This is a genomic window from Streptomyces sp. GbtcB6 (assembly GCF_019091475.1).
Taxonomy (GTDB): domain Bacteria; phylum Actinomycetota; class Actinomycetes; order Streptomycetales; family Streptomycetaceae; genus Streptomyces; species Streptomyces hyaluromycini.
The window spans coordinates 1-57,671 of the sequence record NZ_JAGXJL010000032.1; the positions used below are offsets into that span (position 1 = coordinate 1).

Here is a 57,671-nt window from a genome sequence, read left to right on the forward strand (position 1 = left end):
AGGTCGTGCGAGACGAAGAGATACGCCAGCCCCAGCTCGTCCTTCAGCCGCTGCAGCAGATCGAGCACCCCCGCCTGGACGGAGACGTCCAGCGCGGACACCGGCTCGTCCAGCACGAGCAGTTCCGGCTCGACGGACAGCGCGCGGGCGAAGCCGATCCGCTGCCGCTGCCCGCCGGAGAACTCGTGCGGGTACCGCTCCGCGTCCGCCGGATCGAGCCCGACCTGCGCCAGCAGCTCCCGTACCCGGCGCCCGGCCACGGCCCGGCCGGCGCCCTGCGTCCGCAGCGGCTCGGCGACGACGTCCCCGACCGGCATCCGGGGATCGAGCGAGGCCATCGGGCCCTGGAAGACGATCTGGATCCGCCGGCGCAGCGCCCTGGCCTCCGCCTTGCCCAGCGTGCCCGGCTGCTGCCCGAACAACTCGATCGAGCCGCCCTCCGGCCGGGCCAGTTCCAGCAGTTCGAAGAGGGTCGTCGACTTCCCGGACCCCGACTCGCCGACCAGCGCGAGCGTCTCGCCCCGCCGCACCTCCAGATCGACGCCGTCCACGGCGTACACGGTGCCGACGCGGCGCCGGAAGGCGGTGCCCTTGAGGACGGGGAAGGTGCGGGTCAGTCCGCGCACCCTGAGCACCGGCTCCCCGCTGCCCGGCCGGGGCCGGCGCGTCGCGTCGAGGCGGGGCACCGCAGCCAGGAGTTCCCTGGTGTAGGGCTCGCGGGGCCGCCGGAAGACGTCGTCCACGGTGCCCTGCTCGACGACCCGCCCGTCGCGCATCACGGCGACCCGGTCGGCCGTCCCGGCGATGACCCCGAGGTCGTGGCTGACCAGCAGCAGCGCCGCCCCGGTCGCCTGCCGGGCGGTCCGCAGCACGTCCAGGACCTGGGCCTGGATGGTGACGTCGAGGGCGGTGGTCGGTTCGTCGGCGAGGATCAGGTCGGGGTCGTTGGCCATCGCCATGGCGATCATCGCGCGCTGGCGCATGCCGCCGGAGAACTCGTGCGGGAACGACCTGGCGCGCAGGGCGGGCTCCGGGATCCCGACCAGGTCGAGGAGTTCGACGGCACGCTCGGCCGCCCGCTCCCGGGACACGTCCTGGTGGGCGCGTACGGCCTCGGCGATCTGGTCGCCGATCCGGTAGACGGGCGTGAACGCGGAGAGCGGATCCTGGAAGACCATGGCGACGCGGCGGCCGCGGATCCGGGTCAACTCCCGGTCGGGCAGGCCGAGAAGCTCGGTTCCGTCCAGTCGTACGGAACCGCGCACGGCCGCGTTGCCGGGCAGCAGGCCGAGGACGGCCAGGGCGGTCGCGGACTTCCCGGACCCCGACTCCCCGACGAGACCCAGGACTTCACCCCGGCGCACGGTCAGGCGGACCTCGCGCACCGCCGGACGTCCGTCGAAGTCGACGTCCAGACCGGCCACTTCGAGCAGGGGCGTGGTGCTCATCGGGTTCCTCCCCGGGCGGTCGGGTCCAGTGCGTCCCGCAGGCCGTCGCCCACCAGGTTCACGGCCAGCACGAACAGCACCAGCAGCCCGGCGGCGAAGAAGAACATCCAGGGATACGTCACCGCCGCGCTCGTCCCGGAGGCGATCAGGGTGCCCAGGGACACGTCGGGCGGCTGGACGCCGAAGCCGAAGTAGGACAGCGCGGTCTCGCTCATCACGGCGCCGCCGACCTGGATGGTCGCGTCGATGATGAGGAAGGAGGCGATGTTGGGCAGGATGTGCCGCCAGATGATCCGGAAGGGGCCCACGCCCATGAAGCGGGCGGCGCGCACGAACTCACGCTCCTTGAGGGACAGGGTCATGGACCGCACCACCCGTGCGGTGATCATCCAGCCGAAGACGGCGAGCAGCCCGACGAAGGCGAACCAGCCGCCGGAGCGCAGTCTGGGCGAGATGATCGCGATGACCAGGAAGGAGGGGAAGACCAGCAGCAGGTCGACGAAGAACATCAGCAGCCGGTCGGCCCAGCCCCCGAAGTAGCCCGCGCAGGCACCGACCAGCGAGGCGAGGCCGGTGGCGAGCACGGCCACCAGCAACCCGATGACCAGGGACTTCTGGAGTCCGCGCACGGTCTGCGCGAACACGTCCTGGCCGATCCGGTTCGTCCCCCACCAGTGGTCGGTGCTGGGCGCGGCACGCAGCGCGGTGTAGTCGATGTGGCTGTACGACCACGGGGTGACGAACGGGCCGGCGAAGGCCAGCAGGAAGAGCAGCAGGAGGACGACGGCGCCGGCGAGGGCGGTGCGGTCGCGCAGGAAGCGGCGCAGGACGACGGTGCCGCGGCCGGCCGGGGCCTTGTCCGGGACCGCCTTTTCGGGGCCCTCCGGTTCGAGGCCCTCCGGGGGTGTTTCGAGAGCGGTACTCATGACGCCTGCCGGATGCGCGGGTCGAGGGCGGCGTGCAGCAGGTCGGCGAGGAAGCCGGACAGGAGCACGGTGACGGCGGCGAAGACGTTGACGGCGACGACCGAGTTGACGTCGTTCTTGCCGATGGAGTCGATGAACCACTCGCCCATGCCGTGCCAGCCGAAGATCGTCTCGGTGAAGGTGGCGCCGGTGAACAGGGCGAGGAAGCCGTAGGAGAAGTAGGTCGACATGGGGATGAGGGCGGTGCGCAGCCCGTGCTTGAGCAGCACCGTCCGCCGCCCCAGCCCCTTCGCCCGCGCGGTGCGCAGATAGTCGGAGCCGAGGACGTCGAGCATGGTGTTGCGCTGGTAGCGGCTGTAGCTCGCGACGGCGAAGAGGGCGACGGAGAGGGTGGGCAGCAGGAGGTGTACGGAGCGGTCCTTCAGGATCGTCCAGAAACCGCCGGTCAGGCCGGGGCTCTTCTCCCCCGTGAACTGGATGAGATCGGTGCCGGTGCTCTGGTTGAACCAGATCGCGCCGGTCTTGAGCAGGATGGCCAGCAGGAACACGGGCGTGGAGAGCAGTGCGAAGGAGGCGACGGTGACCGCGCGGTCGCTGAGCCGGTACTGCCGTACGGCCGTCCAGGCGCCGGCCAGGACGCCCGCGACCGTGCCGAGGACGGTGCCGGCCAGCAGCAGCCGCAGGCTGACGCCGAGCCGGCGGCCGAACTCGGCGTTGACGGAGGTGCCGTCGATGGTCTGCCCGAGGTCGCCGCGCACCGCGTGGCCCGCCCAGTGCAGGAAACGGGAGAGCAGCGGGTCGTGGTCGTTGACGCCGATCTCGGTCAGGTGATGGTTCACCGAGGCCGCGGGGATCGGCGGTTGCCGCCCGGCGTAGTACGCGCGCGGGTCGAGCGCGAGGGACGCCAGCAGGTAGGAGAGGCAGACGGCGGCCAGCAGCAGCACGGCGTAGTAGCCGAGGCGTTTGGCCAGGTAGGCAGGCACAGAAGAAATGGTGTAGTCCTCCTGTTGCCACATCATGAAGAGAACATGTCAGAAATCCGGGAGGTCTCCCCCGGCGGTCACGGCCCGTTCTACGTTCGGCGCATCCGCTCCCGTTCTCCGCGAAGGAACCCCCACATGCGCCCGCCCCTGCGCTCCACCACCGCCACTGCCTGGCTCGCCGCCACCGCGGCGACGGCGTTGCTGGTGACCGGCTGCGGCTCCTCGGACGACGGCAAACCCGTCGCCCAGAAGAGCGCGGCCCCGGCCGGCAGCCAGCAGATCAACGCCCATCCGCTGAGCGACATCAAGCAGGGCGGCACCCTCAAGCTGCCCATCTCGCAGTGGATCGCCGACTTCAACCGCTACACCGCCAACGGCAACCAGGGCGACGCCGCCGATATCAACGAGCTGGTCGAACCCGACCTGTTCGACGCGGACGCCCAGGGCGACAGCCACGTCAACAAGAACTTCCTCAGCTCCGCCGAGGTCACCTCGACCAGCCCGCAGACGGTCGTCTACAAGCTCAACCCGAAGGCCCGGTGGTCCGACGGAAAGTCCCTGAGCTGGCGCGACTTCAAAGCCGTATGGCAGGCGCAGAACGGGAAGAACAAGGCGTACGAGGCCGCCGACACCTCCGGATACGAGCAGATCACCACCGTCGAGCAGGGCGCCGACGCCCACCAGGTCAAGGTCGTCTTCGCCGGCCCGTACGCCGACTGGCAACGGCTGTTCGACCCGCTGCTGCCGGCCACCGCGATCGACACACCCGACAAGTTCAACAAGGGCTGGACCGAGAAGATCCCGGTCACCGGCAACGCCTTCAAGATCTCGTCGTACGACAGGACAGCGCAGACGATCACGGCGGTGCCCGATCCGCACTGGTGGGGGACGAAGCCCAAGCTGGACTCGATCGTCTTCCGCGCGCTGGACTACACGGCTTGGACGGACGCCTACCTCAACAAGGAGATCGACTACGCCTCCGCGATCCTCCCCGAGGACTACAAGCGGCTCAGCAAGGCGGCCGGCACCGACATCCGGGTCGGCGCCCGCTGGGACGAGGTGCACATCGAGATCAACGGCGCACACGGGCCGCTCAAGGACGTCCGGGTCCGCCAGGCCCTCCAGCACGCCATCGACCGCAAGGCCATCGCCACCGCCTTCGGCAAGGACCTCCCCGTCGAACTGAAGACGTACGGCAACCACTTCTTCATGCCCAACCAGGCCGGCTACCAGGACAACTCCGGCGGCTACGCCACATACGACCTGAAGAAGGCGGGCGAACTGCTGGACGCGGCGGGCTGGAAGCTCCAGGGCGACAAGCGCGTCAAGGACGGCAGGCAGCTCACCCTCGGCTACACGCTCAGCGCCGGTTCCACCTCCGCGCAGGTCGACCAGTCCGAGCTGGTCCAGGCGCAGCTGGCGCAGGCCGGCATCAAGGTCGACATCCAGAAGGTGCCGAGCGACGACTACTTCTCGAAGTACGTCACCATCGGCAACTTCGACCTGACCAGCTTCCGCTGGGTCGACCAGACGTTCCGTTCCCAGGCGTACCCGATCTACCGGCAGCCTTCGGGCAAGAACCTCTACGAGAACTACGGCTCGGTGGGCTCACCGGAGATCGACGCGCTGCTGACGAAGGCGGGCGGGACCACGGACACGGCCGCCGCGAACAAGCTGTACAACGAGGCCGACGCGAAGATCTGGGCGCTGGGCCACTCCATCCCGCTCTACCAGCGCCCGCAGGTGCTGGCGGTCCGCTCCGACCTGGCGAACTTCGGCGCGACCGGACTGGCCTCCGACGACTACACGAAGGTGGGCTGGCTCAAATAGCCCTGTCCGGCAGGGTCCTGTCCTGCACGGGCTGCCGGTGGAGGGCTCCGCGGACCAGGTCCGCCACCGCGCCGTCCACCGGGGGCGCGGCCACGCAGGACAGGGCGAGCCGTACGGCCAGCTCGCAGGAGCGGGCCAGCTCGCCGTCCGTCCTGACCGCGCCGGTCCCGGAGAGCACGGCCACCGCCCGGTCCCGCACCATCTGCACGAAGTCGCCGGGTGAGGGCAGCGGCCCGTCCGCCCGGCGCTGCGCGGGCACCGCGGAGGAGGACGGCACGGCGGAGAGCGTCGGCGCGGGCAGCCGCTCGCTCCAGCAGCCGGTGAGCATGGCCCGTACGAGCGCGTTCTCGCGGGCCGTGGAGGTCATCCACTCGGCGGTCGCGGTGAGCCGCTCGCGCGCCTCGGCATGGCTCCCCAACGCCCGTTCGACCCCGGCGAGATACCCGTCGGCCTCCCGGCGCACCAGCGCCCTCGCCAGGCCTTCCTTGCTGCCGAACTCGTTGTACAGCGTCTGCCGGGACACCCCGGCCACGGCCGCCACGTCGACCATCCGCACGGCAGCCCACGGCCGGCGCGCAAGCGCCGCGTACGCGGCGTCGAGAAGGGATTCCCGGGCTGCAGGCATCATCGCCTCCCTGGGGCGAGCGACTCTGCGCCCAGATTTGACGCGCACGAATCCACTGTCAAGGGTTCGCGAAGGCATCGGGGGGCGCCCTTCGGCCAACACACGCTGGCGCGCCACGCGCCTGCCACGGGCGTACCGCAGGCGTACCGAGGTCGCGGCCCGATCACTTGCCGGCATCACCCGGCCTCCCCTTGTAGCCCCACCCCCACCCCTGCAGATACCGTTCGTCACATGCCGGACTACCTCGATGACCTGCGTCTCGCCCACGTGCTCGCGGACGCGGCCGACGCCGTCACCATGGACCGCTTCAAGGCCCTCGACCTCAAGGTCGAGACCAAGCCGGACCTGACCCCGGTGAGTGAGGCGGACAAGGCCGCCGAGGAGCTGATCCGCAGCCAGTTGCAACGCGCCCGTCCGCGGGACGCGATCCTCGGCGAGGAGTACGGCATCGAGGGCACCGGCCCGCGCCGCTGGGTGATCGACCCGATCGACGGCACCAAGAACTACGTGCGCGGCGTCCCGGTCTGGGCGACCCTGATCTCCCTGATGGAGGCGGCCGAGGGCGGCTACCAGCCGGTCGTCGGCGTGGTCTCCGCGCCCGCGCTGGGCCGTCGCTGGTGGGCCGCAAAGGGGCACGGCGCCTTCTCCGGCCGCAGTCTGTCCTCGGCGACCCGCCTGCACGTCTCCAGGGTCTCGAAACTGGCCGACGCGTCCTTCGCGTACTCCTCGCTGGGCGGCTGGGAGGAGCGGGGGCACCTGAACGGGTTCCTGGACCTCACCCGCGACGTCTGGCGCACGCGCGCGTACGGCGACTTCTGGCCGTACATGATGGTCGCCGAGGGGTCCGTGGACATCTGCGCCGAGCCGGAGCTCTCGCTGTGGGACATGGCGGCCAACGCGATCGTGGTGACGGAGGCCGGCGGCACCTTCACCGGCCTCGACGGCCGTCCGGGCCCGCACAGCGGCAACGCGGCCGCGTCCAACGGCCTGCTCCACGACGAGCTGCTGTCGTACCTCGCCCAGCGTTACTGAAACAGTCTTCTGAGGCACAACGGGGCTGAACGGGGTTACCGACCCCGGCACATATGAGCGCGTGCGCCCTCAATTGGATGCACGCACCCCCTTGTTGACCCTCGCTTTACCTGCCACCCTGAGAGAACCCTCACTTGTGCATTTGTGAATCGCCGCACTATCCCGGCGGTTCCCTAGGAGGTGGCACCCTTCATGCTCGTCCGCGACGCCATGAGCACGGTGGTCCTCACCGTCGGCCCCGCCCACACCCTCCGCCAGGCAGCCGCCCTGATGTCCGCGCGCCGCGTGGGCGCGGCGATCGTCCACGACCCGGACGCCGGTGGCATCGGAATCCTCACCGAACGGGACATCCTCAACTCCGTGGGCCTCGGCCAGAACCCGGACACGGAGCCCATCCACGCCCACACCACCAACGACGTCGTGTTCGCCACCCCGACCTGGACGCTGGAGGAGGCGGCCCGGGCGATGGCCCACGGCGGCTTCCGCCATCTGATCGTCCTGGACGGCGGCGAACCGGCCGGCATCGTCTCGGTCCGCGACATCATCCGCTGCTGGGCCCCGGCCCGCGCACCGCAACCCGTGTAGCGGCCCCTACGGGCATGCCGAACGGGCCGGACCCCGACCTCCCGGGGATCCGGCCCGCCCGCTCACGACAAGCGGTCCAGTACTGGAATGTCAGCCACGCAGGGCCTGGACCGCGGCCTCCAGCCGCTTGCCGAAGTCTCCGTCGGCCTGACGGAAGTTGCCGATCGCGCGCTCGGCGATGTCGTCGCGCGACACCTTGGCGATGAAGCCGGCCAGGTTCCCGATCAGCCGCTCCTGCTCGTCCGCGGACATCAGGCGGTAGAGGTTGCCCGCCTGTACGAAGTCGTCGTCCTCGGCGTGCACGGGTGTGGGGTGGTTGCCGGTGCCGCCGGCGAGACCGTCGTACGGCTGCCACAGCGGACGACCGGTCTGCGCCGGTCCGCCGAAGCTGTTCGGCTCGTAGTTCTTCGCGCCGCCGTGCCGGCCGTCGTACAGGGAGCCGTCGCGGGAGTAGGTGCGCGCCTCGACGGCGTGCGGGCGGTTGACCGGCAGGTGGTCGGCGTTGATGCCCACGCGGTAGCGGTGCGCGTCGCCGTAGGCGAAGAGGCGGCCCTGGAGCATCTTGTCGGGGGACGGGCCGATGCCGGGCACGAAGTGCGCCGGGGAGAAGATCGACTGTTCGACCTCGGCGAAGACGTTCTGCGGGTTGCGGTTCAGCTCCAGCCTGCCGATCTCGATCGGCGGGTAGTCCTCGTGCGGCCACACCTTGGTGAGGTCGAACGGGTTGAAGCGGTAGGTCGCCGCCTCCGCCGCCGGCATGATCTGCACCTGCACGGTCCAGGTCGGGAAGTCCCCGCGCTCGATGGCCTCGCGCAGGTCGCGCTGGTGGCTGTCGGGGTCCGCGCCCGCGAGCCTGTCGGCCTCGGCCTGGGTGAGGTTCCTGATCCCCTGGTCGGTCTTGAAGTGGTACTTGACCCAGAAGACCTCGCCGGCCGCGTTGTTCCACTGGTAGGTGTGCGAGCCGTAGCCGTTCATGTGGCGGTACGACGCCGGGATGCCGCGGTCGCCGAACAGCCAGGTCACCTGGTGTGTGGCCTCGGGGCTGAGCCCCCAGAAGTCCCAGACGTTGTCCGCCTCCTGGCTGCCCGTGTACGGGTCGCGCTTCTGGGTGTGGATGAAGTCGGGGAACTTGATGGCGTCCTTGATGAAGAACACCGGGGTGTTGTTGCCGACGAGGTCGTAGTTGCCCTCCTCGGTGTAGAACTTCAGCGCCCAGCCGCGCGGGTCGCGCACGGCGTCGGCGGAACCGAGGTTGCCGGCCACGGTCGAGACCCGCAGGAACGTCTCGGTCTGCTTGCCGACCTCGGAGAGGAAGGCGGCACGCGTGTACGGCGTGACGTCGGCGGTCACCGTGAAGGTGCCGTAGGCGCCCGCACCGCGCGCGTGCACCACACGCTCCGGGATGCGCTCACGGTTGAAGTGGGCGAGCTTCTCCAGCAGGAGCTGGTCCTGGACCAGGACCGGACCGCCGATGCCCGCGGTCTCGCTGTTCTGGTTGTCGGCCACCGGCGCCCCCGCCTCCGTGGTCAACGGCCCCTGCGTCACACCTGTCTCCTGCGTCATTTCCCACCATTCCTGTCACTTTGCTGGCCCCGAACTCGATCCTACATTGGACTAAGTCCAAGTCAAGCAGAGATCCAAAGTCACACCTGTTCGGAAAAAGGGGCCCTGGCTGTTAGGCTGAATGCCATGAGTGACCTTCTGGAACGGCTGCGTGGACGCGGATGGCGGATGACCGCGCAGCGACGCGTCGTGGCCGAGGTCCTGGACGGCGAGCACGTCCACATGACGGCCGACGAGGTCCACGCCAAGGCCGTCGACAAGCTGCCCGAGATCTCCCGGGCGACCGTGTACAACACGCTGGGCGAGCTGGTCTCGCTCGGTGAGGTCATCGAGGTCTCGACGGACAAGCGCGCCAAGCGGTACGACCCGAACGCGCACCGGCCGCACCATCACCTGGTCTGCGCCCGCTGCGGCTCGATCCGCGACGTCCACCCGACCGGCAACCCGATGGCCGACCTCCCCGCCTCGGAGCGCTTCGGCTTCACGGTCTCCGACGTCGAGGTGACGTACCGCGGCCTGTGCCCGGACTGCGCGGCAGCCGCCTGACGAACATTCCCGAAGGCTCCGGCACTCGTCACTCGTGATGAGCGCCGGGGCCTTCGTCGTACCCTGCGGGCCTCCGGAGCACCCAGAACACCCGGGCACCCGGGCACCCGGGCACAAAAACCGAGGGCCGGAGTCCGTTTCCGGACTCCGGCCCTCGGCCTTCAGTAGCGGGGACAGGATTTGAACCTGCGACCTCTGGGTTATGAGCCCAGCGAGCTACCGAGCTGCTCCACCCCGCGTCGATGAACTGAACACTACGTGAGGGAAGCGGACAGAAGCAAATCAATACCGGTTAGCCCATCTGACCTGCGGAAACACCCGGCCTATGCCGACAGCTCCTCCCGCAGCGCGTCCCGGAGCCGCCCCGCCCGCTCGGTCACCTCGGCCGGACCCAGCGCCACCGCCCGGTCGGCCCACCGCTGTCCCTCCGCCAGCTCGCCACGACGCGCGTAGACCAGGGCAAGCCGCAACGCCGCCCGCCCGTGCCCCGCGTCGGCGGCCCGCTCCCACCACACGGCCGCCTCCGGTTCGCTCCCCTCCCGGGCCAGCAGCAGCCCGAGGTTGAACGCGCCGTTGCGCGACCCGGCCTCGGCCGCCGCCCGGTACCAGCGCGCCGCCTCCACCACGTCCCCGCGCGCCGCGGCCAGCATCCCGACCCGCACCTGGGCCCGCCGGTGCCCCTGCGAGGCGGCCCGCTCGTACCACTCCTCGCACTCGGTCTTCACGTTCAGGGACGACTCCCCGAGTTCGTGCTCGGACACCGGCGGCCGGCGCGCGTCGAGGACGGCGGCGAGCCGGTAGGCGGCCTCGGCACTGCCCCCGCCCGCCGCACACCGCAGATGGCGCTCGGCGGCGGCCTCGTCGCCCTCGCGCAGCCGCGCGATGCCGACCTGCAGCGCCGCCTCCGTGTGCCCGGCGGCGGCCGCCTGCTCGTAGCAGCGCAGCGCGACCCGCTCCTCGCCCCGTCCGGCGTAGAGAATCCCCAGGTTGAACGCGGCGTCCACGCTCCCCGCCTCCGCGGCCTTGGAGAACCACGGCTCGGCGCCGCTCGTGTCACCGACCTGGAGCAGCAGGATGGCGAGCGCGTTCGCGGCCTCGCGGTGCCCCGCGTACGCGGCCCGCCGGTACCACTGCTCGGCCTGCGCGGTCCGCCCCTGCTCGGCACAGAGCAGCCCGAGGTTGTACGCCCCGTTGTCGTCGCCGGCGTCCATCGCCGCCCGGTACCAGCGCTCTGCGGTCTGCGTCTCGCCGCGCTCGGCGTGCAGCGCGCCGAGCGCGTTCGCCGCGTTGCCGTCGCCGTCCTGCGCGGCCCGCAGCCACCACACGGCGGCGCTCTCGGTGTCCCCTGCGTCGCGCAGCAGGAAGCCGAGCGCGCAGGCGGCCCGGGCCTCGCCGTCCTTGGCGGAGGTCAGGTACCAGCGCCCGGCCTCCCTGAGCTCGCCGCGCCGCTCCAGGATCGCGCCGAGGTGCAGCGCGGCCCTGCGGTGCCCGCGTGCGGCGGCCTGCCGGTACCACTGCTCGGCCTCGTCGGTCTCCGGAGCCCCGGTCGGAGTCTCCATGTCGACACCGTTGTCGGGCCCGGTCTCGCCCTCGCCCACGGCCGCCCTGCGGTCGAGCGCGCGCGCCAGCCGGTACGCCGCCTCGCGGTGCCCCCGCTCGGCGGCGGCCCGCATCCACTGTCCGGCGTCCGCGTCCCCCCGGTGCTCCAGCAGGTCGGCCAGCGCGTAGGCGCCGAGCGCGTGGCCCTGCTCGGCGGACTGGCGCAGCCAGTACTCGGCGGCGGGTTCGTCGCCGCGTTCGCGGTGGTGGCGGCCCAGCGCGTGGGCGGCGGCCGCGGATCCGGCGACGGCGGCGATCCGCCACCAGCCGGCCGCCTCGTCCGGGTAGCCGCGCTGGTGCAGCAGGACACCCAGGTTGTTCGCGGCGGCCCGGTCACCGGCGGCGGTGGCCGCGCGCAGCTGGGGCTCGGCTCCGTCGAGGTCGCCACGGCGCAGCAGCATGGCGCCGAGCACACTCATCGACTCGACGTCACCTGCCTCGGCCTGGAGCCGGCGGCGCGCCTCCTCGGCGGCCTCGGCTGCCTCGTCGCGGGTCGGCTCCTCGCCCGAAGGCTGCACAAATCGCCCTGTCTCGAACAGAGTTGCCTTGTCCCCCATAACGTTCATCGTCGCACCACCTGCAACCTGGGTACACCACGTATACCGCAGACCGTGAGGTCACTTCAGCGTTTTGTCGACATGCCCACAGAACGACAAGTCAAACACATCTCCGCCAACTCCCCACAGCGGCGCGGCGACCCCGTCCATCGGTACATGCGTTCGCCGCCCGTCCGGACACCGGTAGCCGTTCGTCCGGACACCGGGAGCCGCCCGGCCGGGGAGCGCTGAACCTGCCCCGGGACACACGAAGGCCCGGATCCAAAAGGACCCGGTCCTTCGATTCCAGTAGCGGGGACAGGATTTGAACCTGCGACCTCTGGGTTATGAGCCCAGCGAGCTACCGAGCTGCTCCACCCCGCGCCGTTGTGTCTCAACCGTACCACGGCGCGGAGCCGGTTCGATCATCCGCTCTGGATCACCTGCTCTTGATCACCTGCTCTTGGTCATCCACTGGGACTGCTGCTCGCGGTGGCACTCGGACTGGCACTGGCACTGGGGCTGGGGCTGGGGCTGGGACTGCTGCTCGACGTCGTGCCCCCACCGGTCTTGCCGGCCTTGGACTGTGCCTCCTCGGCCCGCTTGAGCGCGTCCTGCAGCTCGTCCTGCGCCTTGCCGTACGCCGTCCAGTCACCCTTCTTCAGGGCCTCCTGGCCCGCCTCGAAGGCCTTCTGGGCGTCGTTCAGGGCCTCTTGGACCGTGGGGTTGCCGGACGTCGGTGGTGCGGTCGTCCCGGTGTCCGAGGATCCCGTGTCCGAACTGTCCGTCCCGAACACCTTGTTGAGCGCCTCGTCGAGGGTGTTCTCGAAGGCGGTCCTGCCCTCGTAGGTCACCAGAACCTTGCGCAGCAGCGGGTACTTGACCCCGGCACCGCGCACGTAGACGGGCTCCGCGTACAGCAGGCCGCCGTCCAGCGGCACGGTCAGCAGATTGCCGTACTCCACCTCGGAGTCGCCGCCCTTGAGGAGTTTGATGGCGGCGGCGATGTCCTGTTCGGAGTTGAACTTGCTCTGGACCTGTTTGGGCCCGTCGACGGTCGTACTGGTCGGCAGTTTCAGGATTCTGATCTTGCCGTAGTCCTTGGACCCGGCCTCGGAGTCGACCGACATGAACGCACTGAGGTTGTCCCGGCCGTTGGGCGTGAACGTCGTCGACAGCGAGAACGCCTGCGCGCTCTGGTCGGGCATCTTCATGCTCAGGTAGTACGGCGGCACCGCGTCGCCCGAGTTGTTGGTCGGGTCGTCGGGCACCTGCCACACCTCGCTGCCGGTCAGGAACGTCTGGGCGTCCGTCACGTGGTAGCGGGTGAGCAGTTCGCGCTGGACCTTGAACAGGTCCTGCGGGTACCGGAGATGGTCCATCAGGTCCTGCGAGATGGCGCTCTTCGGCTGCACGGTGCCCGGGAAGGCCTTCATCCAGGTCTTCAGCACCGGGTCCTCGGTGTCCCACTGGTAGAGCTTGACCTCGCCGGTGTACGCGTCGACGGTCGCCTTCACCGAGTTGCGGATGTAGTTGACCTGGTTCTGCTGGGCGACCACCGCGCGCGAGTTGTTGGTCGCGGTCAGCGAGTCGGCCGTCGTGTCACCGAGGGTCGTACGCGAGGCGTAGGGGTAGCCGTTCGACGTCGTGTACGCGTCGACGATCCACTGGATACGGCCCTTCACCACGGCCGGGTAGGCGTCGCCGTCGATGGTCAGCCAGGGGGCGACCGCCTCCACGCGCTCCTTGGGCGTGCGGTTGTACAGGATCCGCGAACCCTTGCCGATCGCGCCGGAGTACAGGATCTGCGGTTCGTTGAACGCCACCGCGTACGCGGCCCGGTTGATCGGGCTGGAGAGGCTGACCCCGCTCTTGCCCTCGTAACTGGTGGTCTTCTCGCCGTTGTCGTCGGAGTAGTCGATCTCCTTCTGGGGACCGCCGACGATCGAGTACGTGGTCGTCTTCTCGCCGTAGTAGACACGCTGCTGGTACGTGCCCAGGGAGCCCGTGGACGGCAGGTCGGACTCGGTGAAGACCGGCTGGCCCTGGTCGTCGGCCTCGGTGCCCTTGGCGGCGACCACGCCGTAGCCGTGGGTGTAGCGGAAGTGGTCGTTGATCCAGTTGTTCTTCGGGATGCCGGCCAGGTTCAGCTCGCGCAGCCCGATGACGGTGTCCTGGACCTTGCCGTCCTTGGTGTAGCGGTCCACGTCCAGGTTGGTCGGGAACGCGTAGTAGTTCCGCATCTGCTGGAGCTGCTGGAACGTGGGCGACACGATGTTCGGGTCCATGATCCGGAGGCTCGCCGTGGTGTCGACGTCGTCCCGGAGCTTGGCCTTGTCCGTGGTGGTGCTCTTGCCCGTGTACTCGGTGACCTGGGTGTCGTCGATTCCGTACGCCTCGCGGGTCGCCTTGAGGTTCTTCTGGACGTACGGGGCTTCCTTGGCCTGCTCGTTGGGCTGGACCTGGAACTTCTGGACGATCGCCGGGTAGAGGCCGCCGATGAGGATCGCGGACAGGACCATCAGGCCGAAGCCGATGACGGGCAGCTGCCAGGTGCGCCGCCACAGGGTGGCGAAGAACAGCAGCGCGCAGATGACGGCGATGCAGAACAGGATCGTCTTGGCCGGCAGATACGCGTTCGCGTCGACGTACCGCAGTCCGGTCCAGTTGTCGGTGGCCTTGAAGTCGCTGGACTTGACGGCGAGTCCGTAGCGGTCGAGCCAGTAGGCGACCGCCTTGAGGGCGACGAAGATGCCGAGCAGCACCGACAGGTGGCCGGTCGCGGCACCGGTGGCGCGCGCGCCGGGACTGGTGACGCGCAGCCCGCCGTACAGGTAATGGGTGAGCGCGGCGGCGATCAGGGAGAGGATCGCGGTGGCGAAGCCGAACCCCAGCAGGAAGCGGTACCAGGGCAGGTCGAAGGCGTAGAAGGAGACGTCGAGGTGGAACTGCGGGTCCTTCTGGTGGAAGGGGACGCCGTTGACCCACATCAGCCAGGTGCGCCACTGGCCGGCCGCGGAGGCGCCGGCGATCAGCCCGACCAGCGCGGTGACCGCGAGCAGCAGCCACTTCTTGTACGGCGCGATGCCCATCCGGTAGCGGTCGAGACTCTGCTGCTCCATGGACATGGCGCTCAGCGGGGGCCGCAGCCGGTGCGCCAGCCAGATGTTGAAGCCCACGGCGGCCGCCATCAGCAGGCCGAAGACGGAGAACAGCCCGATCTTGGTCCACAGGGTGGTGGTGAACACCGAGGAGTAGTGAACCGACCGGTACCAGAGCCAGTCCGTCCAGAAGCCCGCGAACATGGTGAACGCCATGCCGAGCACGGCAAGGACGCCCAGTGTCAGGAGCAGGGTCCGGACCCGCCGGGACGGACGTCCGGTCGCTCTGATCCGTGGCCCCGTCGGGCCTCCGCCGCGGTCCGGCATCTGGAAAGCCAAGGTGCGCACCTCGAAGTCGCTGTTGATCCGCTGTTGATCCGCTTTTGTTCCGTCAGACCCTCGTGTTCGGGGGCCGTCGGTGGCCCCCCGTGATCGCGAGGCCACACCTATGCAACTTACTCACGGCTTACTCGGTTCCCGATTCCGGCCATGAACGAGGCAGGATTGTGACCATGTCCAACACTCCTATGGCAGCGAACCCGCTCACCCGGGCCGTCCTCGAGATCGACGAGTACGCCTCCGGTCTCGGCTGGGACCAGCCCGCTCGCCTCTTCGCCCTCGTCGACACCGCACGGCTGCGCACCCAGGAACCGGCTCTCGCCGCCCAGCTCGGTCTGGAGGACGAGCCCGCGACCACCGGTCTCACCCCGATCGAGCAGGACGAAGTGCCAACGGACAAGGCGCTGGACGAGTTCCTCGGCACCATCGCCTGGCCGGACGCGGTGGTCGGCTGCGCGCTCACGGTGGAGCGGCTGATGCTGCCGCCGTCCGCCGAGTCGCAGGTCCCCGAGGGGATGAGCGAGGCCAGGCTGACCAAGTGGGTGGCGAGCCACCCCGACCGCCAGGAGGTCCGGATGACGGTTGCCGTGCTGCGCGACGGCAGCCGCGACTCGGCGGTACGCCTGCGTGAGAAGGACTCGCCGACGGAGGTCCTCACCGGCCCCGAGCTGGTCCCGGGCCTGGCGGACGCGCTGAAGGCGACGTTCGAGGACTGAGACCGTCGCCGGACGGCACCCGGCACCGGGGGCGCCCCTCGTCAGGAAGGGCGCCCCCGGCCGCGTACCCGCCGGCTCAGCCCTTGGTGGTGCACTTCGGCAGGGCGCCGGTGTCTCCGCTGCGGATGTCCTTGAGGGCGCCGAGGGCGTCGTCGATGGTCTTGACCTTGACCAGGGTGAGCCCGCCGGGGGTGTCCTTGGCGGCCTCGGCGCAGTTGTCGGCCGGGGTCAGGAAGTACTGGGCGCCCTTGCTGCGCGCGCCGATGGTCTTCAACGAGATACCGCCGATCGGACCGACCGTGCCGTCGTCGTCGATCGTGCCGGTACCGGCTACGAACTTGCCGCCGGTGAGGCTGCCCGGGGTGAGCTTGTCGTAGATCCCGAGCGAGAACATCAGCCCCGCGCTCGGCCCGCCGACATCGGCGAGCTTGATGTCGATGGAGAACGGGAACGTGTGATCGGTCCCGGCGGAGATCCCGACGATGGCGCGCTTCTGGCCGCTGTCGTCGGAGGTGGCGGTGGTGATGGTGACGTTCTGCGTCTTGGTGGCCGTCTTGTTCGCCTTCACGGCGGCGGCCTGCTCCTTGGCCGGGACGACGGTGAAGACGACCTTGTCGCCGGGCTTGTGCTTGGTCACCAGGGTGGCGACGTCGGCCGGCTGCTTGACCGCCGTGCCGTCGACGGCCTTGATCACGTCACCGGCGTGCAGCCTGCCCTCGGAAGGCGAGCCCTTGAGGACCGTCGACACGATCACCCAGGACTTCACCGGGACATCCAGCTCCTTCAGGGCGGCGACCTTCGCGCTCTCCTGGGACTCGCTGAACTCCTCGGCGTTCTCCTGCGTCGACTGCTGCTCCGTCTTGCCGTCCGGGTAGAGCGTGTCGTGCGGCACGACCTTGTTGTCGTGCGAGAGCCAGCCGTAGACCGCCTCGACAAGATTCATCTTGTAGTCGGCACTGGTGACCCTCACCGTGGTCATGTTCAGATGCCCGGAGGTCGCGTAGGTCTTGTGACCGGAGATCTGCAGCACCGGCTCGCCGTCGTGGTTCCCGAGCGTGTTCACGGTCGGGCCGGGAGACATCTCCGAGTACGGCACGTTGATGAGCACTCCGGCGCACAGGAGCGCGATCAGCATCAGAGTGGAGGCGAGCATCGTCGCGGTGCGGCGTGGCATGCAAAGACAGTACGGGACGGGTCTGTCAGCGCACCGTCAGGGCCACCCGTCACACGCGCCTCAGCCGCCGGAGCGGGACTTCTCCATGGCCTCGCGGAAGCGCGCGTACCCGTCGAGTTCCGGCCCGTCGCTACGCGCTCTCCTCGTCCGGTTGGCCCAGCTGCCCCACAGACCGGCACCGACCGCCGCCACAAGCGGAATCAGCAACCAGACGAGCGCCGCCATGCCGACCTCCCAACCCCATGAGCGTCCGCGACTGACTGATCAGCAGATTAATCACCCGCACTGACAACGCTCACGCGAGGGGTACGGTTACGCAAGCGGAAGCCGGACAGGGGCCCTTCAGCAGGCCCCGACCCATTCCTCCGTCCCATCCGAGAACTTCTGGTGCTTCCAGATGGGCACCTCGTGCTTGAGGTCGTCGATCAGCTTCCGACAGGCTTCAAAGGCGTCGCCCCGATGCGGACACGACACGCCGACGACCACGGCGAGATCACCCACCCGCAGGTCCCCCACCCGATGCACGGCGGCAAGCGCCCGCACCGGGTACTCGGCGACGACCTTCTCGGCGATCCGCCGCATCTCGCTCTCGGCACTGGGGTGACACGAATACCCGAGCGCGTCCACGTCGGCGCCCCCGTCGTGGTTCCGCACGGTCCCCACGAACAGCGCGATCCCGCCGGCCGCGTCGTCCCCCACGGCCGCGAAGACCTCGTCCACGGAGAGCGCACTCTCCCGAATCCCGATCAGCTTCACGGGATCGACGGCGCCCCGCTCCCCAGGATGATCACTCACAACAGCCATACCCCCATCGTGCCGCAAGCCCAGGACCACACGGAATACCGCCATCACCAGGCACACACACGCACAGCTTTGGAGACTCCTACAGTGCCGGTGCCACCCCCGCACCCACCAGCCCGTCCGGCGCCCGAGGACGAAAGCCGGTCCGCACCCTCGCCCTCCCAGCCCGTCCGGCGTCCGAGGACGAAAGCCGGCCCGCACCCCCACCCTCCAGCCCGTCCGGCGTTTGAGGACGAGGCCGTTCAGGCCGAAGCGGGGGTCCGGGGGCGGCAGCCCCCGGAACGGGCGGTCGAAGGGGGCCCACCCCCTGGAGGACGGGACGGGCAGGGGCGGCGGGGGCGAGACTCCCCCCTCAGATCCGCCGCCGCGCCTTCCGAGCCCGCCGCACCACGGCCGCCGCCCCCAGCAACGCGACCGTCGCCCCCGCGGCCCCCGCAGCCGTCGCGTCCTTACGACCGAGCCGCCGCCCCACAACCGTGTGCCGCCCAGCCACCTCCTCCAGCAACTCGGCCAGCACCTCCTCGTTCGTCCACCCCGGCCGCCACCCGGCGTCATGCAGCCGGCTCCCGCTCACCACCCACGGATACATCGTGTACGCGAGATCCCCGGCCGGCGACGGCGTCAGCCCGATCCGGTGCAGCCGAGCCGCGGCGCCCAGCGCCACCGCCGACGGCAGCTCCATCCGCCGGATCCCGCTGAGCTCCTCGACCTCCTCCTGCTCCAGCCACCCGTCGCAGCCGACGGCGAGTTCCCCGTCGACCTTCTCCAGGACGGCGTACTCCAGCGCACTGCACAGATCCTCGACGTGACAGAACTGCCAGGCGGGCCGCGACCCGGCGACGACAAGCAGGCGGGGCGACTCGAAATACCGGGTCAGCGCGGTGTCCGTCCCTCCGACGAGCACCGCGGGGCGCACGACGGTGACATTGAGCCCGGGGTGCGCGCGGGGCGCCCGGCGCGCGAGCCGCTCGATCTCCAGCAGGTCGCCCACGCCGGTGGCCTCCGCGGTGGCACGCAACTCCGCGTCCTCCGACAACGGCAGCTCGTTCTCCGGAAGCGCGCCGTAGACCATCGCGGAGGTGCACAGCACCACGCGGTGCACCCCGGCGGCGGCCGCCGCGGTCAGCACGGTCTGCGTCCCCCGCACGTTGTAGGCCGTACGAGCGGCCGAGTCGGTCTCCAGATCCAGGTCGAGCGCGAGGTGCACCACCACATCGGCCCCACGGAGCTTGTCCGCGATGGCCGGATCCCGCACGTCCAGGATGTGCCACTGGGCGTCCGCGCACTCCCCGCGCCGCTCGTCGATGGCGATGACCTGTTTGATCTCCTGGGACGCGGCCAGCCGCTCGGTGAGCAGCGCGCCGACCCCGGTCGCGGCGCCGGTCACGGCGACGACGGGCCCGCGCACCGCGGGAGGGGTTGAGTGGTTTCGCGCTGCGCGAACCTGCGGATCTGGGGAACTCACCGGGCGTCTCCAGCGGTTGTCTTCAGTACGAGCGCGTGTGACGCGTACGTACCAGGTGGCATCCATCCTGCCGCAGGCCGACTGTCGGCGAAGCACCGAGGCCCGATCGGGTCGGGGTGTCTACGCTGGGTGGTGTTGTCGGGCAGCCGCGCCGCCGGAGAGAACCGGTGGCCTTACCAGCCGAGGATTCCCGTGAGTGACACCCCATTCGGTTTCGGCCTTCCGCCGGAGGAGCCGGAAGACGGCGACGAGGGCAAGAAGAAGGACCAGCAGAGCGGTGGTGGGCAGGGACCGGCCAACCCGTTCGGTTTCGGCACGCCCGGTGGCGGCGGCTTCGGCGGCCCCGGCGCCGACAATCCGTTCGCTGCCATGTTCGGTTCACTGAACCCCACCGACCTGGGCGCGGCGTTCCAGCAGCTGGGCCAGATGCTCTCGTACGAGGGCGGCCCGGTGAACTGGGACATGGCCAAGCAGATCGCCCGCCAGACGGTCTCCCAGGGCACCTCGGACGGCGTAAAGGACGCGAGCGTCGGTCCCGCCGAGCGCACCGCGGTCCAGGAGGCCGTCCGGCTGGCCGACCTGTGGCTGGACGACGCGACGTCGCTGCCGTCCGGTTCCGGTTCGGCCGTGGCGTGGTCGCGCGCGGAGTGGGTCGAGGCGACGCTGCCCGCCTGGCAGGAGCTCGTCGACCCGGTCGCCGAGCGGGTCGGCGCCGCGATGGGCGACGTCCTGCCGGAGGAGATGCAGGCCATGGCCGGCCCGCTGATCGGCATGATGCGCTCGATGGGCGGCGCCATGTTCGGCACCCAGATCGGGCAGGCCGTGGGCGTGCTCGCGGGCGAGGTCGTCGGCTCGACCGACATCGGCCTGCCGCTGAGCCCGGCCGGCAAGGCCGCGCTGCTGCCGGTGAACATCGAGGCGTTCGGCAAGGACCTCGGCGTGCCGAAGGAGGAGGTGCGGCTGTACCTCGCGCTGCGCGAGGCGGCCCACCAGCGCCTGTTCGCGCACGTGCCGTGGCTGCGCTCGCACCTGTTCGGCGCGGTCGACGGGTACGCGCGCGGGATCAAGGTCGACACGGCCAAGCTGGAGGACGTGGTCGGCCAGTTCGACCCGCAGAACCCCGAGCAGCTCCAGGACGCGCTCCAGCAGGGCATGTTCCAGCCGGAGGACACGCCCGAGCAGAAGGCCGCCCTGGCCCGTCTGGAGACCGCTCTGGCGCTCGTCGAGGGCTGGGTCGACGCGGTGGTCCACGCGGCCGCGAAGCCGCGTCTGTCGTCCGCCGACGCGCTCCGCGAGACCCTGCGCCGTCGCCGCGCCACGGGCGGTCCCGCGGAGCAGACCTTCGCCACGCTGATCGGCCTGGAGCTGCGCCCGCGCCGGCTGCGCGACGCCTCCCGCCTGTGGGCCTCGCTCACGGACGCGCGCGGTGTCGACGGCCGGGACGCGCTGTGGGCGCACCCGGACATGCTGCCGACGGCGAGCGACCTGGACGACCCGGACGGCTTCGTCCACCGCGAGCAGCTGGACTTCTCCGAGCTGGACAAGATGCTCGGTGAGGCCGCGCAGAAGCCCGACCTGCACAAGAAGGACGACCAGGAAGACCAGGCAAAGGGCGACGACACCGAGTGAGCCTGTACGACGACGCGGTCCTCGTCCTCAAGGGGTACGAGGGCCAGGCCGGACTGCGCCAGGCCTACCTGGACCACCTCGCGGCGCACCCGGACGGCATGTGGAAGGCCTGTCACGCCGGCCATGTCACGGCGAGCGCGCTGGTCGTCGACCCCGAGCACGGCCGGGTACTGCTGACCCTCCACAAGAAGCTGCGGATGTGGTTGCAGATGGGCGGCCACTGCGAGCCGGGCGACGCCACCCTGGCGGCGGCGGCCCTCCGGGAGGCGACCGAGGAGTCCGGCATCCCCGGGCTGACGCTGCTGCCGGGCGGCCCGGTCCGCCTGGACCGGCACGCGATCCCGGCGCCGTGTCACTGGCACTTCGACGTCCAGTACGCGGCCCTCGCCCCGCGGGGCGCGGCCCACGCGATCAGCGACGAGTCCCTCGACCTGCGCTGGTTCGCCTACGACGAGGTGCCGGAGGTCGCCGACGACTCGGTCGTACGGCTGCTGGAAGAGACCCGCGCGCGGCTCTGACCTGCAGCTTCTGAAGACGTCGGCGCATGTGTAAGGGGCGCCCGCAGTGGCGGCCGCCCCTTACCTTTCAGGCCCTTTCAGGGGCCCTTTCGGGCTCTCAGCTCCAGACGTTGCCCTGGTTCATGCCGCGCGCGCCCTGCTGGCCCATGCCGAACTGGGCGGCGACGCCCTGACCGATCTGGGCGTGCTGCGGCGGCAGCAGTTCACTCGGCTGGACCAACGCGAAGCCACTTCCCATGAAACTCAGCTCCCAGCCCTCCCCGGTGCTGCCCCGGCGCCGCCACACGCCCGAGGAGTGCGTCTGGGCCTGCATCTGGACGCGCAGCCCGGTGGACCAGGCGACGATCGCGTCGGCGTCGCAGTTGACGTACTTGTCGGGCGTGACCTGCATCAGCAGCGGCGCGCCCGAGGTCATCAGGGCGACCTTGCCGCGTCCGGTGATGTTGAGCTGGTACTTCCCGGACCCGGAGATGCCGTAGAGGCTGTCGACGGCGACGACCTCGTAGTGCAGCGAGGAGTCCATGGCGAGGACGTAGCCGCTGTCCACGGTCAGACCGTCCTGCTCGACGTCCAGGACGTGGATGTGCTGGGCGAGGTTGGCGAAGTAGACCGTGCCCTGCCCGTGGCAGCGCATCAGGTCCAGGCCCTCGCCGGTGTACGCACGCGCGCGTGCCTGGTTGTGGCCCTGGTACTCGGCGTCGAACTCGACGAGCCCCTGGTAGGCGACCATGGTGCCCTTGCGGGCGAGGATGTCGTCGTGGCCCTCCAGGACAACCCGCAGCATCTGCTTGTTCTGCAGGCTGTAGCGGCCTGGGGCCTGGGAGTCGTTGAAGGCGAAAAGCGGGCTCTGCATGGTTTCCTGACTCCCCCTCAGCCCCGGAACCGGAGGCGGTCGGTGCTGTCCTCGCTGGGCTGGACGACGACGATGCCCTGGCCGGAGAAGGCCATCTGGTAGGCCTCGCCACTGCCCCGGCCGATCAGCGACTGCGCCTTGAAGCTGCGCTTGCCCTTGACCTTGAGGTTCGGCGACCAGGCGACCAGTGCGTCCGGGTCGACGTACGTCTCGTCCTCGCCGCCTCCGCAGTCGACGACGATCGGCTTGCCCCGGGAGGTCAGCGCGACCCAGCCCTGCCCGGAGATCTTGGTGTTCCACAGGCCCTGGCCGGCGAACTTCGCCAGCCCCTTGACCCGCTCCACGCCCCACGTGAGATGCGCGTCGAAGGCGAGCAGGTTGGTGGCGTTGACGGAGATGCCGTCGCCGTTGAGGTTGATGACGACGACGTCGGCGCCGTAGTCGGCGAGGTAGAGCAGGCCGTCGCCGGAGCACTTCATCAGGGGCGCGCCCTCGCCGGTCGCCCAGTCGCGGGCGATCTGGCGGACGGCCGGCGGGTTGGGCTCGTACTGGACGAAGCCTTCGTAGGCGACCATCGAGCCCACGCGCGCGAGGAGGTCGTTTCCGGTCTGCATGGCGACCTTCAGCATGTTGTTGCCGTGGTTCTCCATGCGGGCGGTGACGGGTGCGGGGGCGTAGCCCGCGAGCGGCTGGTTCATGACGGGCTCCCTCAGACCTCGTACGGCTGGACGACGATGAAGTTGCCGGGCGCGCCCCGGAACTGCAGGTTGACGCTCTCCCCGGTGTCGCCCGGATAGGCGTTGCGGCGCATCCGCACCTGGCTGGAGACGATCACCTGGGAGGCCGCGGACCAGGCGACCACGGCGTTGCAGTCGGCGAACGTCGTCGGGGTCACGGGCAGCACGACGGGGGTGCCGTGCGTCTTGACGACGATCGTGCCGGTGCCCTGGAACTGCATCGTGAACAGCGCGCCGCCGGGGATGCCGTGCCCCTCGATCCGGCGGACCTCGTACTGCAGGCCCTCGTCGAAGGCGAGGACGCTCTCCGCGGAGACGCAGATCGCGTCGCCCTGGAGCTCGATGGGGTGCAGATGGGCTGAGTTCTCGGCGAGGAACACCTGGCCGTGGCCGGTGCAGCGCATCAACTGCATCTCCTGGCCGGTGGCGTTGCCCACGATCCGGCCGGCGAATCCGGCGCCCTTGTAGCTGAAGTCGACCTTGCCCTGGTAGAGCACCATGCTGCCCTGCCGGGCCAGCACCGGCTGACCGCCCATCCCGAGGTCGACGCGGACGAGCTTCTTGTTCTGCTGCGTCCAGCGCTGACCGGTCGGCGTCTCCTTGAACTTCTGGAGCGCGGCGCTCACCCCGGCACCGCCCTGCGGAGCACCCTGCGGGACGCCGTAGCTCTGCTGCTGACCGGGAACCTGCCCGAACGGCGCCTGCTGGCCGTAGCCCGGGGGCGGGGTCGGGGCCTGGGGCGCCTGCGGGTATCCGGGCGGCGGGGCGGGAGCCTGCGGAGCCGCCGGGGGCTGGCCGTAGCCGGGCGGGGCGGGCGGCTGGCCGTAGGGCGCGGGCGCCGGGGACGGAGGCGGCACCGTGCCGGGGACCGGCGGGGTCAGCGGGGCGATGACGGTGGGCGCGCCGTGCATGTTCGAAGCCGGCACGGGACCGGGCGGCGGGGGCGGGGTGAAGCCCTGCGGGACGGGAGCCGGAGCCGGAGTCGGCGTGGGAACAGGCGCGGGCGCGGGCGCGGAGGGGACCCCGAACGCCGGCGGCGCGAAGCCGGGCGCGGACCCGGTCTGCGGCTGCTGCGGCTCCGGCGCGGCGGGCGCCTCCTCCTCCGCCACCTCGCCGCCGAAGTTCTTCAGCAGCGCCTCCAGACCACCGTCGAAGCCCTGGCCGACGGCGGCGAAGCGCCACACGTCCTTCAGGTAGAAGTCGCCGAGCATCACGGCGCGCTCGGTGGAGAACTCCGAGCCGTTGAAGGAGTACCGGGCCACCTCCTCGCCGCCCGCGACGATCCGGATGTATCCGGGCGCGACCTGCGACATCTGCCCGGCGCCGTCGATGGTCGCCGTGAACGCCAGCTTCTGGATCCGCGACGGGATCCGGTCCAGCGTGATCCGGAAGGACTCCGTGTCGCCCGCCTGCGCACCCAGCAGCTGGATGGACTCCTCGGGCGACTTCGGCTGGTTGAAGAAGACGAAGTACCGGTCGTCCGACAGCCGTTCGTCGGCGTCGAGGCCGAAGCAACTGATGTCGAAGGTCAGTCCGGGGCCGGAGATCTGCACGCCTACGTACAGATCCGTGCCCGCCGTGAGGTCACTGATCCTGGCCTTGTGGCCGCGTTGGAATTCCCTGGCCATGCGTTACGACCGTCCCCCATCCCGAATGCGAGTGCGTCGCGCCAGGCTAACGGCTAACTCGGACATCGGAAGAAGTCGGTACAGACCCGGTACACAACCGCGCTCAGCGACCCCGGAGGGAGCGCTCCCGGGGTGTGTCACTCATCACGCGCGCCGGGCACCTGGGGCAGCCGGTCGGCCGCGACCACCCCTTCGAGGTAGCCGCGGGCCCGCTCGGTCCGCGGGTACGCCTCCAGCAGCCGCCAGAACCCGGGGCCGTGCCCGGGCACCAGCAGATGCGCCAGTTCATGGCAGAGCACGTAGTCGACGACGTACTCGGGCATACCCTGGAGCCGGTGCGAGAGGCGGATGCTGCCCTCGGACGGGGTGCACGAGCCCCAGCGGGTGTTCTGGTTGGTGACCCAGCGCACCGAGGCGGGGCGGGCCCGGCCGCCGAAGTACTGGGCCGACAGCCGCTCGGCACGCTCGGCCAGTTCGGCGTCGCCCAGCACTCGCTTGCTCTCCTGGGCAGCGAGTTTGTTGAGCATGACGGTCACCCAGCGTTTCTCCTCCGCCTCGGACATCCGGGCGGGGATCAGCACGACGGTGCGATCGCCCTCGCGGTACGCGGAAACGGTCCGGCGGCGCCGGGCGCTTCTGCGAACCTCGATCGCGCTCGCCCCCAAGCCGCTGGGCGGCTGGCTCGTCGTGCTGCGCTGTGGCTTTCCGGCGCGGTGCAGTGGGTCGGCGGGCACGCCCCGACGTTACCCGCTGCACATGCGGGAAGTCCCGGGTCCGGGACGGTTCGGTGCTGATCCCCCACCATGCGTTTGATTTGTACGACGAATACCCACTGCCTGTGGACAACTTTCGGCGCCCACCGGGCGGCCCGGGCATCCTGGCACTCGTCGGCGGAGCGTGACCGGCTCCATCGGCACACGGGGACGTTCCGTGACCTTTCGACAGATACGGGGGCCTGTCATGCATCCGTTGGTGAAGCCCGCGCTGCGGCGCGGCTGGCGCGATCTCAACACCGTGCAGTTCGGGATGACTCCCGCGCACGCGATGACACTGGGGCCGATGGACACGGCGACCGGGAGCTTCCTGGACCTGCTCAACGGCGCCCGGGGGCTCGCGCTGCTGCGCGAGGAGGGGCGCCGCATGGACCTGCCGGACGGGCATGTCGACGCTCTGGTGGACCGGCTGTCCCGGGCCGGGCTCGTCGACGACGCGCAGGGTGGCGGGCCGGCGGCGCAGGCGTTGCGCGAGAAGAAGGAGGTGCTGGAGCGGTTGCGTCCCGATCTCGCCTCGCTCTCCCTGATCACTCCGGAGCCCGGTGGCGCGATCGGCCGGCTGGCGGCCCGGCGTGCGCTGCGGGTGCGGGTGCAGGGCGCGGGCCGGGTCGGTGTCACGCTGGCCGCGCTGCTGTCGGGCGCGGGCGTCGGCGAGGTCGACGTGCGGGACGTGGGCCGCGTCCAGTCGTGGGACGTGGCGCCGGGCGGGCTGCCCGCGGAGGCGATCGGCGAGCGCCGCGACGAGGCCGCGCGCAGAGTCGTCCGCCGGGCGGCCCCGGACCGCCCGCCCCGCCGCCCGGACCCGTCGGCGGAGGAGCCGGGCCTCGCACTGGTGATCATCGCCCCGCGCGACGACGTGCTGGTGCACGCCCCGGACGCGCGCGCCGCCGAACCGCTCATGGCCTCGGGGACCCCTCATCTCTACACGGGTGTCGTGGAGGGCACGGGCGTGGTCGGCCCCCTCGTCCTGCCTGGTGGGACAGGGTGCGCCCGCTGCCTGCACGAGCACCGCACGGACCGGGATCCGGCCTGGCCGCGCCTGATCGCCCAGTGGCGGTCCGGGCAGGCCCGCCGGGTGGCCGCCTGCGATCTGACGCTGGCGACGGCCGTGGCCGGGCTGGCCGCCGCGCACGCCCTGGCCTTCCTCGACGGAGAATCGCCGACCGGCGCCGGGGCGCGCTGGGAGGCGTCCGTGCCGGCTCTGCACTGGCACGCGCGGCCGGTCTGGCCGCACCCCGCATGCCCGTGCGGGGCGGCGGAGAAAGCTAAGGGGGAGCACTCCTCAACCAACGGGGATCCACACGCGACAATGGTGGTGCAACGGCCGTCGGCGGAGCGAGGACAGCACGCGGACGCGGCACGGCCGACTGGGACTTGGAGGGCGCATGTCTGATCTTCCCCGGAAGGCGGTCACCCGGACCGCCAAGCTCGCCGCGCTCCCGCTCGGCTACGCCGGCCGGGCAACCTGGGGTCTGGGCAAGCGCATCGTGGGCGAGTCCGCGGAGATCGTCGGCCGGGAGCTGCAACAGCGCACCGCGGAGCAACTGTTCAAAGTCCTGGGCGAGTTGAAGGGAGGGGCGATGAAGTTCGGGCAGGCCCTGTCCGTCTTCGAGTCGGCCCTCCCGGAGGAGATCGCCGGCCCCTACCGGGCGGCTCTCACCAAGCTCCAGGACGCCGCGCCGCCGATGCCCACCCGCACCGTGCACTCGGTGCTCACCGAGCGTCTCGGGGAGGACTGGCGGGAGCTGTTCCTGGAGTTCGAGGACAAGCCCTCGGCGGCGGCCTCGATCGGCCAGGTGCACCGGGCGGTGTGGCAGGACGGCCGGGTGGTGGCGGTCAAGGTGCAGTACCCGGGAGCCGGCGAGGCCCTCCTGTCCGACCTGGGACAACTGAGCCGCTTCGCCCGCCTGTTGGGTCCGCTGATCCCCGGTATGGACATCAAGCCGCTGATCGCGGAGCTGCGCGACCGGGTCTCCGAGGAGCTGGACTACTCCCTGGAGGCGCAGGCCCAGGCGGCGCACGCGGAGGAGTTCGAGGGCGACCCCGATGTGGTGGTGCCCGCGGTGGTGCACCAGTGCGACCAGGTCCTGGTCACGGAGTGGATCGACGGGATACCGCTCTCCGAGATCATCTCGGGGGGTACGCAGGAGCAGCGCGACCGGGCCGGTCAGCTCCTGGCCCGGTTCCTGTTCTCGGGCCCGGCCCGTACCGGCCTGCTGCACGCCGACCCGCACCCCGGCAATTTCCGTCTGCTGCCCGGTGCGCCGGAGGACGAGGAGGAGTGGCGCCTCGGTGTGCTGGACTTCGGCACCGTCGACCGCCTCTCCGGCGGCCTGCCCAGCCCGATCGGCGACTCCCTGCGGATGACGCTGGACGGTGACGCCGAGGCGGTCTACGAGCTGCTGTGCGCGGAGGGGTTCGTCAAGGAGTCCATAGAGCTGGACCCCGACGCCGTCCTGGACTACCTGCTGCCGATCATCGAACCGGCTCAGGTCGACGAGTTCACCTTCACCCGCAACTGGATGCGCAGCCAGGCGGCCCGCATCGCCGACCCTCGCAACCCCGCCCACCAGCTGGGCAAGCAGCTCAACCTGCCGCCGGCCTACCTCCTCATACACCGGGTGACCCTGAGCACCATCGGCGTGCTGTGCCAGCTGGGTGCGACGGTACGGCTGCGGGAGGAGCTGGAGGCGTGGCTGCCCGGGTTCGTGCCCGAAGAGCTCGAAGAGCTCGAAGAAGCCCTGGAAGCCGAGCTGGAAGCCGAAGAGGACGGGGAAGTGGAAGAGACCGAGGCGGCCGTGGAGGCTCAGTAGGGGGCGGTGTTCACCACCAGGACGAATCGAGCCGGCCCTCGATCGCCCTGAGGTTCTCCCTGGAGCACGTGTCGCAGAAGAACTGGCGGACGCCGTTCTCCACGGAGCAGGTCCAGGTGGTGGGCTGAGGGCCGTCGGCCGGGGTGCCGCAGCAGGCGCACACGAGCGGGTGGGGCTCCGTGGTGGAGCCGCCGTGATCACTGCCTCCGGAAAGACTTGTCACCCGGTGACGATAACTCCGCGGCGCCGATCCGACGGGACAACGCACCGCGGGGACCGGTCCGTTCGGCCGGACCGGCCCCCGCGGGGAGCTTTCGCCTCCCGGGGTCGGGAGGCCACCGCTTCAGGTGTACTGGGTTACTGCATCACGGCCATGGCGAGCGCACGGCGGGCGCGCATCGAGGCGCGCTCCGCCCGGCGCTGCATCCGGCGAGCGGTCACCAGGCGCACGGCCTGGCGTTCCCGCTCGGCCTCGTGCAGTCGCTCGTGCATATGCGCACGAGCCAAGGCTTCTGGGATGAGTTGCATCTCTCGGGTCCTGTTCTGACGCGAGCCGGTGGCGGTACCGGCGGTGGTGAAGTCTGGGATCGCGGAGCCTGCGGGCTCGCTGGTGGACGGCTTCATCGGGGCCTGCTTCTTGGGATCGTGCGTGAGGGGGCGGTCGATCGTTCCGTGGATGTTCATGCCGTGACCGGGTTCTTGCGCGGGCGGCCACGCGGCCGCTTGCGGGCGACGACGACACCCTGGACGAACAGCTCGCCACCCCAGACGCCCCAGGGCTCACGCCGCTCCTTGGCCCCGGCGAGGCAGGCCTCGATCAGCGGGCAGGTGCGGCAGAGGGACTTGGCGTACTCGACGTCCGCCGGCGACTCGGCGAAGAAGACCTCCGGGTCGTAGGAGCGGCAGGGGACGGGTACGCCGAGGTTCTCGATGGCGTCGTCGAGCGCGGTGAGCGCGGTGAGCGGGATCAAGGTGGAGTCCTCCGTGAGGCCGGGCGGGGGGATCGTTTCGGAAGGCGGTACGGACGGGGCGTGCGCTTCGAGTTGCACGGTTGTTCTTCCTCGTCTGGTCGTGCCGGTCGGGTTGGACCGGTTGGCGGCTGGTACCGGGTTCTGCTCTTGTCCCGAGGCCCCTTCGCTCCGCTCTCCCCGTTCGGGGAAAACAGAAGGGCCGCGGATCCCGGATGGGGTTCCGCGGCCCTGAAGGCGCCGGCCTGATCGATCAGGCTGGATCACTCCAGGGTTCTGGCCCACGGAAGGCCCACATCAGGTGGTGCTGCGTCGTCTGCTTCCGGCTACCGGCACCGGCTGCCGTAAAGGCATAGGCCTGTGCCTGTGCCGCTACTGCTTCCAGTGCCTTGGTCGGTCGCTCATTGCGCTCACGGACGGGAAGACCCGCGAGAGAAACGGAGGACGCCGGACGCACGGCAGGAATGCCGGACAGACCGGTGCCCAGAGTGGAGACGCCGAGCATGCACACGGAGACGGCCGAGAGATCGGTCATTTTGGCCGCGCGGATGTTGCTGCTGGTCTTGATGCTGATCACTGGACTCGCCTCCTCTCGGCGTCTAGGGGACCGGCGTTGAGCCGATCCGCTCGGATATGCAAGTACAACACGGAACCGGGCCTTCGAGAAGGCCGCCGCTTCCGTGCCTAGAACCTATGGGGATTGCTGGGGCATGCGCAAACTATTTTTTCGACGAGTTCGCATCAGTCCCCCACTTCTTCTCCCTCGGGCTCCTGGCCTGCGCAGATGGCCAGAACATCGGCGCCGTAACGGTTGAGCTTGCGCGTGCCGACACCGGGGATGCGGGCCAGTTCGCGGTCGTCGTCCGGGGCGCTCTCGGCGATGGCCATCAGCGTCCTGTCGGTGAAGACGCAGAAGGCGGGCTGACCGCTGAGCCGGGCCTGGTCCGCACGCCACTCGCGCAGCCGCTCGTAGAGGCCTTCGTCCATGTCGGAGGGGCAGTCGTCGCAGCGCATCAGCTTCATCTCGCCGGCGTCGGTCAGCGTGCGTCCGCAGACCCGGCAGCGGGCGGGGGTGCGCTGGGTGCGCCGGGGTGCGGCCACGGGGCCGCCGGTGAAGCCGCGTTCGACGCCTCCGCCACCGGTGCCGCCGGCCCGGCCGACGGTGCCGGTGGAGCCGGGGCGCAGACCGTCCAGGAAGTGGCTGGGCCTGCGGCCGGGTCTGCCGCCGGGGGTGCGGGAGAGGGACCAGGAGACATGAAGCCGTTCCCTGGCGCGGGTCACGCCGACATAGAGGAGCCGGCGCTCCTCCTCGATCTGTTCGTCGGTCTTCGCATAGGTGATCGGCATCATGCCCTCGGCGACACCGACCAGGAACACGACGTCCCACTCCAGGCCCTTCGCCGAGTGCAGCGAGGCGAGGGTGACGCCCTGGACGGTCGGGGCGTGCTGGGCGCCCGCGCGCTCGTCGAGTTCGGCGACGAAGTCGGCGAGGGTTGCGGCGGGCCGGGCGGCGGCGACGTCCTGGGCGAGGTTGACCAGAGCGGCCAGCGACTCCCAGCGCTCCCGGACCGCGCCGGAGCCGGCCGGGGGCGAGGTGGTCCAGCCCTCCCCGGAGAGGACCGCGCGCACCTGCGAGGGCAGGTCCACGGTGTCGTCGAGCAACGCGTCGTTGCCGCCGAAGCGGGCCGCGGCGCGCAGGGCGACGCCCGCCTTGCGTACCTCGGGCCGGTCGAAGAACCGCTCGGCACCGCGCAGCTGGTAGGGCACCCCGGCGTCCGCAAGGGCCTGCTCGTACGTCTCGGACTGGGCGTTGGTGCGGAACAACACGGCGATCTCGGCGGCCGGCACCCCGGCGGCGACCAGCTCCCGGATGCGGCGGGCGGCGCCCTCGGCCTCGGCGGGCTCGTCGGTGTACTCGGTGTACACGGGCTCGGGTCCGGCGGGGCGCTGGGAGATCAGCTCCAGGCGGTGGTCGGCGGCCCGGCCACGGGCCTGGGCCAGCAGGCCGTTGGCGAGGCGGACGACCTGGGGTGTGGAGCGGTAGTCGCGGACCAGCTTGACGACGGTGGCCCCGGGGTGGCGGGTGCGGAAGTCGAGCAAATGGTCGGGGGTTGCTCCTGTGAACGAGTAGATGGTCTGGCTCGCGTCGCCGACGACGCACAGGCTGTCGCGCTCGCCGAGCCACAGTTCCAGCAGCCGCTGCTGGAGCGGACTGACGTCCTGGTACTCGTCGACGACGAAGTGCTGGTACTGGGCGCGGACCTGTTCGGCGATGTCGTGGCGGTCCTGCAGGATGCCGACGGTCAGCAGCAGGACGTCCTCGAAGTCGATGACCGCGCGATCACGCTTGAGGTCCTCGTAGACCGAGTAGACCTGGGCGATCTCGGCGGGGTCGCGGGGGGCCTCCCGGCCGGCCTTCTGGGCGGCCATCGGGTAGTCGGCGGGGACGGTCCGGGTGACCTTGGACCATTCGATCTCGGCGGTGACGTCCCGCAGCTCGCCCCGGTCGAGGCGGATGCGGCAGGCGGCGGCCGCGTCGGCGACGAGCTGGATCTTGCGGTCGACGAGCCGGGGCAGGGAGCCACCGATCGCTTTCGGCCAGAAGAACTGGAGCTGGCGCAGCGCGGCCGAGTGGAAGGTGCGGGCCTGCACCCCCTGGGCGCCGAGCTGGCGCAGCCGGCCGCGCATCTCCCCGGCGGCGCGGTTGGTGAAGGTGACGGCGAGCACGCTGGACGGCTGGAGGATGCCGGCCCGCACCCCGTAGGCGATCCGGTGGGTGATCGCCCGGGTCTTGCCGGTACCGGCTCCGGCCAGCACGCACACGGGACCGTGCAGGGCGGTCGCCACCGCGCGCTGCTCGGGGTCGAGCCCTTCGAGCACCGCGTCGGCAGAGTCCGGTACCGGCGGGAAGAGGGAGGAGTGCGTTGCTGCTGTCACATGGCCATGCTGCCAGGTCGCCGGAGACGGCCGTGCCGGTTGTCCACAGGCAGCCCCGCGCAGTCGTACTAATGCGGCAGGCGTCACTCGGGGCCCGTGCTGCGGGAATGCTCGGGCCCGTGCTGCGGGAATGGCGGACAGGGCGCGTACGTTCCTCTCCTGGACGACCTTCCCCGACCTGCCGAAGGAGTGCGAGCGAGATGCAGGGCACTGTGACGATGTACAGCACCACCTGGTGCGGCTACTGCCGCCGGCTGAAGACCCAGCTGGACCGCGAGGGAATCGCTTACACCGAGATCAACATCGAGCAGGACCCGGAGTCGGCCGCGTTCGTGGAGACGGCGAATGGCGGAAACCAGACGGTCCCCACGGTGCTCTTCGCCGACGGCTCGACGCTCACGAACCCGTCGCTGGCCCAGGTGAAGCAGAAGATCAGCGCGTAGGTTTCCCGGCGCACGGCGGCCCCTGAGTCATCTCAGGGGCCGCCTTCGCATGTTCAGGCCGGCTTGTCCCACACCAGCGTGTAGCGCCACAGCAGACGGCGCCGGTACCGGCGGCCGGGGAGCCGGTGCGCGGTGGACTGCCGGACCTCTCCCCAATGCATGGCGGAGTCCTCGACGGGCATCCCCTCCGGGGCCTGCTTGCCGCCCCGCAGACGCGCGTTCAACCGGCTCGCGGGGACTCCGCAGCCGCTGATCACCCAGTCCAGAGGGGTGTGGTTGTACGCCATACCGACGACGACCAGCCGGCCGCCGGGCGCGAGCAGTCCCACCAGCCGGTCGATCGCGTCGTCGAAAGGGGCGTGGTGGATCACGGCGACCGCGCTGACGAAGTCGTAACCCTCCTCGTCGAGGGCTGCGCCGTCGAGGTAGTCGCCCTCCAGGAAGGTGACGTTCGCGGCGGACCGCTTGCGCGCCTGCCTGATCATCTCCGCCGACCGGTCCACGCCGGTCACCGACTCCGCCCTGGCCGCGAGCTTGGCGGCCAGCAGGCCGTCGCCGCAGCCGACGTCCAGGGCGGTGCGGCAGCCTTCCGGTACCGCGTCCAGCACCACGGAGTGGTAGTGGACGTTGTGGTTCCAGTACTCCTCTGCGGTCATGACGGCCGTCTCAGACGAAGCTCCTCGTCGGCAGCGGCTTGCCGTACCACATCTCGATCAGGCGGGCCGCGATCGAGATGCCGTACGGCGGCAGGACGTCGCCGGACTCGAAGGCGGCGCCCAGTTCGTCGCGGGAGAACCAGCGGGCCTCGTGGATCTCGTCGCCGTCGACGTTGATCTCGGTCGTGGTGGCGCGGGCCATGAAGCCGAGCATGAGGCTGGACGGGAACGGCCAGGGCTGGCTGGCGACGTACTCGACCGGGCCGACGGTGACCCCGGCCTCCTCGAAGACCTCGCGGCGTACCGCATGCTCGATGGACTCGCCGGGCTCCACGAAGCCGGCGAGCGTGGAGAAGCGGCCCTCGGGCCAGTGGACCTGGCGGCCGAGCAGGATGCGGTCGTCCTCGTCGGTGACGGCCATGATCACGGCGGGGTCGGTGCGCGGGTAGTGCTCGGCGCCGCAGGCGGGGCAGCGGCGGATGTGGCCGGCGGCGGCGATGACCGTGCGCTCGCCGCAGCGGGAGCAGAAGCGGTGGGTGCGCTGCCAGTTCTCCAGGCCGACCGCGTGCACCATCAGGCCCACGTCGCGCGGTGACAGCAGCAGTCCGGCCTCGCGCAGGCCCGCGGGGCGCGCGGACTGGTCGATACGGCCGGGCAGGGCGTCCTTCTGGAGGGCGAAGTAGCTCACGCCGTCCTCGTCGGTGCCGAGGAAGTAGCGGTGCGCCTCGGTGAGGGGGGCCTCGAAGGAGGGCGTCATGACGAGTTCGGTGCGGCCCTCGGGCGTCTCGTCGATGAGAACCTGGCCGCCGGAGACCACGAAACAGCGGGTGTCGGGGTGGCTCCACGCCGCCGCGAGCCAGGCCTCGTCGAGCCGGTGGTGGGCGGCGCGGTCGATGCCGCTCGGGGCGGTGAGCGAGATGGGGCGGTCGGCTGTGTGGTCGGTCCAGGTGGTCACGGGTGCTTCCAACTCCCCCAGTGCAACGGATGTTTCAACGGGCGGTTCAGCGGGACGAAGGGCGGGAGGAGACCGGGTCGGGCGGGGGGCGGGGCGGACGGGGCGGCCCTTCCAGTGTGCCCCGTCGGCGGTACCGCTCCGGACGGCGTCGGTGGCTCAGGGGGCATGGCGCCAGTTCTCGGCGAGGTCGCCCCAGAGGTAGGCGCTGGTCTCGACGCCTTTGAGGAGGAGGTCGAGTTCGACCTTCTCGTTCGGGGCGTGCCAGCCGTCGGAGGGGACGGAGATGCCCAGGAAGAGGACGGGTGCGCCGAGGACGTCCTGGAGGTCCGCGGCGGGCCCGGAGCCACCCGAACGGGTGAACCGGACCGGTCCCTCGAAGGCCCGGCCCATGGCGCGGGCCAGCGACTGGAGACCGGGGTGGTCGAGCGGGGTCAGGCACGGGCGCGTGGCCGGCAGGAACGTGATCTCGGCCCGGATCCCGGCGGGGATCCGCTCGGCGGCCCAGGCGTGGACGATCTTCTCGATGCGGTCGGGGTCCTGCCCGGCGACCAGCCGGAACGACAGCTTCAGCAGCGCCGAGGACGGGATGATCGTCTTGCTGCCGGGGCCCTGGTAGCCGCCGCCGATGCCGTTGACCTCGGCGGTGGGGCGGGCCCAGACACGCTCCAGGGTGGTGTGCCCGGCCTCGCCCTCGGTGGCGTACGAATGCGCTTCGCGCAGCCAGCTCTGCTCGTCGAACGGCAGCTCGGCCCAGAGCTGCCGCTCGCGGTCGCTCAGCTCCACGATGCCGTCGTAGAAGCCGGGGATCGCCACGCGCGCGTGCTCGTCGTGCAGCGCGGCGACCAGGCGGGCGGCGACGGTGGCCGGGTTGGGGACGGCGCCGCCGAAGGCGCCGGAGTGGATGTCCTGGTCGGGGCCGTGCAGGACGATCTCGCACTCGGCCAGCCCGCGCATGCCCGTGCACACCGTGGGGGTGTCCTCGGACCACATGCCGGTGTCGGAGACGATCACGGCGTCGGCGGCGAGCCGCTCGGCGTGCTCCTCGACGAGAGCACGGAAGTGCGGGGAGCCGGACTCCTCCTCGCCCTCGATCAGCAGCTTCAGGTTGACCGCGGGGGCGGTGCGGCCGGTGGCGGCGAGGTGGGCGCGGACGCCGAGTGTGTGGAGGAACACCTGGCCCTTGTCGTCGGCCGCCCCGCGCGCGTAGAGGCGGTTCTCGCGGACGACGGGCTCGAAGGGGTCGCTGTCCCAGCCGTCCTCGCGGGCGGCGGGCTGCACGTCGTGGTGGCCGTAGACGAGGACCGTGGGCGCCTCGGGGTCGTCGGCGGGCCACTGGGCGAAGACGGCCGGGGCGCCCGGTGTCTCCCAGACCTCGGCGGTCGGGAAGCCGGTCTCCGTCAGTTTGGCGGCGAGCCAGTCGGCGCTGCGGCGTACATCGGGGCCGTGGTCGGGCTGGGCCGACACGGAGGGGATGCGCAGCCACTCGGCGAGGTCGTCGAGGAAGGCGGCGCGGTGCTGCTCGATGTACGTACGGACGACGCTGTCCGGGGTCTGGCTCATGGTCACGAGCCTATCGGCCCGGACCGACATCCTCGGCGGGCGGTTCGTCACACTCGGCTTGTCCGACGATCAGCCTTTCCAGGGCGGCCCGGTCCGGCAGGCCGTCCGGTCGTTCGACCTCGCCGGTGCGCACGTGCACGAACGCGGCCGTGACCGACTCGGGCGGCACGCCCTGCTGCTCGGCCCAGCCGATCCGGTAGATCGCCAGCTGGAGCGGGTCGGCGGCGCGGGTGCGGCTGGTCTTCCAGTCGACGATCTCGTACGTCGCCCCGTCGCCGTGGTCCGTCCGGTAGACGGCGTCGATACGGCCCCTGACGACCCGGCCCGCGAGGGAGAGCTGGAAGGGGGCCTCGACGCGGTAGGGCGTGCGGTGCGCGTACTCGGTGCGTTCGAAGGCCTCCTTGAGGGCTTCGAGGTCGCGTTCGTCGGCGATCTCGGCATCGCTGCCGGGCAGCTCGTCTGGGTCCAGCATGGGCAGCATGAGCTCCTCGAAGCGTGCCTCGACCCAGGCGTGGAAGCGGGTGCCCCGGCGCGCGGCGGGCTGCGGAGGGTGTGGCATGGGGCGCGCGAGTTCCTGCGCGAGCCCGTCCGGGTCCTCGGCCAGCCGCATCAGCTGGGTCGCGGACAGCGTGGCCGGCAGGGGCACGTCGGTGACGTTCCGGCGGGCGCGCAGCAGCTCGCCGGTGAGCGCGTCGAGGTCGCGGTCCCAGGAGGCGATGGCGCGGGCCTCCTCGGGGGTGAGGGGGGTGCGCTCGGCTTCCGGCACACGCGGGCGTCCGGGTTCGGGTTCCGAGACGTGCTCGTGCGACGGCGTGCGCTCGGTGGGCGTGGCCTGGTGCGGGACCGTCGGGCGGTCGGTGCTCCAGGAGTCCCAGTCGGCGGAGTCCGTGTCCGGGAGGGCGTCCTCGTAGGGTTCGGGTTCCTCGTCCTCGGGCGGCGGGGGCCAGTCCGGGTCCTCGACGGCGGCCGGGTCGTGGCCGGCGGCAGCGCCTCCGTCGGCCCCGGCGGTGAGGGCGTCCAGGTGGGCGAGGACGGTCTCGGCGGCCGATCGGCGGCGGGCCAGGGCGGCCGCGTCCAGGGGCAGCGGCCACAGCTGGTCGGCGCTCGCCGTGTGCAGGGCCGGGTTCTCCTCGTCCTCCTCCGGTTCGTCGGCCCAGGCCTCGATCTCGCCGTGTCCGCCGGCGCAGTGGTCGTAGAGGGCCTGGAGGAAGTCGGAGGGGCCGCGCGGCTTCTTCTGGCTGGGGCCCCACCAGTGGCCGGAGCCGAGGAGCAGGGAGCGGGGGCGGGTGAAGGTGACGTAGCCGAGGCGGAGTTCCTCGGTGTGCTGGTGGTCCTTCATGGCCTCGTGGAAGGCCTTCATGCCCCGCGAGTCCCAGGCCTCGACGTCGGGCAGGGTGGCGGTGTCGCCGCGCAGGGCGTGCGGGAGCACCTTGGCCTGGGCGGTCCACTTCTCGCGGCCCTGGCTGCTCGGGAAGGCGCCCTTGACCAGTCCGGGGACGGCGACGACGTCCCACTCCAGGCCCTTGGCCTTGTGCGCGGTGAGGACCTTGACGGTGTTCTCGCCGCCGGGCAGGGCGTTGTCGAGGCCCTTCTCGTACTGGGCGGCGGTGCGCAGGAAGCCGAGGAAGGCGAGCAGGGTCGCCTCCTGGTCGCCGGCCGCGAAGGAGGCGGCGACGTCCAGGAAGTTGGACAGGGTCTCGCGGCGGCGGGCGGCCAGCGCGTGCGGGGACGCCGACAGCTCCACCTCCAGGCCGGTGACGGCGAGGACGCGGTGCAGGACGTCCATCAGCGGGTCGGACAGGGAGCGGCGCAGCTCGCGCAGTTCGGTGGCGAGGCGGGCGAAGCGCACGCGCGCGTCCGGCGAGAACGGCAGCCCGTCGTCCTGCCGGTCGCTGTCGAACGGCAGCTCCAGAAACGTGTCCAGGGCGTCCGCGAGGGATATCACCTCGGAGGGGTCGACGCCCTCGACTGCCTCGGCGAGCCTGCGGTCCGGGTCGTCGGCGTCGCCCACGCGCGCGTGCGTCACCAGGAGCCGGGCGCGGCGGCCGAGGAGGGCGAGGTCACGGGGGCCGATGCGCCAGCGCGGGCCGGTCAGCAGCCGGACCAGGGAGGCGTTGGCGCCCGGGTCCTGGAGCACCTCGCAGACGGCGACTAGGTCGGCGACCTCGGGCAGGTGCAGCAGCCCGGAGAGGCCGACGACCTCGACGGGGATGTCGCGGGCGACGAGGGCGCCCTGGATCTCCGCGAAGTCGGTCGCCGTGCGGCACAGGACCGCGATCTCACCGGGGGCGGTGCCGGTGCGGACGAGGTGGGCGACCGAGTCGGCGATCCAGTCCATCTCCTCGGCGTGGGTGCGCAGCAGGGCGCAGCGGACCGTGCCGTCCCGCTCGGCGCCCGGAGCGGGGCGGAGGGCCGCCACGCCCGCGTGCATGGCGCGCAGCGGCTCGGCGAGGCCGTTGGCGAGGTCGAGGAGGCGGCCGCCGCTGCGGCGGTTCTCGCTGAGCGCCTGGCGGGTGGCGGGGCGCCCGTCGGCGTGCGCGAAGTGCTCGGGGAAGTCGTCCAGGTTGGCGACGGAGGCACCGCGCCAGCCGTAGATGGCCTGGCAGGGGTCGCCGACCGCGGTCACGGGGTGGCCGGTGCCGCCGCCGAACAGGCCCGCCAGCAGCACGCGTTGGGCGACCGAGGTGTCCTGGTACTCGTCGAGGAGTACGACCCGGAACTCGTCGCGCAGCAGCCGGCCCACCTCGGCGATGCCGGCCAGCGCCGCGGACAGCGCGATCTGGTCGCCGAAGTCGAGCAGGTCCCGCTCGCGCTTGGCGCCCCGGTAGCGCAGGACCAGCTCGGCCAGTTCGCGGCGGGCGGCGGCCGTCTCGGGGACCTTGCGCAGGTCGGCGTTGCCGAGCTTGACGCCTGCCAGGGTGTTCAGCAGACCGGCGTCCCAGGCCCGCAGGTCCTCGGGGCGTACCAGGTGTTCGGCGAGCTCGGAGTCGAGGGTGAGCAGGTCGCTGACCAGGTCGGCGAAGGAGCGGGTGAGGGCCGGGTAGGGGCCGGGGGCCTCGCGCAGCACGCGCGCGGCGAGCTGGTAGCGGGTGGCGTCGGCGAGCAGCCGGGAGGTCGGCTCCAGGCCGATGCGCAGACCGTGGTCGGTCAGCAGCCGGCCCGCGAAGGCGTGGTACGTGGAGATGACCGGCTCGCCGGGCGGGTTGTCCGGGTCGATGACATCGGGGTCGGTGACGCCGGCCCTGACGAGTGCCTTGCGGACGCGTTCGGCGAGCTCGCCGGCCGCCTTGTTGGTGAAGGTCAGGCCGAGGACCTGCTCCGGGGCCACCTGTCCGGTGCCGACCAGCCAGACCACGCGGGCCGCCATCACCGTCGTCTTGCCCGACCCGGCCCCGGCCACGATCACCTGCGGGGCGGGCGGCGCGGTGATGCAGGCCGTCTGCTCCGGGGTGAACGGGATGCCCAGGAGCTCCTTGAGCTGCTCGGGGTCGGTGATACGGGCGGGCATGAGGAAAGAGGCTAGCGGCGAGCACTGACAATCGATAAAACAGCGCAATCGATGACACTGCGCTCACTCCACCACGTGCCGCCCCTCCGGCCGCGCGCTGCACGACGCGCGGAAGGCGCAGTGGGTGCAGTGCTGCCCGGTGGTCGGCGCGAACCGCTCGTCGAGGACCTTGCCGGCGGCGGTGGCCAGCAGATCTCCGACCCACTCCCCCTCCAGCGGCTCCTGCGCCTGCACCTTGGGCAGGGTCTCGCCGCCGTCGCGCCGGGCCGCGCCCTGTCTGAGGTGGACCAGTTCGGCGCCGCCGGGCTCGGGCCGTACGCCGTCGAAGGCCTCGTCCACGGCGCCCTCGCGGACCGCGAGCTGGTAGACGGCGAGCTGCGGATGCCTGGCCACCTCGGCCGCGCTGGGCGCCTGTTTGCCGGTCTTGAAGTCGACGACGTACGCGCGGCCCTCGCCGTCCGCCTCCACCCGGTCCATCTGGCCGCGGATGCGCACCTCGTACTCGCCCGCTTCGAGAGTGACGTCGAAGTCCTGCTCGCTGACCACGGGGGTGCGTGCGGTGCGGTCCAGGACGTGCCACTTCAGGAAGCGCTCGAGGGCCACGCGCGCGTTGTCCTTCTCCTGCGCCGACTTCCAGGGCGCGTCGAAGGCGAGCGCGTTCCACACCGACTCCAGCCGCTCCATGAGGACGGCGAGGTCGGCGGGGGTGCGGCCGGAGGCGACCTCGTCGGCGAGGACGTGCACGACGTTGCCGAAGCCCTGGGCGGTGGTGGCGGGCGCGTCGGCCTTCACCTCGCGTCCCAGGAACCACTGCAGGCTGCAGGTGTTGGCGAGCTGGTCGAGGGCGCTGCCGGAGAGCACCACGGGCTGGTCGCGGTCGCGCAGCGGCACCTTGCTCTCGGTCGGCTCGAACATGCCCCACCAGCGGTAGGGATGGGCGGACGGCACCAGGGGGCGCCCGTCCTCGTCGGCGAGCGCGGCCAGCCTGGCCAGGCGGCGGGCGGCCGCCTCCCGCAGGGCGTCGGACGCGCGCGGGTCGACGGTGGTCGCGCGCAGCTCGGCGACCAGGGCGGCCACGGCGAGCGGACGGCGGGGCCGTCCGGTGACGTCCTGGGGTTCGACGCCCAGTTCGGCGAGGAACCGGGAGGGCTGGTCGCCGTCGTCCGCGGGGGCCTTCACGGCGGTGACGACGAGGCGTTCACGCGCGCGCGTGGCGGCGACGTAGAACAGGCGGCGTTCCTCGGCGAGCAGCGCGCCCGGGGTGAGCGGCTCGGCGAGTCCGTCACGGCCGATGCGGTCGGCCTCCAGGAGCGAGCCGCGGCGGCGCAGGTCCGGCCACAGGCCCTCCTGGACGCCGGCCACGACGACCAGGCGCCACTCCAGGCCCTTGGCGCGGTGCGCGGTCATCAGGCGGACGGCGTCAGGGCGTACCGCGCGGCCGGCGAGGGTGTCGGCGGCGATGTCCTCGGCTTCGATCTCCGCCAGGAAGTTCAGCGCGCCCCGGCCGCCGCTGCGCTCCTCCGCGCGGGCGGCGGTGGCGAACAGGGCGCACACGGCGTCCAGGTCCCGGTCGGCGTTGCGGCCGGCCGCGCCGCCGCGGCGGGCGGCACGCTCCAGGCGCGAGGGCCAGGGTGTGCCGTTCCACAGGACCCACAGCGCCTCCTCGGCCGTACCGCCGTCCGTGAGGCGCTCCCTGGCCCGGCCGAGCAGCGCGCCGAGCCGCTGCGCCCCGCGCGCGTACCCGGGGTCGTGGACGGCCAGGCGCTCGGGCTCGGCGAGCGCCCGCGCGAGCAGTTCGTCGGACGGGGGCGGGAGCGCGTTGCCGGCCGCCCGCTCCTCGTCGCGCAGGGCGCGGCCGAGGCGGCGCAGGTCGGCCGCGTCCATGCCGGCGAGGGGGGAGCCGAGCAGGGTGAGCGCGGTCTCGGTGTCGAGCCAGCAGGCACCCTCTCCTGCATGGGGCGCCGCTTCCGCCGCCGCCACCGCCCGCAGCGCCGTCAGCAGGGGCGCCACCGCCGGTTCGTGGCGCAGCGGCATGTCGTCGCCGTCGATGTCCAGGGGCACGCCGGCCGCGGTGAGGGCCCGACGGACCGTCGGGATGGTGTGGGAGCCGGCGCGCACCAGGACGGCCATGTCGCTCCAGCGGACGCCGTCCTCCAGGTGCGCGCGGCGCAGGATGTCGGCGATGTTGTCCAGCTCGGTGCCGGGCGTCGGGTACGTGTAGACCTCGACGCGGCCGTCGTCCCGCGCGGCTGTCAGTTCGCGGTGCGCGCGCACCTTGGCGGCGGGCACCCGGGTCAGCGGCATCCGCTGGGTCAGCAGACGGGTCGCGGCCAGCAGGCCGGCGCCGGAGCGGCGGGACGTGCGCAGCACTTCCACGGGGGCGGGACGGCCGTCCACGCGCGCGAAGGCCGACGGGAAGTCCAGGATGCCGTTCACGTCGGCACCCCGGAACGTGTAGATCGACTGGTCCGGGTCGCCGAACGCGACCAGGGTGCGACCACCGCCGGCCAGGGCGTGCAGCAGGCGCACCTGGGCCGGGTCGGTGTCCTGGTACTCGTCGACGTACACGGCGTCGTAGCGGCCGGCGAGGTCCAGGGCGACCTCGGGACGGTGGGCGAGCAGCACCGCGCGGTGGACGAGTTCGGCGTAGTCGAGGACACCCTGGAGGTCGAGGACGTCGAGGTACTCGGCGAGGAAGGCGGCCGCGGCCCGCCAGTCGGGGCGGCCGATACGGCGGGCGAAGGCGTCCAGGGCGGCCGGGTCCAGGCCCAGCTCTCGGCTGCGGGCAAGGACCGCGCGGACCTCGTCGGCGAAGCCCCGGGTGGTCAGACAGGCGCGCAGGTCGTCGGGCCAGCGCACATGGTTCAGCCCGAGCCGCTCCAGGTCGGGCTGACCGGCCAGCAGGTCGCGGACGGCGACGTCCTGCTCGGGGCCGGACAGCAGCCGCAGCGGGTCCACGAACCGACCGCTGTCCTGGTGGGCGCGGACCAGGGCGTAGCAGTACGAGTGGAAGGTGGTCGCCCGCGGCGCGCGGGCCGCGCCCACCCGCAGGGCCATGCGGTCGCGCAGTTCGACGGCGGCCTTGCGGCTGAACGTCAGCACCAGGAGCCGCTCGGGGTCCGCGCCACGGGCGATCCGCGCGGCCACCGACTCCACCAGGGTGGTGGTCTTGCCGGTGCCGGGGCCCGCGAGGACGAGCAGCGGGCCGGACCCGTGGTCAACCACGGCGCGCTGTGCGGCGTCCAGACGAGGGGGATCCACGTCGGCCGGCGGGGTACGGACCAGTCGGTAAGCGCCACGGTTCCCCTGCCGCACCGGGAGGTGCGGCAGGTGCCGGGTGGAGGAAGAGGAGCTCACGTGGTTCGCCGGTCCTGGTGGGTGTGCTGGTCGGTTCGCGGTCGCGCGTGCGCAGGGGTGGCCGCGGGGTGAGCGGGACACGCGCAGCCGACGCTACGCCGACGAACCGGACGGAAGCAGAGCTTCCGCTTCTTCCCGTCCGCCCCGGACGGCACTCGCGGCACGCGCGCCGCACATCTCACGAACGTACGTCATGCCACGGACGTCCCCGGTGTCCCTCGTACGGGCCACCGGTTCCCCCCGAGGGCCTCCGATGGCGGAAGCTGTCAGGTGTGAGCCCCCGCGTCCGCGCCGCCGTCCCACCGCGCCCGCCTCATGTCGAGCCGCGGCAGATGGCCCTCCGCGGCCCTGCTCGCCTCCTTCAGCGGGGTGCCCTCGGCGCGGTAGTGGTCCAGCGCGCCCAGCTCGTGCCCCGGGAGCAGCACCCCGTCGGCGCGCACCACCCGCCACCACGGGACGGCACCGCCATAGAGAGACATCACCCGCCCCACCTGGCGCGGACCTCCCTCCTCCAGCCACTCCGCGACGTCGCCGTACGTCATCACGCGCCCGGACGGGATCCGCTCGGCGACCTCCAGGACCCGCTCGGCGTACTCGGGCAACTCGTCCGCGTACCCCTCCCGGGTGTCTTCGGGAAGGCTCTGCTCGCTCATTCGCCCCATCCTGCCGCACCCCACCGACAACCCGCGCGGTCCGCGGCAGGCCTGCGCCTCGCCCTCTCGCGGCGCTTGGGGCAGACTGTGCGCCCCCGCATCTGCACCCTGATGCCCCCGGGTGTCGGTGGAGCATGCCACCATCGTGCGGGCGGTGACTGGTGATACGAGATCAAGAAGAGACGACCGAACAGCAGGGCGTGCGCTCCGAGGGCGGGGCCGGCACCCCTGACGCCGCCGCACGCCCGGACACGGCGGAATCCGGCACGCCACCACACCCGGAAACGCCCGAATCCGACACCGTGCGCCCGGACACCACACAGCCGGCCGCCGCAGACCCCGACGCCACACAGCCGGCCACCGTGCAGTCGGGCGCCGTCGAACCGGACCCCGCACAGTGCGACGAAACGCACACCGACGAGGTGGAGGGCGACGAACCGCTGCTCCCCGCGCGCGTGCACCGCCCCTCCGACCTCATGCGGCTCCTGGTCGGGGTGCTCGCCATCGCCGTACTGCTCGGCATCGCCGCGTTCGCGCACGGCACCACCTCCGGGCTCGAACAGGACATCAACAAGGGCACCGGACAGGCCCCCGACCTGCTGATCAGGTTCGCGGGACTGGCCTCCAGCATCGCGATCCTGCTGGTGCCGGTCGCGTTCGCGATCGAGCGGCTGATCAAGCGGGACGGGCTGCGCATCGCCGACGGCGTGCTCGCGGCCGTCCTCGCGCACGGCGTGACCCTCGCCACCGACCTGTGGGTGGCCAGGGCCGCCCCGGGCTCCATCCAGGAGGCGCTGACCCAGCCCTCCCCCGGCGACATCCACGCCCTCACCGACCCGGTGCACGGCTATCTCGCGCCCGTCATCGCCTACATGACGGCCGTCGGCATGTCCCGGCGTCCGAGATGGCGCTCGGTGCTGTGGATCGTGCTGCTGCTCGACGCGTTCTCCATGCTCGTCACCGGCTACACGACACCGTTCTCGATCATCCTCACGGTGCTGATCGGCTGGACCGTCGCCTACGGCACGCTGTACGCCGTCGGCTCCCCCAACGTCCGCCCCACCGGCCGGACCCTGCTGGCGGGCCTCAGGCACGTCGGCTTCCACCCGGTCGGCGCGGCCCGCGAGGAGGCCCTGGACACCGAGAACGGCGACCGGGGCCGACGCTACTTCGTCACCCTGGAGGACGGCCCGCCGCTGGACGTCACGGTCGTCGACCGGGAACAGCAGGCCCAGGGCTTCTTCTACCGCGCGTGGCGCAACCTGACCCTGCGCGGCTTCGCCACCCGCTCCAGCCTCCAGTCCCTGCGCCAGGCCCTGGAGCAGGAGGCACTGCTGGCGTACGCGGCGATCGCGGCCGGCGCCAACGCGCCCAAGCTGATCGCCACCTCCGAGCTGGGCCCCGACGCCGTGATGCTCGTCTACGAGCACACCGGCGGCCGTACCCTCGACTCGCTGGCCGACGAGGAGATCACCGACGAACTGCTGCGCCACACCTGGCACCAGGTGCAGGCGTTGCAGTCGCGCCGGATCGCGCACCGCAGGCTCGCGGGTGACGCCATCCTGGTGGATCGTTCCGGCACGGTGATCCTCACCGACCTGCGCGGCGGCGAGATCGCGGCCGGTGAACTGCTGCTGCGCATGGACGTCGCCCAGCTGGTCACCACGCTCGGTCTGCGGGTGGGCGCCGAGCGGGCGGTGGCCTCGGCGGTCGGCGTCCTCGGACCCGACGCCGTCGCCGACTGTCTGCCGATGCTCCAGCCGATCGCGCTGACCCGCTCCACGCGCGCGACGCTGCGCAGACTGGCCAGGGAGCGCGCCCAACGCGAGCGGGACGCGGTCCTGGAGGCGTCCCGGCAGGTCAAGCAGGCCCGCGTGGAGGAGGCCGAGAAGCCCGACAAGAAGACCGTGCGCGCCGAGCAGCGGGCCGAGAAGCGCGCCCTGGACGACGCGCTGGAAGAGGCCCGCGAGGAGGACCTGCTCACCCAGATCCGGCACCAGGTGCTGAGGATCAGGCCGCAGGCGCCCGTCGAGCCGGCCCGTCTGGAGCGGGTGCGGCCGCGCACGCTGATCAGCGTCTTCGCCGGCGCGATCGGCGGGTACTACCTGCTGACCCAGCTCACCCACATCGAGTTCGGCCCCCTGGTCGCGAACGCCCAGTGGGGCTGGGTGATCGCCGCGGTGCTGTTCTCGGCGCTCAGCTATGTCGCCGCCGCGATGTCGCTGCTCGGGTTCGTGCCCGAGCGGGTGCCCTTCGTGCGGACCGTGGCGGCGCAGCTCGCCGGGTCGTTCGTGAAGATCGTGGCGCCCGCCGCGGTCGGCGGTGTGGCCCTCAACACACGCTTCCTGCAACGCGCGGGTGTGCGCCCCGGGCTCGCGGTGGCGAGCGTCGGCGCCTCCCAGCTGTTCTCGCTCGGCTGTCACATCCTGATGCTGCTGTCCTTCGGCTATCTGACGGGCACCGAGAAGACCCCGTCGCTGTCCCCCTCCCGCACGGTCATCGCGGGCCTGCTGACCGTCGCCGTGCTGGTCCTCGTGGTGACCTCGGTGCCGTTCCTGCGGAAGTTCGTCGTCACGCGCGTGCGGTCGCTCTTCGCGGGCGTCGTGCCGCGCATGCTGGACGTGCTCCAGCGGCCGCAGAAGCTCGTCACCGGCATCGGCGGCATGCTGCTGCTGACCGCCTGCTTCGTGATGTGCCTGGACGCCTCCATCCGCGCGTTCGGCGACCAGTCGACCTCGCTCAGCATCGCCAGCGTCGCCGTCGTGTTCCTCGCCGGCAACGCGCTCGGCTCCGCGGCGCCGACCCCGGGCGGTGTCGGTGCGGTCGAGGCGACCCTGACCGTCGGTCTGATCGCCATCGGCCTCCCGAAGGAGGTCGCGGCGCCCGCCGTCCTGCTGTACCGGCTGCTGACCCTGTGGCTGCCGGTGCTGCCGGGCTGGCTGGCCTTCAACCACCTCTCGCGCAAGGGCGCGCTCTAGGGCCGTACCTCGGACGGCTCGCGCCCCGCGCGCGTGGCCGTGCGCGACCCCAGGATGGGAGCATGCCGAACCCCTTCCGGATCCGTGTCGCCGCCGTGACCGCCGCCCTGGCGCTGTCCTGTGTGCTGACCGGGTGCAGCGACGGTTCCAAGGACGGGGATCTGGCGGCGCAGAAGCTGGGCTGGAAGAACTGCCCGGCACCCGACGAGGCCGAGGGCGGCGGCGACGCGCCGTCACCGCTGCCCGGCGGCGGCACCTGGCAGTGCGCCACCATGAAGGCGCCCCTGGACTGGTCGAAGCCGAAGGGCGCCACCATCGGGCTCGCGCTGATCCGGGCCAGGGCCAGCGGCGACCCGAGCAAGCGGATCGGCTCCCTGGTCTTCAACTTCGGCGGCCCCGGCGGCAGCGGCGTCACCACCCTCCCCGCGTTCGGCGAGGACTACGCGGCCCTGCGCACCCGCTACGACCTCGTCAGCTTCGACCCGCGCGGAGTCGGCCGCAGCGACCCCGTCGAGTGCGAGAGCGACGCCCAGCTCGACGACTACTTCCAGCAGGACGCTGCGCCCGACACCAGCGCCGAACGCACCCAGCTGATCAACCGCACCAAGCAGTTCAACGCCGCCTGCGAGAAGAACTCCAGGACGATCCTGCCGCAGGTCCGCACCACCGACGCCGCCCGCGACATGGACCTGATGCGCCAGGTCCTCGGCGACCGGCAGCTGCACTACTTCGGCATCTCCTACGGCACCGAACTCGGCGGCGTCTACGCCCACCTGTTCCCGAAGAACGTGGGCCGGGCCGTCTTCGACGCAGTCGTCGACCCCACCCAGGACCCGGAGCAGAGCTCGCTCGGGCAGGCCAAGGGCTTCCAGCTCGCGCTCGACAACTTCGCCGAGGACTGCACGTCGAAGAAGACGGAGTGCCCGATCGGAGACACCCCGCAGGACGTGAAGGACCGTATCGCCAAGCTCCTCGCGGACCTCGACAAGAAGCCGATCCCGGGCGTCCTCCCCCGCCAGCTCACCCAGACCGTCGCGACCAACGGCATCGCCCAGTCCCTGTACTCCAAGGACTTCTGGGAGTACCTCACCGAGGGGCTCGAAGAGGCGTACGACGGCGACGGGAGGATCCTGATGCTGCTGTCCGACTCTATGAACGGCCGCAGCGAGAACGGCGAGTACAGCAACATCACGGCGGCGAACATCGCCATCAACTGCGCCGACGAGAAGCCGCGGTACACCTCCGACTACGTCCAGCAGAAACTGCCCGAGTTCCGCGCCGCCTCCCCGCTGTTCGGCGACTACCTCGCCTGGGGCATGGTCAGCTGTACGAACTGGGCGGTGCCGGGCGCCGCCGACCACCCCGACGTCAGCGCGCCCGGGTCGGCGCCGATCCTGGTCGTGGGCAACACGGGGGATCCGGCGACGCCGTACGAGGGCGCGAAGAAGATGGTGGACGCGCTCGGAAAGGGCGTCGGGGTCGAGCTGACGTACCAGGGGCAGGGACATGGGGCGTACGACAGCAAGAACAAGTGCGTGCAGGCTGCCGTGAACGGCTATTTGCTGCGGGGGACGGTGCCGAAGGCCGGAACGGTCTGTACGTGAGGACGCGCCGAGAGTGCCGCGCCCGTCTCGGGACACTGTAAACACGCAGGTCAAAGGGTTATCCACAGGCTGCGACGGCCTTCGGTCGATCCGCCTACTATGGCCTGACCGCTTTCCGCGACGAACCTGCGGAGAGCCCGTGTGGGGGGTGTGCACGCATGTTGCGTTTCGTACGGTGGGCGGCTGCCGTAGCCGCTGGGCTGCTCGTAGCCGGATGCAGTAGCGGCTCGTCAGGTGGGGGCGGGGACGAAGGGAAGGCCTCGTCCGGGCAGCCGTCGGCCGCCACGTCCACCGCGACGGGCTCGACGTCCCTGCCTGCTTCCCTCACCTCCCAGAAGCTCGACTGGGAACGCTGCAAGGCCACTTCGGACTCCGCCGCGCCCGGGGACGAGTGGCGGTGTGCGACGCTCAAGGTGCCGCTGGACTGGTCGAAGCCGGACGGGGAGACGATCGGGCTGGCGCTGATCCGGGCGCAGGCGAGCGGGGGTTCGGGGAAGCGGATCGGCTCGCTGCTGTTCAACTTCGGCGGGCCGGGCGGCTCCGGTGTCTCGACGATGCCGTACTACGCGTCCACCGTCTCCGCGCTGCGCGAGCGGTACGACCTGGTGAGCTGGGACCCGCGCGGGGTGGGAGCCAGTGAGGGGATCCGGTGCCGCAGCGACAAGGACATCCAGAGCGCCGAGTCGATCGACGCGACACCGGACACCGCGGCGGAGGAGACGGCGTACTTCCAGGACGCCGCCGCCTTCGGCAAGGGCTGTGAGAAGGCCGCCGGCACGCTGATCGCGCATGTCTCGACGACGGACACGGCCCGCGACATGGACCTGATGCGCCAGGTTCTCGGTGACGCGAAGATGCACTACTTCGGCATCTCGTACGGCACCGAACTGGGCGGTGTGTACGCCCACTTGTTCCCGAAGAACGTGGGGCGGCTGATCCTGGACGCGGTGGTGGACCCGACGGCCGACTCGGTCGGCCAGGAGAAGAACCAGGCCGCCGGGTTCCAGCGGGCCCTGGACGACTACCTGAAGTCCACCGGCCAGGACCCGAAGCAGGGCTCGCAGAAGATCGGCGATCTGCTGAAGAGGCTCGACGCCACACCGCTGCCCACGTCGTCCGGGCGGAAGCTGACCCAGACCCTCGCGGTCACCGGCATCGTGCTGCCGCTGTACAGCCAGGACAGCTGGCCGACGCTGACCAGCGCGCTGAAGGCGGCCGAGGAGGGCGACGGCTCGGAGCTGCTGTCGCTCGCGGACCAGTACAACGAGCGGGACTCCTCGGGGCACTACGGCACGACCACCCACTCCCAGCGGGTCATATCGTGCCTGGACGACAAGGAGCGGCCGACGCTCGCCGAGACGAAGAAGCTGCTGCCGGAGTTCGAGAAGATCTCGCCTGTCTTCGGGGACTTCCTGGGCTGGGACTCGGCCGGCTGGTGCCACGACTGGCCCGTGGCGGGGCAGTGGGACACCCCGGAGGCGAGCGCACCGGGCGCGGCACCGGTCCTGCTGGTCGGCAACACCGGCGACCCGGCGACCCCGTACGAGGGCGCCCGCAGGATGGCCGACGAGCTGGGCAAGGGTGTCGGCGTCGAGCTGACCTGGAAGGGCGAGGGCCACGGTGCGTACGGCAGCGGCAGCGACTGCGTGGACTCGACCGTGAACGCCTACCTGCTGGACGGCACGGTCCCGAAGGACGGCAAGGTCTGCTCATGACGAAGGCGGGGGCCCCGGGCACCTGCCGTGCCGCCCGGAGCCCCCGCCCTTCGCGGAGCCTGTGCTCAGTAGACCGGCTTCTGGGGCTCGATCTGGTTGACCCAGCCGATCACACCGCCGCCGACGTGGACCGCGTCCGCGAAGCCCGCGGACTTCAGGACCGCGAGGACCTCCGCGCTGCGGACACCCGTCTTGCAGTGCAGGACGATCCTCTTGTCCTGGGGCAGGCCCTCCAGGGCGGTGCCGAGCAGGAACTCGTTCTTCGGGATCAGCTTGGCGCCCGGGATGGAGACGATCTCGTACTCGTTCGGCTCGCGGACGTCGATGATCTCGATGTTCTCGCCGTCGTCGATCCACTCCTTGAGCTGCTTGGGAGTGATCGTCGAGCCGGCGGCCGCCTGCTGGGCCTCCTCGGAGACGACGCCGCAGAAGGCCTCGTAGTCGATGAGCTCGGTGACGGTCGGGTTCTCGCCGCAGACCGCGCAGTTCGGGTCCTTGCGGACCTTGACCTGGCGGTACTGCATCTCCAGGGCGTCGTAGATCATCAGGCGGCCGACGAGGGGCTCGCCGGTGCCGGTGAGTACCTTGATGGCCTCGGTGACCTGGATGGAGCCGATGGACGCGCACAGCACGCCCAGGACGCCGCCCTCGGCGCAGGAGGGGACCATGCCCGGCGGCGGGGGCTCCGGGTAGAGGCAGCGGTAGCAGGGGCCGTACTCGGACCAGAAGACCGAGGCCTGGCCGTCGAAGCGGTAGATGGAGCCCCAGACGTACGGCTTGTTCAGCAGCACGCAGGCGTCGTTCACCAGGTAGCGGGTGGCGAAGTTGTCCGTGCCGTCGACGATCAGGTCGTACTGGCTGAAGATGTCCATCACGTTCTCGGCCTCGAGCCGCTCTTCGTGAAGGACCACGTTCACGTACGGGTTGATGCCGAGGACGGAGTCACGGGCGGACGCGGCCTTGGAGCGACCGATGTCGGCCTGGCTGTGGATGATCTGGCGCTGCAGGTTCGACTCGTCGACCTCGTCGAACTCCACGATGCCAAGGGTGCCGACGCCCGCGGCGGCCAGGTACATCAGCGCCGGCGAGCCCAGGCCGCCGGCGCCCACACACAGCACCTTGGCGTTCTTCAGCCGCTTCTGCCCGTCCATCCCGACGTCGGGGATGATCAGGTGGCGGGAGTACCTGCGGACCTCGTCTACGGTGAGCTCAGCAGCTGGCTCGACCAGGGGTGGCAGCGACACGGGGACTCCGTTGATCGGTCAATCACTACAATTGTTCTCCCTGTAACACTGCCACGGGCTTCTTCATTCCGAGACACCTGTTCCGATCCGCGAGACGATTTCGTCCCAGTAGCCGGGCATCGTCTCCCAGGGGTCCGCCCGGCCCCAGCGATCGGTCCGGTCGGTGAAGTAGATCGTGGCGGCGCCCTGCCAGCGGGCGATGCGCAGTGCCTCGTCGAGGTGGCCGAGGGGCACGCCGTGCACGAAGTGGCAGAAGCGGTCGGGCGGGTAGTCGGCGGTCCACTCGGCGACCTGGGACCAGCGGTAGTCGCTCCAGGGCCCGGCGAAGGTCACCAGCTGGTCGGCGTTCTCGGCGTAGCCCGGGTGGGGGTGGGTGCCATGGCCGAGGACGATGTGGGGGTCGTCACCTATGGAGCGGAGCGCGGCGACCGCGCGGCGGATCTCGGGCAGCGCGGTGCGTTCGGTGGGACAGCGGTCCAGCAGGAAGCCGTCGATGCGGTACCAGTCGTGGAATTGCCGGGCGTCGGTGAGCAGGTCGCCATGGGAGCGGGCGCCGTAGGTGGTGTCCAGGTGACCGAGGACGCGGACGCCCGCGTTGCGGAGCCGGCCGGCCGCCTCCAGGCAGTGCGGGTCGGGGCGGCTGCCGGGGCCGTTCGCCACGTCGAGGACGACCCAGTGCAAAGGGGTTCCGGGACGGGTGAGTTCGGCCCACTGGGCGGGGGCGAGGAGCGGGTGGGCGTAGCCGGGGATGCCGACGGCGGTGCGGACGCCGGTGGTCGCGGCGCCCGCCCGGGTGCTGGTCAGATGCGGCACGCCGCCTCCATCCAGATGTCCGCGAGGGACTCTTCGAGGTTGATGCGGGGCCGCCAGCCGAGCCGGTCGCGGGCGCAGCGCACGTCGGCCTGCTGCCAGCTGCCGCAGCCGTCCGGGTACGGGTACGCGACCGGGGCCGCGTGGTCGGGGTCCAGGCGGGGATGGCCGATGGGGCTGCGCAGCGGGGGGCCGGGCGGGCCGTCGAGTTCGTGCAGGGCGCCGCCGTATCCGGCGACCCGGGCGAGGACGGCGGCGGCGTCGCGGAGCCGGACGGCGCGGCCGGAGCCGATGTTGATGACGCCCTGGGCGGCGGAGAGCGAGGCCGCGTGGACGGCGCGGGCGACGTCGCGTACGTCGACGAAGTCGCGCTGGGCGCCGAGGCCGCCGAGTTTGAGTTCGCCGTCGCCGGACTGCATGGCGCGGCGCATGGCCTCGGCCAGGCGGCCGAGCGGTGAGCCGGCCGGGGTGCCCGGCCCCGCGGGCGAGAAGACGCGCAGGACGACGGCGTCCAGGCCGGAGCCGAGGACGAGTTCGGTGGCGGCGAGCTTGCTGACGCCGTACGGGCCGCCGGGGCGCGGCACGGCGTCCTCGGCGGTGGAGGAGCCGGGCTGGCTCGGGCCGTACTCGGAGCTGCACCCGACCTGCACCAGACGCGCGCCGCAGCCGCTGCGCCGCAGGGCCTCGCAGACGGTGGCGACGGCGACGGTGTTGTGCCGGGTGAGTTCCCGGGCGCCGCCGCGGGTGGCACCTGCGCAGTTCACGATGACGCCAGGGTGGACCGCGTCGAGGAACCGGGTGAGCGCGCCGGGGCTGCCGGTGGCGAGGTCGAAGCGGACGTCGGCGTCGTCGCCACGGCCGAGCGCGGTGAGCTGGACGGCCGGGTCGGCGAGCAGCCGGTCGGCGACGAAGCGGCCGAGGTATCCGTTGGCTCCGATCAGCAGAACCCTCATCGTGCGGCTCCCGGGCTGTGCGCTCCGGCGACTCCGGTGGCTCCGGCGTTTCCGGTGGTTCCGGACGCTCCGGGTCCGGGTCGGGAGGTGGTCATCTGGTGGTCTCCTTCAAGGGGTGGTGCGGTTGCCTCCGGCGGAGTGCCGGGCGCCTGCCGCCGGGACGGCTCGGCGAGGCGTGCGAGGACATCGGCGGCTCTGCTCACTGTGGGTCTCCCGTCGGCGCGTGGGCCGAGGCCCGGGTGAGGGTGCGGGTGGCCCGCAACAGCAGCGCCAGGGCGGCGGCGCCGCAGGCGAGGGCCGGGACGCTGCCCGCGCCCCAGTCGTCGACCAGGGCGTCGACGGGGGCGGCCAGGAAGGCGCAGCCGGGCAGCCGGCCGGCCAGGACGAGGGCCACGGCCGCCGCTTCGGTGGCGGCCGCGGCGGCGAGGGTGGGTCCCTGCGGGACGTTGTGGACGGCGAGGAGGCGGGCGAGCAGGAGGAGGGCCCCGAGGGTGAGGGCCGCCGGGTAGCCGACGGGTTCGCCGAGGGCGGCGCCGCACAGGGCGAGCAGGGCGGTGAGGGCGCCGAGGAAGAGGGCGAACGTGCCGAGCAGCAACGGCTGGACGGCGCCGGTGAACTCCTCCAGGCCCCGGCTGCCCGCGAGCCTGCGGCGGGCGCCCGCCGTGAGGAGGTGGGCGCTCCAGGCGGCCGGGGCGCAGGCCAGGGTGAGGGCGAGGACGGGGGTCGTGGTCACCGGCCAGGGGCCGTGGGCGGCGCCGGTCGGGAGTCCGTCGGGGCCGCCGTCCACGACGGCCCGCAGCAGGCCGTCGCCGAGGAGGGCGTAGGCGAGGAGCCAACAGGTCCACGCGCGCGTGCCGGTGGCGATGTGCCAGGCGGGGGTACGGGCGGGCAGGGCCAGCGGGCCGCGGCGCAGGGCCGGGCGTACGGCAAGGGCGACGGCGAGCACGCCGACGGCTGCCGCCACGAGGCGTGGACGGTCCTCGGTGAGCCGTACGCCGGTCACGGCCGCCGCGCACACGGTGCCCGGGAGGAGCGTGAGCAGCGCCCAGTCGGCGCGCACGCGGGGCGCGGGCACCGGTTCGGAGGACGGGCGCCTGTCGCCGTCGCGGGGCACGCGCGCGTAGAGCTCTTCGGCGAGCGAGAAGACGTCACGGTGCCGGAAGCGGGCGGCGGTGCGGTCGGTGACACCGTGCACTTCGAGGCCGGCCGCGATCTCCAGGGGGTCCACGGCCCGCTCGCAGAGCGCGCGGTGACGGTGCATCAGCGCCTTCACCGGGTCGGCGGCGGCTCCCTGGCGGGGGGTGGATCCGCGGCTGCCGGCGGTGTCCTTGGCCGCGGCCCGGCTGCCCGGGGAGTCCCCGCCGGGCGCCGGCGACCCGCCCCCGGGGAAGGCGTCTCCCGAGCCGGGCTCGTCCGCCCCCAGCAGCCATTCCTCCGACCGCGTGTCCCAGGCGTCGGCCGCGCCGGGCCGCCCGGGCCGGTCCAGCTCTCCCGGACCGCCGTTCACCGCGCCGCCTTCGTCGCCGTTCACAGCGCCCCCTCGGTGGCCGCGAGCGGGGTGGCCCGTACCGGGGTGGGCCGCATCGCGGCGCTCAGGGCCCAGCCGGGCCCGGCGCGATGCGCGACGCGGGCCGTGGGCCCGGTCCAGCGGCCGGGCACATGGGCCTCGGCCGGGACGGCGAACGGCAGGGGCGCGCCCGCCTGGTCGAGGACGACCCGGCGCACCGGGCAGTGCGAGACGATCTCCAGGTAAATGCCGTGAAATGCCGCGATGTTCTGCTCGACGGTGAACAGTTCGAGCGCCCGGGCGCGCGCGGCGGCCCCAAGGCGCTCACGGCGCTCGGAGTCGCGCAGCAGCGCCACGCACGCCTCCGCGAGCGCCCGCGGATTGCGCGGGGGTACGACGAGCCCGGTGCCGCCGATGACCTCCACCACGGCGCCGACGTCCGTGGAGACGGTCGCCCGGCCGCAGAACATCGCCTCGACGAGTCCCACCGGGAAGCCCTCGACGACGCTGGAGAGAACGACGACCGCGCCGGACGCGTAGGCGTCGGCGAGGGTCGGTGCCTCCGGGCCGCCTATCTCCTCGAAGGAGACCGGGTTGTCGCCGACGGCGTGCACGCCCTCGGCCTCGTCGGGGAAGAGGTGTGCGGCGAGGGCCCTGCAGTGCCCCAGATAGGCCTCGCCCTCCGGCCCCGCCGGGACGCCCACGACCCGCAGTCGCGTCTTGGGCTCCTCCTTGCGGACCTCGGCGAAGGCGTGCAGCAACGACACCAGGTCCTTGGCCGGTTCGATACGGCCGACCCACACGAGGGTGTCCGGGTCGGCGCGGTCCGGGGCCTCGCCCACCTCGGTGAAGCGGGCGGCCTCCATGCCGGGGTGCACGGTCCGGATGCGGGCGCGGTCGGCGCCGCAGCGCTCCTGCCAGCGGCGGGTGTGCGCGTTGCCCGGGGTGATGATCGCGGCGCGGCGGTAGACCTCGGCGGCGAGCCGGCCGTGGAAGGCCGCGAGCAGCGCGCGTACGGCGGGGGTGGCCACGTCGGGGCCTGAGGCGAGGTAGTGCGAGCGCAGCCGCATGCCGTACTCGGTGACCAGCAGCGGCACGCCGGAGAAGTGCCCGGCGAGCAGGCCGGCCAGAGCGGCGGGGCCGCCGGCGGTGGCATGGCAGAGGTCCGCCGCGCCGAGGCCGTCGTCGCCGTACCAGTCCAGGGAGAGGGGGCGCAGGGCGCGTTCGAGGTGGGCGGCGACGGCGAGCAGATCGGGCACGCGTGCCTCGCGTGCCGTACCGAGTGCGCCGGGCGCGCGGCAGGCGCGCTCCAGTGCGCGCACGGCGGTGTCGGAGCGGAGCGCACCGACCAGTCCGCCCTCGTCACGGGCGAGTTCGGCGAGTCCGTGGAGCGCGCTGCCGAAACGGTCCGCCAGAGAACCGGGCCCGGCACCGGAGCCGTCCGCAGCACCTGGGCCCTCCGCGCCGGTCGAGCCGTGCGAGTCCGCCGTGCCGTTCGGTCCCGGGCCGGCACACAGCACCGCCGCGAGCTCGCCGTAGATGTCGGCGAAGCGCCGGCGCGCGCGCCGTCCGTACGTGACCCCGTCCTCCTCGGCGGTCCACAGGGGAGCCGTCCGTGCCCGGCTGACGTGCGGCGGCAGCGGCAGCCAGCCCTCGTCCTCCTGACGCCGGGTGCGGCTGAGCGCGTAGAGGTCGAACTCGTGCCGCCCGAGCCCGCGCACGAGCCGGTCGCACCAGAGCCTGGCGTCACCGCTCACATACGGATAGCCACCCTCCGTAACCAGTCCGATGCGCACGCGTGCACCCCCGATCGATCTCCCGTATGGGGAGCCACCGTCGCTCGGTGGCTCGCAGCGGGACGAACGTATGCGGACAAGGCGGTGGCGCGATGGACGGTTGTCCATCGCGCCACCAAAAGGGGTGAACGGTCGTAACTTTCCCGTGCAGGTCGCGTTCGGTCGCGCTAAGCAGTCGCCCGGAGCCGGAACGTCACGCCCGGATCCGCGTCCAGATCTGCGGAAACGTCACGCCGACGCCAGTTCCCGGCGCGCCGCCCGCCGCCGGGCCGCGGCCTCCGGGTCGAGGGCGGGCACGGCGGCCAGGAGCTGCCTGGTGTACGGGTCCTGCGGGTTGTCGTAGACCGCGTCGGCGGGCCCGGTCTCGACGATCCGGCCGCGGCGCATGACCGCGACCCGGTCGCTGACCTGGCGCACGACGGCGAGGTCGTGGGCGACGAAGACGAGCGCGAGCCCGAGTTCGCGCTGGAGTTCGCCGAGCAGGGCGACGACCTGGGCCTGGGTGGTGACGTCCAGCGCGGAGACCGGCTCGTCGCAGACGATGACACGCGGGTCGGCCGCGAGCGCCCGCGCGATGCCCACGCGCTGGCGCTGGCCGCCACTGAACTCGTGCGGATAGCGCTGGTAGTGCGCCTCTTCGAGCCCCACGCGCTCCAGCAGTTCTGTGACGCGCTCCCGGATGCGCCCCTCGTCGCGTTCCCCCCGCGCACGCAGCGGGTCGGCGATCGACTCGCCGACGCTGCGCCGCGGGTTGAGGGATGACACCGGGTCCTGGAAGACCATCTGGACGGCCGGGTGCACGCCCACGCGCGCGTGCCCGTCGTAACGGACCTCCCCCGCCGTCGGCTCCAGCAGTCCGACCAGCATCCGGCCGAGGGTGGTCTTGCCACTGCCGCTCTCGCCGACGACGCCGAGGGTCTCGCCCCGGTGCACGGTCAGCGACACGTCGTCCACGGCCGCGAACGCCCGCTTGCCGCGCCCGAACTCGCGCCGCAGGCCGGACGCCTCCAGGACGACCTCCTCGGACGCCTGCGAGGGTGCGCGCACCGCGTCCACGCGCGGGACGGCGGAGAGCAGTTCCCGGGTGTACGGCTGCGCGGGCGCGCCGAGCACGCCGGCGACCGGACCCTGTTCGACCAGGCGCCCGTGCCGCATGACGAGCACCTGGTCGACGCTCTCGGCGGCGACGCCCACGTCGTGGGTGACGAGCAGCAGGCCCATGCCGGTCTCCTCGCGCAGGGTGTGCAGCAGGTCGAGGATCTGGGCCTGGACGGTCACGTCGAGGGCGGTGGTGGGCTCGTCGGCGATGAGCAGCTCGGGCTCGCAGGCGAGCGCCATGGCGATCAGCGCGCGCTGGCGCATGCCGCCGCTGAACTCGTGCGGGCGGGACCGGGACCGGCGCCGCGCGTCCGGGATGCCGACCCGGTCGAGCACCTCCACGGCACGCGCGCGTGCGGCTCGCCGTGACCCGCGCGTGTGCACGCGGTACACCTCGGCGATCTGGTCGCCGATCGCGTAGTACGGGTCGAGGGACGACAGCGGGTCCTGGAAGACCATCGCCGCCTTCGCACCGCGCAGCCGCCGCAGTTCGCCGTCGGAGGCGGTCTGTACGTCGGTACCGGCGACCTCGATCGCCCCGCCGAGCCGCGCCCCGGTGCCGTGGTGCAGGCCCAGCAGCGCCGAGGCGACCGTGGACTTGCCGGAGCCGGACTCGCCGACCAGGGCGAGGGCGGCGCCGCGCTCCAGGGCGAACGACAGCCCGTCCACGGCCCGTAGGTCGCCGAACTCGACGGTCAGATCAGTGACT

45 protein-coding genes and 2 tRNA genes (1 of these 47 running past the window's edge) are annotated in these 57,671 nt (G+C 71.8%); 13 read left to right on the forward strand and 34 right to left on the reverse strand.

The features are described 5' to 3' along the window. The 3 genes from KVT45_RS38140 to KVT45_RS38150 all read right to left on the reverse strand — a co-directional run. On the reverse strand, window positions 1-1,448 hold a 1,448-nt coding region (locus KVT45_RS38140; protein WP_217553777.1), incomplete at its 3' end, for an ABC transporter ATP-binding protein. Continuing rightward, entirely contained in the window at window positions 1,445-2,374 is a 930-nt protein-coding gene (locus KVT45_RS38145) for an ABC transporter permease (protein WP_217553778.1), read from the reverse strand. The genes KVT45_RS38145 and KVT45_RS38140, both read right to left, overlap by 4 nt. Further along, the gene (locus KVT45_RS38150) at window positions 2,371-3,357 is read right to left on the reverse strand and encodes an ABC transporter permease (protein WP_217553874.1); all 987 of its coding nucleotides are present in this window, start codon (window positions 3,355-3,357) and stop codon (window positions 2,371-2,373) included. The genes KVT45_RS38145 and KVT45_RS38150 overlap by 4 nt, the downstream gene beginning before the upstream one ends. Before the next feature lie 135 nt (window positions 3,358-3,492). Here KVT45_RS38150 and KVT45_RS38155 point away from each other — a divergent pair, with 135 nt between their 5' ends. After that, the gene (locus KVT45_RS38155) at window positions 3,493-5,187 is read left to right on the forward strand and encodes an ABC transporter family substrate-binding protein (protein ID WP_254647963.1); all 1,695 of its coding nucleotides are present in this window, start codon (window positions 3,493-3,495) and stop codon (window positions 5,185-5,187) included. Here the strand turns inward: KVT45_RS38155 and KVT45_RS38160 are convergent. After that, entirely contained in the window at window positions 5,180-5,815 is a 636-nt protein-coding gene (locus tag KVT45_RS38160; protein WP_217553779.1) for a TetR/AcrR family transcriptional regulator, read from the reverse strand. The genes KVT45_RS38155 and KVT45_RS38160 overlap by 8 nt on opposite strands. A 228-nt stretch (window positions 5,816-6,043) precedes the next feature. Here KVT45_RS38160 and hisN point away from each other — a divergent pair, with 228 nt between their 5' ends. Further along, the gene (gene hisN, locus KVT45_RS38165; RefSeq protein WP_217553780.1) at window positions 6,044-6,844 is read left to right on the forward strand and encodes a histidinol-phosphatase; all 801 of its coding nucleotides are present in this window, start codon (window positions 6,044-6,046) and stop codon (window positions 6,842-6,844) included. A gap of 192 nt (window positions 6,845-7,036) precedes the next feature. Then, on the forward strand, window positions 7,037-7,429 hold the full coding sequence (locus KVT45_RS38170; protein ID WP_089098874.1) for a cyclic nucleotide-binding/CBS domain-containing protein: 393 nt from the start codon (window positions 7,037-7,039) through the stop codon (window positions 7,427-7,429). Window positions 7,430-7,519: 90 nt separating this feature from the next. Here the strand turns inward: KVT45_RS38170 and KVT45_RS38175 are convergent, their stop codons facing one another. Beyond that, window positions 7,520-8,992: a catalase gene (locus KVT45_RS38175; protein ID WP_217553781.1), complete on the reverse strand. Its 1,473-nt coding sequence runs from the start codon at window positions 8,990-8,992 to the stop codon at window positions 7,520-7,522. A gap of 126 nt (window positions 8,993-9,118) precedes the next feature. On the opposite strand from KVT45_RS38175, the gene KVT45_RS38180 reads away from it, so the two are divergent. Beyond that, window positions 9,119-9,538: a Fur family transcriptional regulator gene (locus KVT45_RS38180; protein ID WP_217553782.1), complete on the forward strand. Its 420-nt coding sequence runs from the start codon at window positions 9,119-9,121 to the stop codon at window positions 9,536-9,538. Window positions 9,539-9,703: 165 nt separating this feature from the next. On the opposite strand, the gene KVT45_RS38185 is transcribed toward KVT45_RS38180, so the two are convergent. The 4 genes from KVT45_RS38185 to KVT45_RS38200 form a co-directional block, all read right to left on the reverse strand. Further along, a tRNA-Met gene (locus KVT45_RS38185) sits at window positions 9,704-9,777 on the reverse strand. Between the two features lie 84 nt (window positions 9,778-9,861). After that, window positions 9,862-11,703 (reverse strand): tetratricopeptide repeat protein, encoded by a 1,842-nt coding sequence (locus KVT45_RS38190; RefSeq protein ID WP_217553783.1) that lies wholly within the window; start codon window positions 11,701-11,703, stop codon window positions 9,862-9,864. Between the two features lie 280 nt (window positions 11,704-11,983). Continuing rightward, window positions 11,984-12,057: transfer RNA gene (locus KVT45_RS38195), tRNA-Met, on the reverse strand. Between the two features lie 83 nt (window positions 12,058-12,140). After that, window positions 12,141-15,101, reverse strand: coding sequence for a UPF0182 family protein (locus KVT45_RS38200; RefSeq protein WP_217553879.1), 2,961 nt, complete (start codon window positions 15,099-15,101; stop codon window positions 12,141-12,143). Window positions 15,102-15,286: 185 nt separating this feature from the next. Here KVT45_RS38200 and KVT45_RS38205 point away from each other — a divergent pair, with 185 nt between their 5' ends. After that, window positions 15,287-15,829, forward strand: a complete 543-nt coding sequence (locus KVT45_RS38205) for a PPA1309 family protein (protein WP_254647964.1) — start codon at window positions 15,287-15,289, stop codon at window positions 15,827-15,829. Between the two features lie 76 nt (window positions 15,830-15,905). Here the strand turns inward: KVT45_RS38205 and KVT45_RS38210 are convergent, their stop codons facing one another. From KVT45_RS38210 to KVT45_RS38225, 4 genes are all read right to left on the reverse strand, one after another. Continuing rightward, a complete protein-coding gene (locus KVT45_RS38210; RefSeq protein WP_217553785.1) occupies window positions 15,906-17,003 on the reverse strand; it encodes a PDZ domain-containing protein in 1,098 nt (365 codons plus the stop codon). Window positions 17,004-17,063: 60 nt separating this feature from the next. Continuing rightward, window positions 17,064-17,228, reverse strand: a complete 165-nt coding sequence (locus KVT45_RS38215; RefSeq protein WP_181806927.1) for a hypothetical protein — start codon at window positions 17,226-17,228, stop codon at window positions 17,064-17,066. Between the two features lie 117 nt (window positions 17,229-17,345). Then, the gene (locus KVT45_RS38220; protein WP_217553786.1) at window positions 17,346-17,807 is read right to left on the reverse strand and encodes a molybdenum cofactor biosynthesis protein MoaE; all 462 of its coding nucleotides are present in this window, start codon (window positions 17,805-17,807) and stop codon (window positions 17,346-17,348) included. A gap of 349 nt (window positions 17,808-18,156) precedes the next feature. Then, a complete protein-coding gene (locus KVT45_RS38225) occupies window positions 18,157-19,269 on the reverse strand; it encodes an SDR family oxidoreductase (RefSeq protein ID WP_217553787.1) in 1,113 nt (370 codons plus the stop codon). Between the two features lie 192 nt (window positions 19,270-19,461). Between KVT45_RS38225 and KVT45_RS38230 the strand changes: the two genes are divergently transcribed. Both KVT45_RS38230 and KVT45_RS38235 read left to right on the forward strand, forming a co-directional pair. After that, the gene (locus KVT45_RS38230) at window positions 19,462-20,898 is read left to right on the forward strand and encodes a zinc-dependent metalloprotease (RefSeq protein WP_217553788.1); all 1,437 of its coding nucleotides are present in this window, start codon (window positions 19,462-19,464) and stop codon (window positions 20,896-20,898) included. After that, window positions 20,895-21,416, forward strand: a complete 522-nt coding sequence (locus tag KVT45_RS38235) for an NUDIX hydrolase (RefSeq protein ID WP_217553789.1) — start codon at window positions 20,895-20,897, stop codon at window positions 21,414-21,416. The genes KVT45_RS38230 and KVT45_RS38235 overlap by 4 nt, the downstream gene beginning before the upstream one ends. A gap of 97 nt (window positions 21,417-21,513) precedes the next feature. On the opposite strand, the gene KVT45_RS38240 is transcribed toward KVT45_RS38235, so the two are convergent. The 4 genes from KVT45_RS38240 to KVT45_RS38255 form a co-directional block, all read right to left on the reverse strand. Continuing rightward, the gene (locus tag KVT45_RS38240) at window positions 21,514-22,269 is read right to left on the reverse strand and encodes an AIM24 family protein (RefSeq protein WP_217553790.1); all 756 of its coding nucleotides are present in this window, start codon (window positions 22,267-22,269) and stop codon (window positions 21,514-21,516) included. Window positions 22,270-22,286: 17 nt separating this feature from the next. Next, window positions 22,287-22,967 carry an AIM24 family protein gene (locus KVT45_RS38245; protein ID WP_217553791.1) on the reverse strand — a complete coding sequence of 227 codons (681 nt, stop codon included), beginning with the start codon at window positions 22,965-22,967 and terminating at the stop codon, window positions 22,287-22,289. 11 nt (window positions 22,968-22,978) lie between these two features. Further along, window positions 22,979-24,634, reverse strand: coding sequence for a TerD family protein (locus KVT45_RS38250; RefSeq protein ID WP_217553792.1), 1,656 nt, complete (start codon window positions 24,632-24,634; stop codon window positions 22,979-22,981). Between the two features lie 137 nt (window positions 24,635-24,771). After that, window positions 24,772-25,368, reverse strand: a complete 597-nt coding sequence (locus KVT45_RS38255; protein WP_217553793.1) for a M48 family metallopeptidase — start codon at window positions 25,366-25,368, stop codon at window positions 24,772-24,774. A gap of 226 nt (window positions 25,369-25,594) precedes the next feature. Between KVT45_RS38255 and KVT45_RS38260 the strand changes: the two genes are divergently transcribed. Both KVT45_RS38260 and KVT45_RS38265 read left to right on the forward strand, forming a co-directional pair. Then, window positions 25,595-26,800, forward strand: a complete 1,206-nt coding sequence (locus KVT45_RS38260; protein ID WP_217553794.1) for a TOMM precursor leader peptide-binding protein — start codon at window positions 25,595-25,597, stop codon at window positions 26,798-26,800. Beyond that, window positions 26,793-28,220, forward strand: a complete 1,428-nt coding sequence (locus KVT45_RS38265; RefSeq protein ID WP_217553795.1) for an AarF/ABC1/UbiB kinase family protein — start codon at window positions 26,793-26,795, stop codon at window positions 28,218-28,220. The genes KVT45_RS38260 and KVT45_RS38265 overlap by 8 nt, the downstream gene beginning before the upstream one ends. 10 nt (window positions 28,221-28,230) lie before the next feature. Here KVT45_RS38265 and KVT45_RS38270 read toward each other — a convergent pair whose 3' ends face one another. The 5 genes from KVT45_RS38270 to KVT45_RS38290 all read right to left on the reverse strand — a co-directional run bounded on the left by KVT45_RS38270 (window position 28,231) and on the right by KVT45_RS38290 (window position 32,125). Beyond that, complete coding sequence (locus KVT45_RS38270; RefSeq protein WP_145968842.1) at window positions 28,231-28,443, reverse strand: hypothetical protein; 213 nt, start codon at window positions 28,441-28,443, stop codon at window positions 28,231-28,233. Window positions 28,444-28,577: 134 nt separating this feature from the next. After that, window positions 28,578-28,904, reverse strand: a complete 327-nt coding sequence (locus KVT45_RS38275; protein ID WP_217553796.1) for a hypothetical protein — start codon at window positions 28,902-28,904, stop codon at window positions 28,578-28,580. Further along, window positions 28,901-29,269, reverse strand: a complete 369-nt coding sequence (locus KVT45_RS38280) for a WhiB family transcriptional regulator (protein WP_010984500.1) — start codon at window positions 29,267-29,269, stop codon at window positions 28,901-28,903. The genes KVT45_RS38275 and KVT45_RS38280 overlap by 4 nt, the downstream gene beginning before the upstream one ends. Before the next feature lie 172 nt (window positions 29,270-29,441). Then, entirely contained in the window at window positions 29,442-29,765 is a 324-nt protein-coding gene (locus KVT45_RS38285) for a hypothetical protein (protein WP_217553797.1), read from the reverse strand. A 164-nt stretch (window positions 29,766-29,929) separates the two neighbouring features. Beyond that, on the reverse strand, window positions 29,930-32,125 hold the full coding sequence (locus KVT45_RS38290) for an ATP-dependent DNA helicase UvrD2 (RefSeq protein WP_217553798.1): 2,196 nt from the start codon (window positions 32,123-32,125) through the stop codon (window positions 29,930-29,932). Between the two features lie 200 nt (window positions 32,126-32,325). On the opposite strand from KVT45_RS38290, the gene KVT45_RS38295 reads away from it, so the two are divergent. After that, the gene (locus tag KVT45_RS38295; protein WP_217553799.1) at window positions 32,326-32,568 is read left to right on the forward strand and encodes a mycoredoxin; all 243 of its coding nucleotides are present in this window, start codon (window positions 32,326-32,328) and stop codon (window positions 32,566-32,568) included. Window positions 32,569-32,621: 53 nt separating this feature from the next. Here the strand turns inward: KVT45_RS38295 and KVT45_RS38300 are convergent, their stop codons facing one another. The 6 genes from KVT45_RS38300 to KVT45_RS38325 form a co-directional block, all read right to left on the reverse strand. Beyond that, on the reverse strand, window positions 32,622-33,224 hold the full coding sequence (locus KVT45_RS38300) for a bifunctional 2-polyprenyl-6-hydroxyphenol methylase/3-demethylubiquinol 3-O-methyltransferase UbiG (RefSeq protein WP_217553800.1): 603 nt from the start codon (window positions 33,222-33,224) through the stop codon (window positions 32,622-32,624). Between the two features lie 10 nt (window positions 33,225-33,234). Further along, window positions 33,235-34,179, reverse strand: a complete 945-nt coding sequence (nudC, locus tag KVT45_RS38305; protein WP_217553801.1) for an NAD(+) diphosphatase — start codon at window positions 34,177-34,179, stop codon at window positions 33,235-33,237. Between the two features lie 156 nt (window positions 34,180-34,335). Then, a complete protein-coding gene (locus KVT45_RS38310) occupies window positions 34,336-35,739 on the reverse strand; it encodes a dipeptidase (protein ID WP_217553802.1) in 1,404 nt (467 codons plus the stop codon). 10 nt (window positions 35,740-35,749) lie between these two features. Next, window positions 35,750-39,247, reverse strand: a complete 3,498-nt coding sequence (locus KVT45_RS38315; RefSeq protein WP_217553803.1) for an ATP-dependent DNA helicase — start codon at window positions 39,245-39,247, stop codon at window positions 35,750-35,752. A gap of 63 nt (window positions 39,248-39,310) precedes the next feature. Beyond that, on the reverse strand, window positions 39,311-42,604 hold the full coding sequence (locus KVT45_RS38320) for an ATP-dependent DNA helicase (RefSeq protein WP_217553804.1): 3,294 nt from the start codon (window positions 42,602-42,604) through the stop codon (window positions 39,311-39,313). Between the two features lie 266 nt (window positions 42,605-42,870). Beyond that, window positions 42,871-43,257, reverse strand: a complete 387-nt coding sequence (locus KVT45_RS38325; RefSeq protein ID WP_217553805.1) for an MGMT family protein — start codon at window positions 43,255-43,257, stop codon at window positions 42,871-42,873. 161 nt (window positions 43,258-43,418) lie between these two features. Here KVT45_RS38325 and KVT45_RS38330 point away from each other — a divergent pair, with 161 nt between their 5' ends. The 3 genes from KVT45_RS38330 (at window position 43,419) to KVT45_RS38340 (ending at window position 49,554) form a co-directional block, all read left to right on the forward strand. After that, window positions 43,419-46,235 (forward strand): lysylphosphatidylglycerol synthase domain-containing protein, encoded by a 2,817-nt coding sequence (locus KVT45_RS38330; protein WP_217553806.1) that lies wholly within the window; start codon window positions 43,419-43,421, stop codon window positions 46,233-46,235. Between the two features lie 62 nt (window positions 46,236-46,297). After that, window positions 46,298-47,839: an alpha/beta hydrolase gene (locus KVT45_RS38335; protein ID WP_217553807.1), complete on the forward strand. Its 1,542-nt coding sequence runs from the start codon at window positions 46,298-46,300 to the stop codon at window positions 47,837-47,839. Window positions 47,840-47,997: 158 nt separating this feature from the next. Continuing rightward, window positions 47,998-49,554 (forward strand): alpha/beta hydrolase, encoded by a 1,557-nt coding sequence (locus KVT45_RS38340; RefSeq protein ID WP_217553808.1) that lies wholly within the window; start codon window positions 47,998-48,000, stop codon window positions 49,552-49,554. Between the two features lie 65 nt (window positions 49,555-49,619). Here the strand turns inward: KVT45_RS38340 and moeZ are convergent, their stop codons facing one another. The 6 genes from moeZ to KVT45_RS38370 all read right to left on the reverse strand — a co-directional run. Continuing rightward, complete coding sequence (gene moeZ / locus KVT45_RS38345; protein WP_217553809.1) at window positions 49,620-50,798, reverse strand: adenylyltransferase/sulfurtransferase MoeZ; 1,179 nt, start codon at window positions 50,796-50,798, stop codon at window positions 49,620-49,622. Window positions 50,799-50,861: 63 nt separating this feature from the next. Beyond that, entirely contained in the window at window positions 50,862-51,611 is a 750-nt protein-coding gene (locus tag KVT45_RS38350; protein ID WP_217553810.1) for a spherulation-specific family 4 protein, read from the reverse strand. Next, window positions 51,599-52,561 carry an NAD(P)-dependent oxidoreductase gene (locus KVT45_RS38355; RefSeq protein ID WP_089098906.1) on the reverse strand — a complete coding sequence of 321 codons (963 nt, stop codon included), beginning with the start codon at window positions 52,559-52,561 and terminating at the stop codon, window positions 51,599-51,601. The genes KVT45_RS38350 and KVT45_RS38355 overlap by 13 nt, the downstream gene beginning before the upstream one ends. A 199-nt stretch (window positions 52,562-52,760) precedes the next feature. Then, window positions 52,761-54,092 (reverse strand): hypothetical protein, encoded by a 1,332-nt coding sequence (locus KVT45_RS38360; protein WP_308310994.1) that lies wholly within the window; start codon window positions 54,090-54,092, stop codon window positions 52,761-52,763. Beyond that, the gene (locus KVT45_RS38365; RefSeq protein ID WP_308310995.1) at window positions 54,089-55,864 is read right to left on the reverse strand and encodes a DUF3492 domain-containing protein; all 1,776 of its coding nucleotides are present in this window, start codon (window positions 55,862-55,864) and stop codon (window positions 54,089-54,091) included. The genes KVT45_RS38360 and KVT45_RS38365 overlap by 4 nt, the downstream gene beginning before the upstream one ends. Window positions 55,865-56,092: 228 nt before the next feature. Next, a protein-coding gene (locus KVT45_RS38370; protein ID WP_217553812.1) for an ABC transporter ATP-binding protein crosses the window boundary here: on the reverse strand, window positions 56,093-57,671 show its 3' portion. It continues 14 nt past the right edge of the window; only the last 1,579 of its 1,593 coding nucleotides appear in the window; its start codon lies beyond the right edge, outside the window — the gene reads right to left on this strand; the stop codon is at window positions 56,093-56,095.

What these genes read in the sequence shown, in the direction of transcription:
- KVT45_RS38190 (WP_217553783.1), bottom strand. Translation starts at nt 11,703, where the DNA reads ATGAACGTTATGGGGGACAAGGCAACTCTGTTCGAGACAGGGCGATTT.
- KVT45_RS38175 (WP_217553781.1), bottom strand. Translation starts at nt 8,992, where the DNA reads ATGACGCAGGAGACAGGTGTGACGCAGGGGCCGTTGACCACGGAGGCG.
- KVT45_RS38220 (WP_217553786.1), bottom strand. Translation starts at nt 17,807, where the DNA reads ATGGCTGTTGTGAGTGATCATCCTGGGGAGCGGGGCGCCGTCGATCCC.
- KVT45_RS38340 (WP_217553808.1), top strand. Translation starts at nt 47,998, where the DNA reads ATGTTGCGTTTCGTACGGTGGGCGGCTGCCGTAGCCGCTGGGCTGCTC.
- KVT45_RS38310 (WP_217553802.1), bottom strand. Translation starts at nt 35,739, where the DNA reads ATGAGCCAGACCCCGGACAGCGTCGTCCGTACGTACATCGAGCAGCAC.
- KVT45_RS38145 (WP_217553778.1), bottom strand. Translation starts at nt 2,374, where the DNA reads ATGAGTACCGCTCTCGAAACACCCCCGGAGGGCCTCGAACCGGAGGGC.
- KVT45_RS38355 (WP_089098906.1), bottom strand. Translation starts at nt 52,561, where the DNA reads ATGAGGGTTCTGCTGATCGGAGCCAACGGATACCTCGGCCGCTTCGTC.
- KVT45_RS38200 (WP_217553879.1), bottom strand. Translation starts at nt 15,101, where the DNA reads ATGCCGGACCGCGGCGGAGGCCCGACGGGGCCACGGATCAGAGCGACC.
- KVT45_RS38335 (WP_217553807.1), top strand. Translation starts at nt 46,298, where the DNA reads ATGCCGAACCCCTTCCGGATCCGTGTCGCCGCCGTGACCGCCGCCCTG.
- KVT45_RS38180 (WP_217553782.1), top strand. Translation starts at nt 9,119, where the DNA reads ATGAGTGACCTTCTGGAACGGCTGCGTGGACGCGGATGGCGGATGACC.
- KVT45_RS38260 (WP_217553794.1), top strand. Translation starts at nt 25,595, where the DNA reads ATGCATCCGTTGGTGAAGCCCGCGCTGCGGCGCGGCTGGCGCGATCTC.
- KVT45_RS38300 (WP_217553800.1), bottom strand. Translation starts at nt 33,224, where the DNA reads ATGACCGCAGAGGAGTACTGGAACCACAACGTCCACTACCACTCCGTG.
- hisN (WP_217553780.1), top strand. Translation starts at nt 6,044, where the DNA reads ATGCCGGACTACCTCGATGACCTGCGTCTCGCCCACGTGCTCGCGGAC.
- KVT45_RS38315 (WP_217553803.1), bottom strand. Translation starts at nt 39,247, where the DNA reads ATGCCCGCCCGTATCACCGACCCCGAGCAGCTCAAGGAGCTCCTGGGC.
- KVT45_RS38265 (WP_217553795.1), top strand. Translation starts at nt 26,793, where the DNA reads ATGTCTGATCTTCCCCGGAAGGCGGTCACCCGGACCGCCAAGCTCGCC.
- KVT45_RS38275 (WP_217553796.1), bottom strand. Translation starts at nt 28,904, where the DNA reads ATGAACATCCACGGAACGATCGACCGCCCCCTCACGCACGATCCCAAG.
- KVT45_RS38210 (WP_217553785.1), bottom strand. Translation starts at nt 17,003, where the DNA reads ATGCCACGCCGCACCGCGACGATGCTCGCCTCCACTCTGATGCTGATC.
- KVT45_RS38155 (WP_254647963.1), top strand. Translation starts at nt 3,493, where the DNA reads ATGCGCCCGCCCCTGCGCTCCACCACCGCCACTGCCTGGCTCGCCGCC.
- KVT45_RS38215 (WP_181806927.1), bottom strand. Translation starts at nt 17,228, where the DNA reads ATGGCGGCGCTCGTCTGGTTGCTGATTCCGCTTGTGGCGGCGGTCGGT.
- KVT45_RS38250 (WP_217553792.1), bottom strand. Translation starts at nt 24,634, where the DNA reads ATGGCCAGGGAATTCCAACGCGGCCACAAGGCCAGGATCAGTGACCTC.
- KVT45_RS38325 (WP_217553805.1), bottom strand. Translation starts at nt 43,257, where the DNA reads ATGAGCGAGCAGAGCCTTCCCGAAGACACCCGGGAGGGGTACGCGGAC.
- KVT45_RS38295 (WP_217553799.1), top strand. Translation starts at nt 32,326, where the DNA reads ATGCAGGGCACTGTGACGATGTACAGCACCACCTGGTGCGGCTACTGC.
- KVT45_RS38240 (WP_217553790.1), bottom strand. Translation starts at nt 22,269, where the DNA reads ATGCAGAGCCCGCTTTTCGCCTTCAACGACTCCCAGGCCCCAGGCCGC.
- KVT45_RS38205 (WP_254647964.1), top strand. Translation starts at nt 15,287, where the DNA reads ATGTCCAACACTCCTATGGCAGCGAACCCGCTCACCCGGGCCGTCCTC.
- KVT45_RS38170 (WP_089098874.1), top strand. Translation starts at nt 7,037, where the DNA reads ATGCTCGTCCGCGACGCCATGAGCACGGTGGTCCTCACCGTCGGCCCC.
- KVT45_RS38245 (WP_217553791.1), bottom strand. Translation starts at nt 22,967, where the DNA reads ATGAACCAGCCGCTCGCGGGCTACGCCCCCGCACCCGTCACCGCCCGC.
- KVT45_RS38160 (WP_217553779.1), bottom strand. Translation starts at nt 5,815, where the DNA reads ATGATGCCTGCAGCCCGGGAATCCCTTCTCGACGCCGCGTACGCGGCG.